The sequence below is a fragment of the Streptomyces pseudoechinosporeus genome, assembly GCF_054783935.1.
Window position 1 is genome coordinate 1 of record NZ_BAAGPS010000031.1, and the last position, 56,592, is coordinate 56,592.

Below are 56,592 nucleotides of genomic sequence, written 5' to 3' on the forward strand. Positions count from 1 at the left end.
GTAGCCGCCGGGGCCCGCGCCGAGTACGACGACGTCGAAGTGCTCACCCTGCTCGTCCATGGGGTGTCCTTTCCGATGAGGGGTGGCGACCCGGCGCCTTGCCGCGACCGCCCTCGGCCTCAAACAGCATGCGCCATCGGGGGCGACGGCCCGTCACCCTGGTCACCCGTACGGCGCAAGCGCCCGGTGGAGCCACCCCCGGCCACGGTCACCTACAACCCGCCCCCGGCCGGAGGCGCAGCCACACCGTAAGAAAAGATCACGCCCGGTTCCGACGGTGCCTGGTTGAGGACCCAGAGGCCGATCAAGGTGGCGAGGGTGAAGACCACCGCTATCAGGACGGCCAGGACCAGGCGGCGGCGGCGTTCGCGGCGGAGCCAGTCGCCGCGGGCCGTGCGGTAGGCGTCGGGGGCGGCGCGGACGCCGCCGGCCAGCGTTCCCAGCGCTTCGCGCAGCGCCTGCTCCGTACGATCCACGTCTTTGTCCATGTCTTTCATCGCCGGGCCTCCATCGCCTGGGTCAGGGCGGCGATACCGCGCGCGGTGTGGGTCTTGACCGATCCGCAGGAGATTCCCATCGCGGCGGCTATCTCACTCTCCTTCAGACCGAGCCAGTGCCGCAGCACCAGCGCTTCCCGCTGCCGGGCGGGCAGTTGCTGCAGGGCGTCGATCAGTACGCGCTGGTCGTCGCGGAGCAGCGCCGTGCTCTCGGCGGAGGCGACGACCTCGCTCGGCGGCTGCTGGACGTGCTTGCGGGCGACCTGGAGGTGGCGGATGCGCATACGGGTCAGATTGCACACCGTGGAGCGCAGATACGCCTCCGCCGCCTCGGCGTCCCTGAGGCGGCGCCACTTCCGGTAGATCTGGTAGTACGCCTCGGCCACCACGTTCTCCGGGTCGTCGGCGCCGAGCAGCACGGCCAGACGCAGCATCGAGGCGTAGTGCAGCTCGAAGAGGCGGGCCAGGGCGGCCTCCCGCTCGAGGTCGGCCGGATCGCTCACGGGTGGGGACAGCACCTCATCGGCGGTCGGCATCTCGTCGCCGGCCGGCGGGGATGCCGTCGTCTCGCCGGTGGCGGCGGGCCGCGGGATGCGGGGATCCGGGATACGGGGATCGGTGACGGCGGCCGGAGCGGCCTGCGGCGCCGGCAGTCGCGTGTGCTGTCTGCGTCTCACGGGTTGCTCGCTCCCGTCTCGGGGCGCCGCCTGACGGTCAGGCGGGACGGTAGGTCGGTGAGGTCGGCGCCACGCGGGACGCCGAGGCGTTCGAGGGCCGCGGTGCCGGCCACGGCGACGGTCAGGTTGAGCAGCAGGGCCACGAGCCCGGCGTAGATCTCCAGCGGCTGGTCGCCGCCGCCGAACGGCACGATGGACGAGAAGCCCTCGCGGACCACCAGGAACGTTCCGGCCGCCATGCCCACCGCCCACCCGGCCAGCAGCGCCCGCGGGTGCAGCCGGCCGGTGAACAGGCCGACGGCCACGGCGGGGAAGATCTGCAGGATCCATACGCCGCCGAGGAGTTGGAGGTTGATGGCGTCCTGGTCGCGCAGCCCGAACACGAACGCGACCGCCCCCACCTTCGCGGTGACCGAGACCGCCTTGGCGATGCGCACCTGTCGTTTGGGCGTGGCAGTGGGGTGGACGTACTCGACGTACACATTGCGTACGAAGCAGGTGGCGGCCGCGATCGACATCACGGCCGCCGGGACCAGCGCCCCCACGGTGATCGCCCCGAAGACGAGTCCGGCCAGCGGTCCCGGCATCAGGCGGTCGACCAGCATCGGTACGGCGGTCTCGGCGCCGCCCTCGGGTGCCCGTACCCCCGCCGCGAGTGCCGCGATGCCGAGGAGGCCGAAGAGGGCGAGCAGTCCCGTCCAGGCGGGCAGCGCCACGGAGACCTTGCGCAGGGTGCGCGGGCCGTCGGCGGCGAACCCGGCGGTGAGGACGTGCGGATACATCAGCAGGGCCAGCGCCGAACCCAGGGCGAGCGTGGCGTAGGCGGGCTGCTGCTCGGGGGAAAGGAGCAGGGCGGAGTCCGCCACGCCGGTGCCGCCGAGCCGTCGCGCCGCGCCCTCGAAGACCGCGCCGGGTCCGCCGAGCCGGGCGAGGACCAGCCAGCACACGGCGGTGAGCGAGACGAAGACGGCCACCGCCTTGAACGCGGAGATGACGGTCGGCGCCCGCAGCCCGTGCCGGTACGTCGCCACCGCGAGCCCCGCGAAGAGCGCGACCAGCACCAGATCGCCGCCCGCGCCCCGCGGGTAGACGCCGCCGGCGGTGAGCACCGCGCGGATGCCCAGCAGTTGGAGCGCCAGATAGGGCATCGTCGCGAGGATCCCGGTCAGCGCCACCACCAGGGCGAGCGGCGGCGAACCGTACCGTCCGCGCACGAAGTCGGCGACGGTGATGTAGCCGTGCCGACGGGCCACCGCCCACAGCCGGGTCAGCAGGACGAAGGCGAGCGGGCAGACGATCACCGTGTACGGCACGGCGAAGAAGGCGGGCGCCCCGTTCCCGTACGCCAGTCCCGGTACGGCGGTGAAGGTGTACGCGGTGAAGATCGTGCCGCCGAGCAGCATCCAGGTCCAGACGGGACCCAGGCTCCGGTCGGCCAGTGCCCAGCCCTCCAGGGACGGCAGCCGGTCGGTGGGACGCAGCCGGCGCGCGGTGACGGCGAGCAGCGACGCTCCGCCGATCACGGCGAGGAACGTCGCGGTCATGGCGCCGTCCGCCATGGGTCACCGTCCTTGGTGTGCCTGAGGCTGCCTGAGGCCATTGCCCGAGCCCTTGCCTGAGAGTTGCGCGGGCTGCCCGTCCGGATGACACGGGTGACGGGAAAACCGGCGGGAAATCTTCTGGAAATTCCCTGTCAACCAGTTCCGGCCGGCGGGCAACTCTTGCACAGACCGACAGCGAGCGGGAGAGGGAACGGGAGGGGAGCGCAGGTCATGGCATCGACTGGCACTGGTCATCACCGGCTACGGCGAATCGCGATCGCCGTACTACTTCTCGCGCCGGCCGCGGGACTGCTGTGGGTCCCCTGGTACGCCGGGGCGGACCCGCGGCTCGCGGGGACGCCGTTCTTCTACTGGTACCAGCTCGCCTGGGTGCCGGGGTGCGCCCTGTGCCTGCTCGCCGCGTACGCGCTGACCAGGCACGACCGCGACGACCAGCACGATCGGTACGACCGGCCCGATCCCTGAGCCGCTTCCCCACCGCGTACTGCCCGGCACCACCACCCAGTAGCGCCGCACACCATCACCCAGCACCAAGGCCAGGAGCCGCCATGCCTACGTCAGCCATGCCCGAATCCGCTCCCCCGCCGCCGGAGGACTCACAGGACTCGCCCTCAGTCCGGCCCCGTATGACCCCGCGGTCCATCCTCCTGTGGACCACCGTCGCCCTGGTCGGCGCCGTCTGCTGGGGCGTCCTCGCCCTCTCCCGGGGCGAGGAGATCTCCGCCGTCTGGCTGGTGCTGGCCGCCCTCGGCTCGTACGCCATCGCCTACCGCTTCTACGCCCGCTTCGTCGCCCGGCGCGTACTGAAGCCGGACGACCGCCGGGCCACTCCCGCCGAACGGCTCGAGGACGGCGTCGACTTCCAGCCCACCGACCGCCGGGTGCTGCTGGGCCACCACTTCGCGGCGATCGCCGGGGCCGGACCGCTGGTGGGGCCCGTACTCGCGGCGCAGATGGGCTATCTGCCCGGCACGCTCTGGATCGTGGCCGGAGTGATCTTCGCCGGGGCGGTGCAGGACATGGTGGTGCTGTTCCTGTCGATGCGGCGGGACGGGAAGTCGCTCGGGCAGATGGCCCGTGACGAGATCGGCCGGGCGGGCGGGGCGGCGGCCCTGATCGCGGTCTTCGCCATCATGATCATCCTGCTCGGTGTGCTGGCTCTGGTCGTCGTCAACGCCCTCGCGCACTCCCCCTGGGGCACGTTCTCGGTCGCCATGACCATCCCCATCGCCCTGTTCATGGGCTTCTGGATGCACGTCATCCGTCCTGGCCGGGTCGTCGAGACCAGCCTGATCGGTGTGGCGCTGCTGCTGCTCGCGATCGTCGGCGGCAGCTGGATCCAGGAGTCCTCGCTGGCCGACACCTTCACCCTGAGCCCGACGACCCTGGTGTTCTGCCTGGTCGGGTACGGCTTCGTCGCCTCCGTACTCCCCGTGTGGATGCTGCTCGCGCCGCGCGACTACCTCTCCACCTTCATGAAGATCGGCACCATCGCGCTGCTCGCGGTCGGAGTCGTCGTGGCCGCGCCCGTCATGCGTGCGGAGGCGGTCAGTGACTTCGCGTCCTCGGGCGCGGGCCCGGTCTTCGCGGGCTCCCTCTTCCCCTTCCTCTTCATCACCATCGCCTGTGGCGCGCTGTCCGGCTTCCATGCGCTGGTCGCCTCCGGTACGACTCCGAAGCTGATCCAGAAGGAGTCGCAGGTCCGGGTGATCGGCTACGGCGCCATGCTGATGGAGTCGTTCGTCGCGATCATGGCGCTGATCGCCGCGGCCACCCTCGAACCCGGCCTGTACTACGCGATGAACGCGCCCGCCGGACTGCTCGGTACGACTGCCGAGTCCGCCTCGCAGGCGGTGGCGGGCCTCGGCTTCACCATCAGCCCCGACCAGTTGACGCAGGCGGCGAAGGCCGTGGAGGAGCAGACGCTCATCGCCCGCACCGGCGGTGCGCCCACCCTCGCGGTCGGTATGTCGGAGATCTTCTCCGGGGTGTTCGGCGGCGCCGGGATGAAGGCCTTCTGGTACCACTTCGCGATCATGTTCGAGGCGCTGTTCATTCTGACGACGGTCGACGCGGGCACCCGGGTCGGACGCTTCATGCTCCAGGACATGCTCGGCAACGTCTGGAAGCCGATCGGCCGGGTCAACTGGAAGCCGGGCATCTGGCTGTGCAGCGGACTCGTCGTGGCCGCCTGGGGCTACTTCCTCTACACCGGCGCCACCGACCCCCTCGGCGGAATCAACCAGCTCTTCCCGCTCTTCGGCATCGCCAACCAGCTGCTCGCCGCCATCGCCCTCACCGTCTGCACCACCGTGCTGGTCAAGTCCGGGCGGCTGCGCTGGGCGTGGGTCACCGCGATCCCGCTGGCCTGGGTGGTCGCGGTCACCTTCGTCGCCGGCTGGCAGAAGATCTTCTCCGACGACCCGCGGATCGGCTTCTTCGCCCAGCGGACCCGGTACGCCGACGGCATCGACGCCGGCCAGGTCCTGCCGCCCGCCAAGACCCTCGACGACATGCACACCGTGGTCACCAACTCCACGGTCGACGGCGTCCTGATCGCCGTGTTCCTGCTGCTGGTCACCGTGGTGATCGTCAACGCGGCGGTGGTCTGCGTACGAGCCATCCGCTCTCCGGGGTCGCTGCCGACGACGGAGGCGCCGTACGTCGAGTCCCGTATCGACATCCCCGAGCAGGCCGGCGAACCGCTGGTGGGAGCCCGTTCATGAACGCCCGGCACTGGGCGCGGACCGCGCGTTGGGTGCACTGGTATCTGCGCGAGCTGACCGGCGAGGCGGAGTACGACCGCTACTGCGAGCGCCACCGCCGCCGGCACCCCCACGCTCCGCTGCCCAGCCGACGGGAGTACGAGGTCCTGCGGACGCACCACCGGGAGAACCATCCGCAGAGCCGCTGCTGTTGACGCACAGCACCGACCACGGTCCGCGGGGCCGGGCGCGCCTCCTGCCGCCCCGGTCCTGCGGGCCTGGTCCTGCGGGCGTGGGCCGGGAAACACTGTCCCGCATGGATTTCGAACCCGAAAAGCAGCCGTCCGTCCGGTATTTCGACCACTGCCCCTGGGTGTTCGCCGACGAGGCGACCGAGGAGCAGCGCGCCGCGCAGCGGAAGCGGCAGGAGGCGATCGGTGGGGAGCGTGAGATCGGTGAGCGGTGTTACGTCGCCGATTCCGCGGCGGTGTTCACGGACCGGCTGTCGCTGGGGGACGACTCGTACATCGCCGCGCATGCCTATGTCACCGGGGAGTTGACGACCGGGACGGACTGCACGCTGAACCCGTTCAGCGTGGTGCGCGGCACCGTGACGCTGGGGGACGGTGTGCGGATCGGTGCGCACACCTCGTTGCTCGGCTTCAATCACGGCATGGCCCCCGATCGGCCGGTGTTCCAACAGCCGCTCACCAGCCGGGGGATCACTGTCGGCGACGATGTGTGGATCGGTTCGCATGTGGTCGTGGTGGACGGGGTGACCATCGGCGATCACTGTGTGGTCGGCGCGGGGGCGGTGGTCACCAGGGATCTGGCGGACTGGACGGTGGCCGCCGGGAATCCGGCACGGCCGCTGCGCGACCGGCGGGACACCACCCGGCACTCCGCTGTCCGGCCGGCCGCCGCCACGGACCATGCCGGTGACGCCCTGGCCCGGTTCGCCGACACCGCCCGCGCTCAGGCCGCCGACATCCTCGGCCGGTGCTGGGACGGCGAGAGGTATGTCGACCGCCCCGGCGAGGCGCCCACCGTACGGGCGCACTGCGACGCCGTCGAGATCGCCGGCCTTCTGCTGGGCGCCACCCCCGGCCAGTTGACCGCCGAGGAGCATGCCGAGCGTCTGAGGAGCGTCCAGGATCCGTACACCGGACTGGTACCGGAGTTCGACGAGCCGCTGCCGACGGCGGACGAGGACGGCTTCATCAGCGAAGGACCCGCCCTGTACCACGTACTGTCCGTCGGCTACGCCCTCGATCTGCTCGGCACCTCCTTCCCGCATCCGGTGCGCGGCGTACGGGAGATGACCGCACGGCAGTTGGTCGCACGCCTGGAGGAATTGCCCTGGCGGGACGGTGCGTGGGGTGCCGGGGCCTGGATCGATTCCTGGGCGACTGCGGCCCATTGGAACCTGCGGCACGCACACGCCGACGACAACCGTCCCGGCGTCGAACCGGGCGCGCTGGAGGCGCTGTTCGGCTGGCTGCTGACGAGGGCCGATCCATGGACCGGCATGTGGGGCAGCCCCTCCCCCGCCGCCGGACGGCTCCAGATCGTCAACGGCTACTACCGGCTGACGCGGGGCTCGTTCGCCCAGTTCGGGCTGCCGGTACCGCATCCGGAGCGGGTGGTGGACGCGGTCCTGGACCATGCCCGGGATGTGCGCCACTTCGGCGAGGGCCGGGAGAACGCCTGCAATGTGCTGGACGTCGCGCATCCTTTGTGGCTGTGCTCCCGGCAACTCGGTACGGGCGTGGGCAACGACGGTTACCGCTCGGCCGAGATCCGCACCTGGGCCGAGCGGCAGTTGGCCGCCGTCCTGCCCCGCTGGCACCACGGCGAGGGCTTCGCCTTCGGTCACGGCTCCGCAGGCCCGGGCCCGGAACCCGGCCTCCAGGGCACCGAGATGTGGCTGGCCATCATCTGGCTCCTCGCCGACCTACTCGGCCACTCGGACACCCTCGGCTACCGGCCACGCGGCGTACACCGCCCGGAGCCGGCCCGCGTCGGCGACCGCTGATCCCGGAATATCGCGAAGGCGCCGCCGGTTGGGCCTGCTGCGCCACAGCGATACGAGCGATACGACAGACAACAGCCTTCGGAGGGAACGGAAACCGATGGACGACGACACGGCCGTGGACCGTCACAGCTCACTGAAGAACGCAGTCGGGCGATACGGCATCTGGAGTGTCGGGCTGCGTTCGGAGGACCCGGCACAGCGTGGCGAGCTCGCCGAGGCCGCCGCCGAGCTCGAACAACTCGGCTTCGGCACCGTCTGGTTGGGCGGCAGCAGCGGCGTACAGCACGCCGTGCCGCTCATCGAGGCGACCTCCCGGCTCACCGTGGCGACCGGCATCCTGAGCATCTGGCAGTACGAGGCCGCCGACACCGCGGCGCGTTTCGCCGAGCTGGACTCGGCCCACCCCGGCCGGTTCCTGCTGGGCCTCGGGGTGAGTCACGCCAAGCTGGCGGACCAGTACCGGCGCCCCTACTCGTCCATGGTCGAGTATCTGGACGCCCTGGACGCGGCCGGAGTCCCCGCCGAGCGCCGGGTCCTGGCCGCCCTCGGCCCCAAGATGCTGAAGCTGTCGCGCGACCGCGCCGCCGGCTCGCACCCGTACCTGGTCACTCCCGAGCACACCGCGGACGCTCGCGAGATCCTCGGCGAAGTCCCGCTGCTCGCACCGGAGTTGAAGGTCGTCCTGGAGACGGCCCCGGACCGCGCACGCTCGCTCGCCCGCGACAGCCTCGCCATGTATCTCACCCTGCCGAACTACACCAACAGCTTCCTGCGGTTCGGTTTCACCGAGGACGACTTCGCGGACGGCGGCAGCGACCGACTGATCGACGCGCTCTTCGCCTGGGGTGACGACGATCGCATCCGCGAGCGGATCGACGCCTTTTACGCCGCCGGCGCGGACCATGTGGCCTTCCAAGTGGTCACCGACCAGGACCGCTCAGCCCTCCCCCGCCCCGAATGGCGCCGCTTGGCCGGGCTGTTGGCCTGATGACGTGAGCGACAACTGGGCAACAGTCGTCGCACCCCGCTGAAGTCGGTCCGGTGCGGATGTGAGGGTGAGGCGCATGAAGTCTCGTATCGCCATGTCAGCCCTCACCGTCTGCGTCGTCCTCGCCCCGCTCACCAGCTGCGGCAGCGACGGAACGGGCCGCGAGCCGTCCCCCTCGGACGGTGGGTCGTCGGCTGCCCCGGTGCCCAGCGCGCCTGCCGAGAGCCGGGCGCCGACGCCGGGGAAGGGGTCGAAGGACCCCGACGACATCAACGGCGACGGGTATCGCGATCTCCTGGTGCCCGTCCCGGTCGGCGGCGAGCCGGGAAACCCCGGCAACGAAGAGCGGATCGGTGTGGTCTACGGATCGGCCAAGGGACTCGACCCGGCGACACGCACGGTCTACGACCGCGGCGATCTGGGCCTGCCCGGTCTGCCGCCGGGGTCGGCGGGTCCCGGCAGCGTCCTCGCGAACGCCACGGTCACCGCCGATCTGGACGGCGACGGCTTCCCGGACTTCGTCACGACCGTCGCGGGCGAGCGGGTGTCGGACGGGCAGGTCACCGCCCCTCGTACCGTCCCGTACGTGACGTGGGGCGGACCTGCCGGACCCAGGACGGGTGCCGAGGCAACCGAGGTGCGGCTGCCGCAGAACGTGTCCAAACAGGGCGTGGGCCCCGTGGTGCGCGGCGACTTCGACGGCGACGGACACCACGACCTCGCGGCACCCGCGCAGAACCAGTCGTCCCTGGTCGTGCTGTACGGCCCGTTCACGCGGTCAGGTGCGCCCGCGCGCACCGACACCAGCCTGCCCTGGTCGGACGGCTGGCTCATCGCGGACGACATCGACCCCACGGGCAAGCCGCGCGCGACCTCTCTGCTGCTCCAGGGGACAAACGACGGTGAGCAGTCCGCCAACACCCTCCACACGGCCCGCCGCGGCGAGGGTCTGTCCGCAAGCAGCCGACAGCTGCGCCTCGGGAGCGCCCACGCCTTCGGCGACTTCGACGGCGACGGGCTGCGCGATGTGGCCGTCGGGGACGACGGCGGCCGCAACAACGAGCCCGGCTACGAGACGGAGGCCCCGGACGTCGACGGCTCGCTCTCCGTGTACCCCGGCAGCGGCGGCGCACCGGTCACCCACCGGCTGCCCGAGGCACCCGAGGGCGCGAAAACCGACTACGGCCCCGGCGGTTTCGCAGCCGCCGACCCCGACGGCGACGGCCGCGACGGCATCCTCGTCGCCACGTACGAGAACGCCACGCTCATCGACGGCGACCAGCGCACCCCGGTCCTGCGCGAAGGACCGGCGAAGGTGGCCGGCGAGAAGGTCCCGGCGAAGTGGCGCCATGCCCGGCCCGCGGGAGCCGCCGACTTCGACGGCGACGGCAAGGACGAGCTGATCCTCAACTGGGCGGCCGACACGCTGTTCGGCTTCTACGGCCAGCACCCCACCCACTGGTGGATCACCGACGGCACGACGTCCCGCGACAAGACGTCCTTCACGACGATGGGCTTCGCCCCGCCCGGCTCTTGAGTACCGCCGGGCGGGGCTTGGATCCCGTTGGGGGCCTTGGTGAAGTGCGGTGCGATATGGCGCCCTTTAGGGGCGCGGGGCTGTATCAATTTGCGGCTCCGCCGCGCGGGCGCGACCAGCCCCCACCGACCCGCGGGTGAATCACTGCACTACCAGCGGAGCTACTCCGCGTAATACGTCGCGTCCTGCCGGTCGAGAGTCGTGCTGATCGGCTGGATGTGGAGCAGGTTCTCGTAGTGCCGGATGTAACGGCCCGGGAAGTTGTACGACTCGAAGGAGACGCCGCTCGCGGAGTCGGCGAGGCCCGCGCGCTGCGAGAAGCTGGCGTCGTTCTTGAAGGTGGTCGAGCCGTCGTTCTTCTCCACCCACATCTCGTAGTTCTTGTGGCGGAGGTAGTAGCCGGGGAAGTTCGCCGACTCCAGGGAGACGGTGCCGCTGCCGGCGAGGCCGGTGACGACGCGGAACTGCGAGTCGGCGAGGTTGGTGACGTTCGGTTCGAGCTTCGCCCGGTACTCCCAGTGGCGGATGTAGCGGTCGGGGAAGTTGTACGAGGAGAAGCGGACCGGAGTCAGGCCGTCCGCGACCGGGATGCCGAAGTTGGGTGTGCCGTCGGCGTTCCAGTACAGCTTCTGGTAACGGGTGCGGCGGTTGGGGTCGTTGAGCGGATCGCCGCTGATGTCCTTGTAGTTGCGGGCGTGGTAGACGAGTACGTCCGACTTGCCGTCCTCGGAGACGGTGAAGCAGTTGTGGCCGGGCCCGTACTGCCCGGTGGCGTCGTTGCTCCTGAAGACCGGCTGTGAACTCTTCGTCCAGGATGCCGGGTTGAGCAGATCGGCCGAGGCGGAGGCGGTCAGCAGGCCGAGGCAGTAGTTGGCGTCGGTGGCGGCGGCGGAGAAGGCCATGAAGACCTTGCCGCCCCGCTGGATGACCGCCGGGCCCTCGTTGACGCGGTGGCCCACGGTCTCCCAGGCGTGCGTCGGCGTGGAGATCCGTACCGGAGTGCCGGAGATGGTCCACGGGTTGGACAGCTTCGCGAGATAGAGGTTGGTTCCGCTGCCCACGGCCGGATCGTTCTGTGCCCAGCTCAGATAGCGGCTGCTGCCGACGACGAAGGTCGTCGCGTCGAGCGAGAAGGTGTCCAGCGGCAGGGCGATCCGCCCCTTTTCCGTCCACGTCCCGGTCAGCGGGTTGGCGGAGCTGCTCTCCAGGACGTACGGCCGGATCTTCCAGATGTCGCTGGTGGAGCCGGCGGCGAAGTAGACGTACCACTTGCCGTCGATGAAGTGGATCTCCGGTGCCCAGATGTGGGCACCCATCTCACCGCTTGAGTGCTTGGTCCAGATGGTGGTCTCCGAGGCGGTCGAAAGGCCCTGGAGGGTGGTGGCCCGGCGCATCACGATCTTGTCGTACGCGGGCACGGTGGCGGTGAAGTAGTAGTAGCCGTCGGTGTGTTTGTGGATGTGCGGGTCGGCGCGCTGCAGGGCGATCGGGTTGGTGAAAGTCACGGCGGGTGAGGCGGGGGCGGCGGCGTGGGCGGGGGTTCCGGTGGCCAGTACGGCCGGCCCGGCGGCCATCGCCGTGGCCGCCCCGGCGAGGAAGGTCCTGCGTCTCATGGGAGTCTCCTGATCAGGGGGTCAGACGGTGGTCAGGCCGTGGTGGGCTGGAGGCGCCACTGCTGGCAGTTGTTGTTGAGCCAGGTCCACTGGCGTACGTCGGTGCCGTTGGCCGTGCCGCACTCGGCGACGTCCATGACCTTGCCGGTGGCGGCGCTGACGATCCGCACGTAGTCACCACCGAGGTAGACCATGCGGAACTTCTGGCAGTTGTTGTTCAGCCAGGACCACTGCCGGACGTCGGCGCCGTCGGCGGTGCTGCAGTCGGCGATGTCGGCGACCTTGCCGGTGGCGACGTTGACGAGGCGGCTGGTGTCGTCGGCGCGGTCCTCGATGCGCCACTTCTGGTTGGCCCCGCCGTTGCAGGTCCACTGGAAGATGTTGGCGCCGTCGGCGGTGCTGCCGCCGTTGACGTCGAGGCACTTGCCGCTGTTGCGGTTGACGATGGTGTAGGCGGTCGGGGTCGTGGCCGTCTCACCGGAGGGGCCGGCCATCGTCGTACCGAGTGCGACCGGGGTACCGAAGTTCGGGGTGCCGTCGGCGTTCCAGGTGAACTTCTGGGCGCGGGTCGTACGGCCGTTGTCGCAGCCGTCGCCCGCCGCGTCGTTGGCGTGGTAGACGATCCAGTTCTCCGTGCCGTCGGGCGAGGTGAAGAACCCGTTGTGCCCCGGCGCGTACACGCTGTTCGCGTCGTTGCGCTGGAAGACCGGGGTCTGCTTCTTCGTCCAGGAGGAGGCGAGGAGCGGGTCGGAACCGGTCAGCTCCAGCTGGCCGAGTTTGTAGTCGGGGCCCCAGCAGGCGCTGGCGGAGTAGACGAGGAAGGTGCGTCCGTTGCGGTAGAGCGGCTCGGGCCCTTCGTTGACCTCACCGCTCTGCGTCTCCCAGCTGAGCGTCGGGCTGGAGATGACGGTGAAGGTGGAGCTGGCGAGCGTGTACGGGTTGCTGAGCGGCGCGATGACGAGGCTCTGCTTGCTGCCGCCCGCCGAACCGCTGCCCACCAGGTACAGCTTGTTGTTGTGCTTGAGCACGCTGGCGTCGATCAGCCAGCCGTTGGGATTCAGGTTGGAGCCGGTGAAGGTGTTCTTGTAGGTGTACGGCCCCATCGGGTCGGAGCCGGAGCTCTCCAGCACATGGGTGCGCTGGTCGTCGCAGCAGGCGGAGCCGCGCGGCCCGGCGGAGTAGTACAGATACCACTTGCCGTCGAAGAAGTGGATCTCCGGGGCCCACATGTTCCAGTTGCGGCTGGAGGTGCTGTCCGACCACACCTGCACGCTGGGCGCGGTGTTCAGCCCGGCGAGCGTGGGCGACTTGCGCATGGTCAGCTCACCGGTGAACGAGGTCGTCACCAGGTAGTAGTTGCCGTTGTAGTACTCCAGCCAGGGGTCGGCGCCTTTTTGTTCCTTGACGGGGTTGGTGTACGGCCGGCCTTCGGCGGTGACCCCGGGCTGAGCGGTGACGAGCGAGCCCAACAGGGCGAGCAGTGCCGCCCCGAGGATGAACCAGTGGCGTGTGCGGAACACGGTGAGTCCCTTCTGGGGCGGCAGTGCACCAGCTCGTTCGAGATCACGAACACTGTGCGTAACTTCGACCAGAAGGTAAAGGTGGGGCGTATGGAGCGTCAATGGATGCGGCGGGTTTGGTTTCGATCAGTTTTCCGGAGCGTGTCGCTGATTTTTTGTTATCGCCCGCGAGACCACGCGTCTCCTATTCGAACTCGTACGCAACTTCGAACTCGTACGCATCGGCACGCACCCCACACCTGAGGACCGAAGCCGTGAGAGCAGAGATCAACCGCCGGAGCATGCTGAAGATCGCCGGTACGGCCGCGGGCGCGGCAGCCATCGGCGCCGCCGTCCCCGCGGCCCCCGCGTCAGCGGCAGGCACGGCGTTCGCGCACCCCGGGCTGCTGCACACCCGAGCCGACCTCGACCGCATGGCGGCCAAGGTGAAGGCGGGCGCGACCCCGTACACGGCGGGCTTCGCCAAGCTCACCGCCAACCGCCACTCGCAGACCGACTGGAGGCCCAACCCGCAGGCCACGGTCTACCGGGGCGTGGGCTCGCCGCAGAACTACGCGATCCTCTACAACGACATCCACGCGGCGTACCAGAACGCCCTGCGCGGCCAAGTCACCGGCGAGGACGCGCACTTGGACACCGCCGTCGCCATCCTCAACGCCTGGTCCGCGAAGTTGACCAGCGTCGAGGGTTCCGCGGACCGCTTCCTCGCGGCGGGCCTCTACGGCTACCAGTTCGCCAACGCGGCCGAACTCGTCCGCGACCACGCCGACTTCGACCTGCCCCGCTTCCAGAAGATGATGCTGGACGTCTTCGCCCCGCTCAGCGAGGACTTCCTCAAGAACCACAACGGCGCCGTCGTCTCCAACTACTGGACCAACTGGGACCTGACGGCCATGTGCTGCGTCCTCGCCATCGGCATCCTCTGCGACGACAAGGCCAAGGTCGACACCGCGGTCGAGTACTTCAAGCACGGCGAGGGCCTGGGCGCCATCAAGAACGCCATCCCCGTCGTGCACTCCGACGGACTCGCCGAGTGGGTGGAGGCAGGCCGCGACCAGGGCCACGCCCTGCTGGGCATCGGCCTGATGGGCACGTTCTGCGAGATGGCCTGGAGCCAGGGCATCAATCTGTACGGCTACGACGACAACCGCTTCTTCAAGGCCGCCCAGTACGTGGCGAAGTGGAACCTGGGCGGGGACGTGCCGTTCACGCCCAATACCCGCGACAAGGGCGCGATCAACGGCTGGTCGGGCACGGAGACCGTGAGCGAGGAGGCCCCGGTGGACCCGGCCATGACCCGCCCGGTCTGGGCCATGATCGCCAACCACTACACCAAGCGCCGGGGCCTGTCGGCCTCCTACCTCACCCGGATAGCGGCGAAGTCGGCTCCGGAGGGCGGCGGTGGCGACTACGGCCCCAACAGCGGCGGCTACGACCAACTCGGCTTCGGCACCCTGGCCTTCACCCGCGACCGCTCCACCAAGCCGGAGTCCCCGGCCTCCCCGTCAGCGTCACCTTCCCCCGCATCCGGCTCCGGCCCCGACTCCGGTGCCGCGCCCGCCAACCCCTCCCCCTCGTCCACCCCCCAGGGCGGCAGGGACGGCGACTTGGCCGCCACCGGCTCCTCGGACCTCCCTGCCTGGACCGCCGCGACCGGCATCACCGCCCTCGCGGGCGGCCTGCTCCTCCTACGGCGCCGCGCCCGCGCGAACCGCGACGCCTGAACGCTCCGCTGGAAGGGCCAGTTCGAAGCTGGGCTCTGCCGAGGCCGTACGACCTGGGCAGAGCCCTGCGGCGTGACCTGCGCCACTTCCCGCTGCCTGACAGTGATGTTTCACGGATGGGACGCGCTTGATCCACTGCCACCTGAGTGACAGGTGGTTCCTCTGTGAGGCATTTCTAGGGGTGGGGCAAGTTGAGGCCACGCAAGACCCATGCGTACACACCGCTGAGTTTGAAGCGAAGAGCATGGCTGACGATCGGTGCCGTCCTCGTGGGTGGCGCGGGAGCCATCACGTACGCCATCGCCGACCCGGTAGCGAAGCCGGACGATGCCCGGGCCGCGCGCAAGCCCGCCGTGCACACCGTGAAGCTGAAGGACAAGGGGGCGGGGCGCAAGGGCCTGGACAAGCAGGGCACGGACCGTTACAGCGCGGTCATGCTGACCTGGGACAACCCGCACGCGAAGCTGAAGGGCACGCCCGAGGTCCGCTACCGGGCCACCGAGACCGGTGACTGGTCCGGGTGGCAGAAGGTCGCGGGCGAGGAGTTCTCCGCTGACGGAGCGGAGGCCGAGCGGGCCGGCACGCGCGGCGGCACGGCCTCCGTGTGGACGGACGACGCGGACGGTCTCGAGGTGCGGGTCGTGAACGCGGACGGCACGCTCGCCACCGGCCTTCCGGCCGGTCTGGACGTCAAGCTGCTCGATCCCGGCACCGACCCCAAGGGCACCGCGGAGGTGAACGCCGAACCCGCCGCGTACGCCGAGGACATCACCCCCACGCCCACGCCAACGACGACCGACGCGCAGACACCCGGCGACCCGGCCACGACCACGCCCACCAGCGACGCCCCGACACCCACGGACTCCGTGACCGGCTCCCCGACCGAGTCCGCGAGCGAATCCCCGACGGCCTCCCCGTCGCCCTCCGACACCGTCCCGGCCCCCCGCCCCTCCACGGTCGTCAAGCCGCCGATCATCACCCAGGCCGAGTGGGGCGCCTCCACCGACTACGACGGCACGCCCGGGTACGGCGCCGAGATCAAGGCGGCCGTCATCCACCACACGGGCGTGAACAACGACAACACGATCTCCTGTGGCCAGTCCCGCGCCCGGATGCGGACCATCCAGCAGGAGCACTTCTCCCGCGGCTACTACGACCTCGGCTACAACTTCGTCGTCGACAAGTGCGGTCAGATCTTCGAGGGCCGCAGCGGCGGTATGGACCTGCCGGTGATCGGCGCTCACGACGTGGGCTTCAACACCAACACGGTCGGCATCTCGTTCATCGGCAACTACGAGACCGCCAAGCCGAGCCGCGCCGGCCTCGAGGCCATCTCCCGGATCGTCGCCTGGAAGTTCGGCATGTACGGCATCGACCCGAACGGCAAGGTGACGCTGACGTCCGGCAGCGCCAAGGGCCAGGACGGCAACCTCGTCGCGAAGGACACGTCGATCACGCTGCCCCGGGTCTTCGGCCACCGTGACACCAACGCGACGGCCTGCCCCGGCGCCAACCTCTACCCCAAGCTCGCCGAGATCCGCCGGTACGCGGCAAGCGCCGGCAAGAACTCCGCGATCCCGACCGCCGACTTCAACCGCGACGGCATCACCGACCTGGTCGCCGGAGTGCCGAAGGCATCGGGCAGCGTCGGAAACGTCGTCGTCGTGCCCGGCGGTCTCGACGGCCCGGTCGCCGGCGCCAAGGTGAGGCTCACCCAGTCCAGCCCGGGCGTCCCCGGCGGCTCCGAGACCGGCGACAGCTGGGGCGCGTCGACCGCCTGGGGCGACATCAACGGCGACGGCCACGCCGACCTCGCCATCGGCGCGCCGGGCGAGGACGACACCTCCGGCAACGCCGACCGCGGCTCGGTCACGGTCCTGTACGGCCCCGGCCTGAACTCCGGCTCCTCCTACACCACTTCGGGCGTCACGGCGGCCGGCGCCAAGCTGGGCTCGGCCGTCACGGTCGGCGACTTCAACGCCGACGGCAAGGCCGACGTCTTTGCGGCCGGCACCGGCAAGGGCGGCAACTGGAACGTCCACCTGACCGGCGGCGCCACCCAGTCCGGCACGCTGACCACCGCGACGTGGGGCGTCGCCTACCCGGACGCCGCCACGGGTGACTTCAACCGCGACGGCTATGCGGACGTGGCGCTCAACTACCGTGACACGTCCGGCATCGGCCGCGTCACGTGGTTCAAGGGCTCGGCCGCCGGTCTGGTCAAGGTGAGCACGATCTCCGTCAAGGGTGGCCGCTCCCTCGCCGCGGGCGACGTGAACGGCAACGGCTACGACGACATCGTCATCGGCCAGCCGTACGCCGGGGAGTCCGGCGGGGTCTCGGGCGGCCAGGTCACCATGGTCCCCGGCACGTCCACCGGCTTCACCACCACCGGCATGCGCACCGTCCACCAGGACACCACGGGTGTCCCGGGCGCCAACGAGTCGGGCGACGCCATGGGCTGGTCCGTCTCCGTCGGCGACTACAACCTCGACGGCTACGCGGACGTCCTCACCGGCCTCCCGAACGAGGACATCACCCGCAGCGGCGCCAACCAGACCAACACGGGCGCGGCGCTGCTCCTGAAGGGCACCTCGACCGGCCTGACCGGCTCCGGCGCACTCGAGTACACCCAGGACACGTCCGGCATCACCGGCTGGACCGAACCCAACGACAAGCTCGGCTCCTCGGTCGTACTCCAGGACCTCTCCGGCTGGGGCCGCGCCGACCTCGCAATCGGCGCCGAGGGCGAGAACGGGTACGACGGCACGATCCTGCAACTGGACTCGGGCAGCACCGGCGTCGACACCACGAAGGGCGTGTACTACGGCCGCGACGGCCTGGGCACGCCTGGCGGCGCATACCTTGGTCAGACCCTGACCCCGTAAACAGCACCCGCACACAACGCGGCGAGCAGTCACCGGATGGGGCCCTCCGCTACGGAGGGCCCCATCCTTGCCAGCGGGGCTTGCCTCGACGGTCAACTGCAGGCCATCCCCTGACGCAAAGCCCTTGACACGCTCTGGGAAACGAGCCGATAGTACCAAGACTTAAAGCGCTTTAAGCAGAGGTCACCGGGAAGCCCGCCCCCTCCAGAAGCCGCAGATCACCGGCCCTGCTATCGCCACCTAGTTGCACAGTGAGGTGCACGAACCATGAACCGAACGTTCCCTCCCCGCCCCCGCAGAATCGCCCCCGTCATGGCCGTGGCCGCCGCGGCAGCGCTCGTCCTCTCCGGCTGTTCCAGCAGCTCCGGCGGGAAAGAGGCCGAAGAGGCAGCCGGCAACATCTCCGCGGGCAAGGCCGACACCCCCCGTATGACGATCGCGATGGTCACCCACGCGCCCTCCGGCGACACCTTCTGGGACATCATCCGCAAGGGCGCCCAGGCCGCCGCCGCGAAGGACAACGTCAAGCTCATCTACTCCAACGACGAGAGCGCCGCCAACCAGGCCAACCTCGTCCAGAACGCGATCGACCAGAAGGTCGACGGCATCGCGGTCACCCTGGCCAAGCCGGACGCCCTGAAGAGCGTGGTGGCCAAGGCGGTGAAGGCGGGCATCCCGGTGGTCGGCTTCAACTCCGGAATGGACCAGTGGAAGGCACAGAACCTGCTGTCGTTCTTCGGCCAGGACGAGGGTGTCGCCGGCGAGGCCTTCGGCAGGAAGCTGAACGAGACCGGTGCCAAGAACGCCGTCTGCGTGGTCCAGGTCCAGGGACACGTGGGCCTGGAGGCGCGCTGCGCCGGCGTGAAGAAGACCTTCAAGGGCAAGACGGAGAACCTGTACGTCAACGGCGCCGACATGCCGTCCGTGAAGTCGACCATCACCGCCAAGCTCAAGCAGGACAGCTCCATCGACCAAGTGGTCACGCTCGGCGCCCCGTTCGCGCTGACGGCCCTGCAGTCCGCCTCCGACGCGGGCAGCGACGCGAAGGTCGCCACCTTCGACCTCAACAAGGACCTGGTCAACTCCGTCAAGGACGGCGACATCGAGTTCGCGGTCGACCAGCAGCCGTACCTCCAGGGCTACCTCGCGGTCGACTCCCTCTGGCTCTACAAGAACAACGGCAACTTCCCCGGCGGCAGCGAGCAACCGGTCCTGACCGGACCGGCCTTCGTGGACAAGTCCAACGTCGACGCGGTGGCGAAGTTCGCCGCGAACGGCACGCGCTGAGCCGCCCGCCCGAACCGGGCCGACCACAGACCCGAGGCCCGTTCGTTCCGGTCGGCCCATCAGCTCGCCGCCTGATCCCTCCGTCCTTCGAAAGGCACCCGCATGCCCACGTCCGCCAAGCCCCTCTCCGTCGCGGTCATCGGAGCCGGCATGGCCGGCCGCAGCCACGCGGCCGGTTACCGCAACGTCAACACGGTCTTCGGTGCCGGTCTGCCGCCGGTCCGGCTGGCCGCGATCGCCGACGCCAATGTCGTACTCGGCGAGGACGCCGCCCGTCGTTACGGGTACGAGAAGGCGCTGCCGAGCTGGGAGGCCGTCGTCGAGGACCCCACCATCGACGCCGTCAGCATCGTCGTGGGCAATGACCTGCACCGTCCAATCGCGGAAGCTCTCATCGCCGCGGGCAAGCATGTGCTGTGCGAGAAGCCGCTGGCCGGGTCGCTCGAAGACGCCCGTGCCATGGCCGAGTTGGAGAGGGGTGCCGAGGTTGTGACGGCCGTCGGGTACTCCTTCCGGCGTTCGCCCGGCATCGCCGCGATCCGTGAGCATGTGCGTGCCGGTGAGCTGGGCGATCTGACGCTGTTCAGCGGCCGGTACTGGTGCGACTACGCCACCGACCCGAACGGCCCGCTGGCCTGGCGGTTCAAGGGTCGCCCCGGCTCGGGCGCGCTCGGGGACGTCGGCTCGCACGTCATCGACGTCGCCGAGTACGTCGCCGGGCCCATCACCTCCGTCTCCGGTGCCACGCTGTCGACGCAGATCCCCAAGCGGCCCCTGCCGCTGGGCGCGGTGGTCGGGCACAACGCCGCCCCCGTCTCCGACGAGGTCGGTGAGGTCGAGAACGAGGACACCGCGTCCTTCACCGCCCGCTTCGAGTCCGGGCTCGTCGGCACCTTCTCGGTGACGCGCACCGGCTTCGGCCTGCCCAACGGGCTCTCCTTCGACGTCCTGGGCCTGGGCGGGCGGGCCGCGTTCGACCAGCACCGGCCCGCCGAGTACCTCTTCGACGACGCTCAGCCCGAGGCCCGTACGCGCGGCGCGCGGCAGATCATCGCCGGCCCGCAGCTGCCGTACTTCGCGGGCGGAGTCCCGATGGAGGCGCCGGGGGTGGGCGTCAGCAACGCCGACAACTTCACCTACCAGGCCCGGGCCTTCCTCGACCAGGTCGCGGGGGTCGCCGATCCGCGGCTGGCCTGCGCCACGTTCGCCGACGCGCTGCGGACCATGGAGATCATCCAGGCCGTCGTCGAGTCCTCCCTGGGCGGCGGCTCCGCCGTCACGGTTCCGCCCGCCACCTGATCTCCCGTATCCAAGGAGTACGCACATGGCCCTCAAGCTCGGCGCCTACACCGCCTGCCTGCACGACCGCACCCTCACCGAAGCCCTCGACATCCTCAAGGAGAACGGTCTGACCTCCGCGGAGGTCAACACCGGCGGCTTCATCCCCGCCCCGCACTGCCCGGTCGACCTCCTCCTGTCCTCGGCCAAAGCGCGCGAGGAGTACCTGGCGACCTTCGCCGACCGCGGCATGGAACTGACCGGCCTCAACTGCAACGGCAACCCCCTCAACCCGCTCCCCGGCGTCGGCCCGAAGCACGCCGACGACCTGCGCCGTACGATCCGCCTGGCGGGCCTTCTCGGGGTGAAGCACGTCGTGACGATGTCCGGCACCCCGGGCTCCGACCCCGACGCCAAGTACCCCTCCTGGGTCGTGAACCCGTGGGACGGCGTCTACATGGACGTACTGGACTACCAGTGGGGCGTGGCCGTCGAGTTCTGGAAGGAGATCGACGCGCTGGCCCGGGAGAACGACGTCCGGGTCGCCATCGAGATGCACCCGCACAACGTCGTCTTCTCCCCCGTCACCCTCAAGCGTCTCGTCGACGAGACGGGCGCGACGAACATCGGCGCCGAGATGGACCCCTCCCACCTGATGTGGCAGGGCATGGACGTCATCGCCTCCATCAAGTGGCTGGGCCCGCTGGTGTTCCACGCCGCCGCCAAGGACGCGACGCTCTGCCCCGGCGCCGACATCCGCGGCGTACTGGACACGTCGTTCACGCGCGTACCCGCGGACGCGCCCGACAAGGTGCCCACAGGCTACGGCTTCTGGTGCAACGCCTGGCCTCAGAACCCCGCCTGGAAGTTCGTCGCCGTCGGCCTCGGCAATGACGTCCCCTACTGGACCGAGTTCCTGCGCGCCCTCGCCGAGATCGACCCGGACATGGCGGTCAATATCGAGCACGAGGACGCTGCCTACTCCCAGACCGAGGGGCTGGCTCTGGCGGCGAAGAACCTGCATGGTGCGGCGGCGGGGCTGTAAGGCACGCCGGTACGTGGCCCCGGTTGTCGGGCCGCCCCGACCGTGGGGGCGCCGGGGTCAGCGTTTGACGCGGTTACGGACGGCCAGGACCGCCAGGCCCAGTAGGACGGGCTCGGTCACGCGGGACGCCATCTCGAGGTAGGTGCCGGTGGTGGTCAGGTCCTGGCCGGAGGAGCGGAACACCACCGAGTTGAGTGTGACGTTCAGGGCCTTCTCGAAGCGCTCGCCGGTGAACCGGTCCCCCGTGGGATTCTGGGGATCAGCCTTGTCGATCTCGAAAGTGACCCTGCCGCCGCCGGGCGGCACGGTGCCGGTCGCTTCCTGCTTCGGGGAGTCCTTCGGGAGCCCGAAGCCCATCAGCAGCACGACGGTGACGAGCATGGCGGCAGCGAGCCAGCCCAGGGCCCGGGAGGCGCGCAGGCCATAGCCGGACAGCATCCAGTAGCCGTGCAGCAGTCCGCGTTCGGCGCGGGAGGTGCCGGTGCGGTCGTGGCGGCGCATCTCCATCTCGCCGTAGTAGAAATCCGCCGCCCCCGGCTCGTCCTTGCCGTCCTCGAACGCCTTGCGCAGCGCCCGGTACACCGGCGCCAGCTGCGCCGGTCCGACGTGTCCGGCGCCGAGCACCGCCACGTTCCAGCCCCGGACCGCTGTCGGCCGGCTAGCGCGCCAGTGGTGTTCTTCGGCGAGAGTGCGGCGCTGGGTGAACCGTACGGGGTGCCAGCGCAGCGTGTTGAGCGGGACCTTGTCGAAGGAGCAGGTGCCCTCCAGGCGTAGCTGGTCCAGATGCACGGTCCCGGTGAACAGGCAGCCCGACAGGTCGACGTCGGCGAGGACCAGATGGGCCGCGTCCACGCCACGCAGCGAGGCTATGCGCACCGCGGCGTCGGGCGCATCGGCAAGAGTCTGCTCTGCCACCGGCTGCCCGTTGGGGAGCACAAAGGGGTCGGCCTCCGCGGCGATGGTGAGGGGGTATTCGAAGACCGCGTGGGCGAAGTCCACCGTGGCGTAGCGCAGACGCAACTCGGCCGTTGACGACCAGCGCGTCCGCCGACACTCCAGGCGGCGCGCGGCGAACGAGAGGGTCACCGGGCCGCCGAACACCGCCCCGGACAGCACCACCCGCCCCGCGCACACCAACGGCCCGAGGTTGGCCGACCGCTCGAAAACCGCCTGCCCGAACCACGTGTCGCCCTGAAAGGTCGCCGCCAGGAACCCGGCGTCGCTATGAAAGGTCGCCGAATCGAACCAGGCGCGGCCCTGAAAGGTCGCCGCCAGGAACCCGGCATCGCTATGAAAGGTCGCCTCGTCGAACCGGGCCAGGCCCTGGAAGGTTGCCGACCTGAACCAGGCGTCGCCGTGAAAGGTCGCCGAATCGAACCAGGCGTCGCCCTGGAAGGTTGCCGACCTGAACCAGGCGTCGCCCTGGAAGGTCGCCGACCTGAACCAGGCGCCGCGCTCGAAGGTCGCCGACTCGAACTCGGCGCCACGCTCGAAGGTCGCCGACTCGAACTCGGCATCGCCCTGGAAGGTCACCGACCCGAACCCGGCATCGCGCTCGAAAGTTGCCGACCCGAACCGGGCGCCGCGCTCGAAGGTCGCCGAGCTGAACTCGGCATTGCCCTGAAAAATCGCCGACGCGAACACGGCGCCGCCGAGGCGGGGGTGTCCGGTGGCGGGGTCGTGGAGGGCGTTGAGGAGGGCATGGAGAAGGGGTCCGGTGAAGGTGGTGCCGCGGTGGTCGATGTCGCTGCCAGGGGTCAGGCCAGCCAGGTAGGCGTTGCGGTCGGCGTCGTCCAGGTGGGCGAGGCATGCGGTGTGACCGGGGACGTGGATGCCGCGGCAGCCAATCGGGTCCTCCGTGGTGGTGCCGTGGCCACAGTGCGGCCAGGCAGGCGGAGTTGGGGACGGTTCGGGGCTCGGGTGTGGCATACCCGGAGGACGATCGAACACGGCCGGATAGTTGCCGTCCTCGTCTCCGAGGCCGCAGCACTGAAATCTTCGCTGCGGCACTGAAGGGCGTACTGAAATGACTCGGGCGCTACTGAAATCTTCCCTGCGGTCCGACACCGGTCCCGGCGCCGGGACCGGGGCATGGCGTTGAACGCCCCGTACGTCCTGCCGCGCATGCTGGACCGGCTGGTCAGCCAAGAGCCGGGCTGACCGCGTCAGTTGTAGGGCTGTGCAGGGGCCGCTCTCCCAGGGATGTCGCACTCTGCCCAGATCGTCTTGCCCGGGCCGTCGGGGCGCGGGTGCCAGTCCCAGCGGGTGGCGAGGCGGTCGACCAGGAGGAGTCCCCGGCCGGTTTCGTCATCTGCGGGGTCAGGGAGGGCTCCTGGCCGGGGCGGTACGCGTTCGGTGCGGGTGTCGGTGACCTCGACGCGGGCGGTCCCGGTCCGCCCCGTGTGGCACAGGCGGAGGTGGAAGTCCCGGCCGGGGACGTGGCCGTGCGTCACGGCGTTTGTGCTCAACTCGGCGACGATCAGCACGATCGCGTCGTGGGCTTCGGTGTCGTACGGGACTCCCCAGGCGTCCAGCCGGACGGCTGCCAGGCGGCGGGCGAGACGGGCTCCGCGGGGTGTGGAGGTGAAGCGCATCTCGAAGGTGTGGTCGCGGGGGTCGGGGGCGGAGGTCAAGTACGGGGTGAGGGTGGTGAGTTGGGTGGTGCCGGTGGGGCTGTCGGGGTTGGTCGTCATGGTCACCACGGTCCTCGTGGTGGCGTAGCGTGACCAGAGGTGACGCACCGACGCGGACCGGCTGTACGCGCTGTGTGTCCACGGGTACGAGGCGCGCGGCGTGACGGCGTCCACTGCGGGGGCGTTGGGCCGGGGAGGAGGTAGTTGATGGCGGAGCGTACGGGTGCGGAGGCCGAGGCGGTCCAGGACGGTGGCGGCGGAGCGGTCGTGCACCTCGGGGACGGCTGGGAGGGCGACGACGGGGGCGAGCGGCGGCCCGGGGACGAGGCCGGGAAAGGCGTGGTCATCGCGTTCGGGAAGAACATGAAGACGCTGCGTCTGCGGGCGGGGATGGACCGCGCGGAGTTCGGGAGGCGGATCGGGTACTCGGCCTCGACGGTCGCGTCGTTCGAGCAGGGGCGGAGGATTCCGTCGCCCCGGACCATCGACCGGGCGGACGAGGTGCTCGGGGCGGACGGGTTGCTGAGCGTGTGGAAGGAGGAGTTGGAGCAAGCTCAGTATCCGGTGTTCTTCCAGGGGATGGTGGGGCTGGAGAAGGAGGCCATTGAGCTGCTCTCGTACGACACCCTTGTGGTCAAGGGCCTGCTCCAGACCGAGGAGTACATGAGGGCGCTCCTCTCCATGAGGCGCCCAGTGCTGGACCAGGAGACCATCGAGCAACGAGTGGCAGCGCGGTTGGCCAGGCAGGACATCTTCGACCGGTGGCCCGCGCCGCTGCTGAGTTTCGTGATGGACGAGTCGGTGTTGCGGCGCCCGTACGGCGGAAAGGACGTGCTGCGTGGGCAGTTGGAGCAGCTTCTCTTGATGGGACAGAAGCGGAACGTCGAGATCCAGGTCATGCCTCTCGACTGCGAGGAGAGCGCCGGCGTGGACGGGCCGTTCACGCTCGTCACGCGCAAGGACGGCAAGAGGTTCGTGTACGCCGAGGCACAAGGAACCAGCGCTCTTCAGACCGACCCAGAACAGGCAGCTCTTGCCGCTGCGCGCTATGGGATCATCCGATCACAGGCTCTCACTCCGCGAGAGTCACTGGAACTCGTCGAAGGGTTGCTGGGATCGCCATGAACAACGCTGAGTCCTCGACCGTCGCATCCGGCCGCGTCTGGTTCAAGAGCAGCTACAGCGGAGCCGAGGGCGGCGATTGTGTAGAGGTCGCGGCCGGTACGGCAGTTGTGCACGTCCGGGACTCCAAGGCCGTCGCCGGGCCGGTCGTCACGGTGTCGCGGGAGGCATGGGCGGGGCTCGTCGGGCTGGCCTCGTCGGGACCGGGCGCCTGACGCTCGTACGATCGCGAGAGCCCTGCCGGTTCCTTTCGGACGGCAGGGCTCTCGCGTGGGCGGCGCGCAGCGTTTCGCAGGAAGGGACGGTGCGAATCCCTGTCGTCTGTGGCATGCGCGGCCCGGCCCGGATCGAACCATCCTGGGACGGGCCTCGTTTCGCCGGCCGGTCAGCTCGACATACTGGCGAACATGCCGGGCTCGTACGAACCCCCCGGGTTGTGCACGATGACGCTCATCCGGGTGGCCGCGTTGATCAGGGAGACCAGGCAGACCAGCGCACCGACCTGGTCGTCGTCGTAGTGCTTGCGCACCTCGGCCCAGGTGTCGTCGGACACGCCGTGGTCGCCGAGCCGGGTGCCCTCCTCGGCGAGCGCCAGCGCGGCCCGCTCGGCCTCGGTGAACACGGTGCTGTGGCGCCAGGCGGCGACCAGGTTGAGCCGGAGCGCGGTTTCACCGGCGGCCGCGGCCTCCTTGGTGTGGATGTCGACGCAGAAACCGCAGCCGTTGATCTGGCTGACCCGCAGTGCCACCAGTTCCCGCAGGGTCTTCGGCAGCGTCGACTGTTCCAGGGGCAACGAAGCGTTGTAGAACCGCTTGGCGACTTTCGCGGCGGTCGGGCTGTCGAACAGGTTGAAACGGGGTTCCATGACGTCGTCCTCACTCGTGGTGTTGCGTGCTGCTGCACTGGACGAACACAAGATGCCGACGACCTGATCCTTGTGACGGCGCGGTGATGTGGCGTGCGTCACCGGTCGCGGGTGTCACAAAGCGGTGGAGACCGGCGTCTCGTGTGTGGCGCAGTCGAGAGCGAACGGGCAGGAGCCGGCGATGAACGACCGAACTACGAGCGACTCGACGAGGGACACATCCGAGCCGGTCGCTCGTGGCGACCGCATGGACAGCGTCACCCAGGCGTTCATCGCCCACCGCAACCTGCTGTTCACCGTCGCCTACGAGATGCTCGGCTCGGCCGCCGACGCCGAGGATGTTCTGCAGGAGACCTGGTTACGGTGGGCGGGCGTCGATCTCGACACCGTGCGGGATCAGCGTGCGTACCTGGTCCGGATCACCACCCGGCAGGCGCTGAGCCATCTGCGCACGCTCGGCCGGCGCAAAGAGTCCTACGTCGGCCCCTGGCTGCCCGAACCGCTGCTGACCGCGCCCGACGTGGCCGAGGACGTCGAGTTGGCCGACAGCGTCTCGATGGCGATGCTGCTGGTGCTGGAGACCCTCACCCCGACCGAGCGGGCGGTGTTCGTACTGCGCGAGGTGTTCGACCTGGCCTACGACGAGATCGCCGAAGCCGTCGACAAGAGCCCGGCCGCGGTCCGCCAGATCGCCCACCGGGCACGGGCCCACGTCGCCGCGCGCCGACCGCGCGGGGTCGCTTCCGCTGCTGAGACTCGCCGCACCGTCGAGGCGTTCCAACGGGCGGTCGAAACGGGCGACCTGCAACACCTGCTCGACATCCTCGCGCCGGACGTCGTCCTGCTGACCGACGGCGGCGGAGTCGTGCAGGCCGCACTGGCGCCCGTCGTGGGGGCCGACCAGGTCGCCCACGTGCTTGGCAGGATCGCCGCCGCGATGTCGCTGCAGCCGACACAGGTCAACGGCGACCCGGCGCTGATCGTCCGGCTGGGCGGCGAGATCGACACCGTCATGGCGATGCGCATCGACGACGGCCTTGTCACCGGGCTCTACGCCGTGCGCAATCCCGAGAAGCTGTCGCATCTGGAGCGGGAGACCACCTTGCGCCGCTAAGCCCGAGGCCTTCTTGACAGCGGCAGGAGGTCAGCGTGTCGGCTCGCCCTGGCATCCGACTGCCGATGGTCACTACGTTCGGGCCATGACGATCACGTATGAGTGCTGAAGTCGACGTCCAGGTGCGGGTCGTAGGCCTCTTCCTCTCGTACAGGAATGAGGCAGGTCGGGACGGGAGTTCAGGACCGGGAGTCAGAACTGTGCAGACGCCGTGGACGGCGCGGGGGTGAGCGACGTGGCGGCCTCCCAGGCGAATCCGTCCGGGTCGGTGAAGGAGCCGGCAGTGCTGCCGAGGACGATGCGGTGCGAACCGGTGCCGTCGGCGGGGACGCCGAGGTCCTTGGCCAGGCCGCGGCGCTTGTACAGCGCCAGCTTGACGGGGCTGGACTCGTCGGAGGCGAACTCGGCGTACTTGCCGCCGAAGCTCCTGGCCACGGTCAGGCCTCGGCCGACGTAGAACTGCTTGCTGGCCTTCACGTCCTCGACGCCGAGCAGAAGGACGATCTCGTCGATCTCACGGGTGGCCGGGCCGGTGTCCTTCTTCGCCGAGGTCGCGACCTTCCAGATCGTCCCGTCCGGCGCCTGGACGACGCCGCCGTAGCCCCACAGCGACTTCGCGGCGGGCTTCAGCACCGTGGCGCCGACGTCCACGGCGGCGCTGATGAAGCTGTCGACGGTGGCCGGCCGGGACACCGTGAGCGCCAGGGTGAAACCGCGGAATCCGGTGGAGTGCGCCTCGGACGCCCGCAGGCGTATGTGCGTGTCCACTCCCAAGAGGGTGTGGAAGCGATGGGCGGCCTCAGGGTCGGCCACCTCGAGGGTGACGGATGTAATGGACGTGGTGGTTGCGGTGGTTGCCATGGCCATCACGCTATGGGCTGCTCGGCGGCCGTGGCTTCTCGATTCCTGACCGGTGTTGTCACCTGCTTCGCCACGCACGCCGGCATCCCCTCCACGGTGGACGACCCAGGCGTCATCGAGGTCCTGCGTCCCGTTCTCCGCCGCGCCGCCCAGGGTCACCCCTGAGGGGGAGGCACCGGGAAGAGCATGCAGCTACTGGTGGCGTGGGCGAGCAGACGGTCCGTCGCGTCGACCAACTGCGCCTGGGCGAGGGCGGTTTGGCGGCCCTCGCTGACGACCGTGCCGATGGCGCGCGTGCTCCCGGCCGCGACGCCCTCCCTGCTCATGAGGTCGATGGCCGCTTTGATCAGTTGAGGGCGACGCTCGGCCGCTGAGACATGAGCCATGAGGGCCATATTGACTCAGTCATACGATTTCGTCACTCAATCAAGTCGGACCCAGCCCTGGTCCGACCGCGACCGCACAGGTAAGAGCCGGGTCCAGGTCGGGCAAGTGCCTCAGCACTGCATCCCTGCACCCGCATGTCACTCAGTACAGTCAAGCCACTACTCACATTTCACATACTATGGTGGACTTGAGTATGCTCTACACGAGCATCTTCGAAAGGTGACCCATGCCAGGCTTCATCGGCCGCAAATCCGAGCTGACCGCCCTGAACCGCCACCTCGCCTGGGTGCGCGAGGGCCGCGGCGACCAGCGCGGCCGGGCCCTGCTGCTCCGCGGCCGACGTCGGGTCGGGAAGTCGCGGCTCGTGGACCTCTTCTGTGAGCGCGCCCAGGTGCCGTACGTCGTACACCAGGCCACCCGAGGCGAGGACGCCCAACGAGAACGCACCCGCTTCCTCACCGAGGTCCGGAACTCCTCACTGCCCGACACCACCCTCCTCGCCGGCGTCACCACCGTCGCCGAATGGGACACCGCCCTACGCCAGCTCGCCGCCGTGCTCCCGGACGACGCCCCCAGCATCGTCGTACTCGACGAGCTGCCCTGGATGCTCGAAGGCGACCCGGTCCTGGAAGGCACCCTGCAGACCGTCTGGGACCGGGTACTGAGCCGCAAACCCGTGCTGCTCATCCTCATCGGCAGCGACCTGGCGATGATGGAACAGCTCTCCGCCTATGGCCGCCCCTTCCACCAGCGAGGGGTCGAGATGGTCCTCGCACCCCTCTCCCCCTCCGAGGTCATGGCGATGACCGGGCTCCCGGCCGCGGAGGCCTTCGACGCCCATCTGATCACCGGCGGCCTGCCACTCATCTGCCAGGAGTGGCAGGAAGGCGAGAGCCGCACCGACTTCCTCGCCCGCGCCCTCGACGACCCCACCTCCCCCCTCCTCGTCTCCGCCGAGCGGGCACTGGCCGCCGAGTTCCCCACCGCCCTCCAGGCCAGACACGTGCTCTCCGTGATCGGAAGCGGTGAGCGGACCTTCGGGACGATCGCCGCGAAAGCCGGGACTGCCGACCGACCGCTCCCGCCCGGCTCGCTGAACCCCGCCCTGCGCACCCTCGCCGACAAACGACTCGTCGCCGTCGACACCCCTCTCTCCGCCCGCCCCGGAGACCGAGACCGCCGTTACCGGGTCGCCGATCCCTACCTCCGTTTCTGGCTCGCCTTCCTGGAGCAGGGGCTCCCGGAGATCGAGCGCGGGCGCAGCCGGATCGTCGTCGATGCCATCGAACGCGGATGGACCTCATGGCGCGGGCGGGCGATCGAACCCGTCGTGAGGGAGTCCTTGGCCCGGCTGCTCCCCGACGACACATGGCCGCAGGTGCGGGAAGTGGGCGGCTGGTGGCCTCGTACGAACAACCCCGAGGTGGACCTGGTGGGGGCGGACCGTTCGCCGGCGCGCGAGATCGGGTTTGTCGGCTCGATCAAGTGGCACGAGCGCGGCTCCTTCGACCGTCGCGCCCTGGCATCGCTCGCTCGGGACGCCCTGGCCGTCCCCGGCGCTGACGAGGACACCCCGCTGGTCGCGGTGTCCCGCTCCGGGGTCACGGTGGACGGGCTGGCAGCGACGTACGGGCCTGAGCAGCTGATGGAGGCGTGGGGTTCCGTGCTCGACGGAAGGCTGGAATCAAGCGTCTCGCTGCTGACCGGGCTGTCGCCCGAGCGCATCAAGGAACTCGGCGGAGTGGGCGAGGACGACTGATACGTGCACCCCGCCCGCCAGCCCCTCGACGAGATCGACCACCATCTCCAGTCCGACTCTTCATGGCTACTTTCGTGGCTACGTACGTAGCCGTGCGACCCCGTTTGAACCAGTACGGAACGGGGTCTTATCCAGTCTTCTGATCTGCGAAAAAGGGCCAATGACCAGCACTTTCGCTGGTCAGCGGCCCTGAGTGGCAGACGAGTCGGGCTGTACGCCGGGTTCTGTTCCGGAGGGTTCTCGCGAACCCTCCGGCGACGGCCATCCATCTAGGGCCGACGTTGCCGCCGGCCTCGTGCGGTCTACCCGCGGACTCGGGCGGGCAGCCCTCGGACGTCCGCGCAGAGTCGCCCTTCTTTCGAAGAGGCGGCTCCTCTTGACCTTGCTCCGGGTGGGGTTTACCTAGCCGCCTGAGTCACCTCAGGCGCTGGTGGTCTCTTACACCACCGTTTCACCCTTACCGAAAGCCGGAGCTCTCGGCGGTCTGTTTTCTGTGGCACTGTCCCGCGGGTCACCCCGGGTGGCCGTTAGCCACCACCCTGCCCTGTGGAGCCCGGACGTTCCTCGGGGAGGTCCACAGGGACCTCCACGCGACCGTCCGCCCGGCTCGTCTGCCGTGTCGACCATGGTACCGGGCGTACGCCCCGCCCCGGTTCCGAGGTCGACGGGAGCGACGACGCTGTGGCCAGGAAGGAGCCGAGCAGGATCAGCGTGAAGGCAGCCACCACACCCGCGGTCAGCTCTTCGTCCAGGAACACCACGCCGGCCGAGACCGCCACGGCCGGATTGACGTAGGTGAAGACCACCGCCCGCGTCGGTCCTGCCTCCCGGATCAGTTCCAGGAAGACGACGAAGGCGAGGGCCGTGCAGATCACGCCCAGCCCGGCCAGGGAGGCCAGGACCTCGGTGGAAGGAAGCTCGGAGGGCCACGTCACGGCCGCGGCGGGGGCGTACACCAGCGCCGCGAGCAGCAGACACGGGGCTATCAGCTGGAGGGTCGGGACCGGCTTGAGGTAGCGGGTCATGATCAGGGGGGCCGTTGCGTAGCCCACCACCGTCACCAGCATTTCCGTCAGCGAGCGGGCGTTGCCACCGGTCAGGTGGGGGACGGTGAGGACCGCCACTCCGCCCAGGCCCAGCGCCAGGCCGGTCGTGCGGCGGACGCCGAGCCGTTCCGTGTCGCCGAAGTAGCGGGCCAGGAGCACGCCCACGATCGGTACGCCCGCGATCAGCAGGCCCGCCGTCGAGCTGGAGAGGTGGCGTTCGGCGTCGGTCAGGGTCCACCAGGGGCCGATGATCTCGATGCAGGCGAAGGCCAGCATGGGGCGCCAGTGCGTTCGTACGACGTCGGTCAGGCCCCCTTGCCGGATGGCGAAGGGCAGGAGCAGTGCCGCGCCGAGCGCGCATCGCGTGAACACCACCATGGACGGGGACAGACCACCGTCCATGGTCACTTTGATCATCAGGTAGGGGATGCCCCAGAGCACTCCCATGAGGGAGAAGAGGAACCAGCCGCGTGCAGTCATGCGCGCAGTCTCGGCCGGGTCAGCGGCGTGCGTCTTGAACGCTGTTGCGGTACGCCGCCGGGGTCACCCCGAGCACCCGGCGGAACCAGCGCGTCAGGTGCGCCTGGTCCGCGAAGCCCACGAGCGCTGCGGCCTCGGCGGGGCGGTGGCCGGACTCCAGCAGCCCGCGGGCCCGGTTCACCCGGTGCTGGGCGAGCCATGCGTACGGCGGCATGCCCGTGCTCGTACGGAAGGCGCGCAGGAGCTGGTAGCGGGACAGGCCCAGGTCGGCGGCCAGGTCGGAGAGGGAGGGCGGGGCGAGGAGTTCGTCGGCCAGGCGGTCGCGTACGGCCTCGGCCAGGCGGCCCGCGCCCGGGATCGTGTCGCACACCGGGCGGGCGGAGGAGTGGCGGCGGGCGAGGGCGGTGAGCAGCCAGGGGATGCGGGACTCGGCCTCCAACGGGTCGGGGCAGGCGCTGAGTTCGGTGTGCGTGAGGCGCAGGGCGGCGGCCAGCTCGGGGTCGTCGAGGACGGGTTCGCGGAAGTGCGGGACGCTCCACGTCCCCTCGGTGAGCAGGGCCGTCTCGGCGTACAGGGCGCGGTAGGCGTAGCCGTCGGACGCGGCCGGGGCGCCGGTGTGCGCTTCTCCCGGGGCGAGGACGACGATCGAGCCGGGGCCCGGCTGGAGCCGGCCGCCGCGGTAGTCGATGATCTCGGAGCCGCCGACGCAGACGCCGATGGTGAACTCCTCGTGGGCGTGGGGCGCGTAGCGGTGTCGGTCGAAGCGAGCGGTGAGGAGATCGAGCGGACGGCCGGTGCGGCCCAGGGTCGCCCTGGTCCAGACGGCCTGCTCACGGCTGATCGCTGTCTCTCCTCGCACGCTCCGTGCAACACCCGCGCGGGCTTTCTCTATGCCCGGTGCGGCTCGCCGTCCCTTGACCCCGCCGCAACGTCAACGTTTCTACTGACCGCATGCGAATCGGAGAGCTAGCCGCAGCCGTCGGTGTTACGACGCGGACCGTGCGGCACTACCACCACCTCGGGCTGTTGCCCGAACCCGAGCGGCGGCCCAACGGCTACCGCGACTACGGGCTGCGGCACGCCGTCGCGCTCGCCCGGATCCGGCGGCTGACGGAGTTGGGGCTCGGGCTCGCCGAGGTGCGGGACGTGCTCGCGGACGACGCGGGGCGCGACCTCGCCGAGGTGCTTGCCGAGCTTGACGACGACCTGGCGCGACAGGAGGCGGCGATCCGGGAGCGGCGGGCGCGGCTGCGGGCGCTGCTGGCCGACGCCGAGGCGGGGCGGCTGCCCGTCGAGGGGCCGGTGTCCCCCGAACTGGCCGTGCTCTTCGCCGACTTGGCGCAGACCTCGACGGGGCTGCCCGAGTCCCCCATGGCCGCCAAGGACCGCGAGATCATCGCCCTGCTGGACACCGCCGCGCCCCCGGAGGAGCGGGAGCGGCTGCTGTCCGCGCTGGGCAGCTTTGCCGGCGAGCCGGGTGCGGTGGACCGGGCGCACGAGGCGTACGCGCTGCTCGACGCACTCGTCGACGCCGACCCGGGCGACCCCCGCGTGGACGAGGCCGCCGAACTGCTCGCCTCCTGCCTGCCGGACTCCGCTCTGGACGGGCTCGGCATCGGGAACGTAAGCGACGAGCACAGCTTCCTGCGGGCCTTCCTCGACGACTTCGCGCCCGCGCAGGCGGAGGCGATCCGTCGCACGATGCGGCTGCTCGTGCAGCGCCACGCAGGAGGTGCGCGGTGAAGGCCGTCTGGCTCGTTCGGCGCCTGGCCGAGCACGAGCTGCGGCTGCTCGCGAGCATCGCCCTCTGGACGGCCCGGCGGACGCACGGCACCCGGAGCGGGAAGGCGTTCGGGTACGCGCGGGGTCAGGGTGCGCCCATGTTGGGATTCGGCTTCGTGTGTGTGCTCGAGACGGTCGCCCTGGCGGTGCTCCTGCGGCCCTGGCCCGTCGTCGAGCGGCCCGTACTCGTCCTCGACCTCTACGGCGTGCTCATGGTCGTCGGCATGCACGCGGCCTCCGTGAGCCGCCCGCACGTCCTGGACGACACTTCGCTGCGTATCCGCCGGGCCGCCCACGTGGACCTCCGCGTCCCCCTGGACGTCATCGCGTCCGTACGCCGCGAGACGCGCTACACACACGAGAAGTGCGAAGGCGAGCTCGACCTGGCCATCGGCTCGCAGACCACGATCACCCTCGAACTGACCGAACCCATACAGCACTTGACCTTCCTCGGCCGCCCCAGGGACGTACGCCTGATCCGCTTCCACGCCGACGAGCCGGACGTACTCGTTCGGGCGATACGCGAGATGCGTACGCTGGCGCCTGCCCCTCGTACGTACTGAAGGAGAACCACCGTGCTCGTGCTGCTGCCGCCGTCCGAAGGAAAGGCACCCTCCGGGCGGGGCGCGCCGCTGAAGCCGGAGTCGTTGTCGCTGCCGGGGCTTGCCGAGGCGCGGCAGGCGGTGCTCGACGAGCTGGTCGAGCTGTGCGCGGGCGATGAGGAGAAGGCGCGCGGGGTGCTCGGGCTGAGCGAGGGGCTGCGGGGCGAGGTCGCCAAGAACGCGGCGCTCTGGACCGCGGGGGCGCGGCCCGCCGGGGAGATCTACACGGGGGTGCTGTACGACGCCCTTGACCTGGCCTCGCTCGACGCGGCGGCGAAGCGACGAGCGGCGCGTTCGCTGCTCGTCTTCTCCGGGCTGTGGGGCGCGGTCCGCGTGACGGACCGGATTCCCTCGTATCGCTGCTCGATGGGCGTGAAGCTGCCGGGCCTTGGGGCGCTGGGCGGGCATTGGCGTACGCCGATGGCCTCCGTTCTGCCCGAGGCCGCCGGGAACGGGCTCGTGCTCGATCTGCGTTCCTCCGCGTACGCGGCGGCGTGGAAGCCGAAGGGGGAGGTGGCGGGGCGTACGGCGAGTGTGCGGGTGCTGCATGCGCCGACCCGGAAGGTGGTCAGCCACTTCAACAAGGCGACGAAGGGCCGGATCGTACGGAGCCTGCTGCTGGCCGGGGCCGCGCCGAAGGGGCCGGCGGAGTTGGTGGAGGCGTTGCGGGACCTTGGGTATGCGGTGGAAGCGGAGACGCCGGGGCGGGCGGGGACGGCGTGGGCGCTGGATGTGCTGGTGGACGAGGTCCATTGAACTGGCATTGCAGCATGCGCAATGACCTTTGCGTATACTGCCTGCCACGGGCAGCATGGAGCGCATGACCCCGCATGCGCCCTCGCCCACACCCTCGGCATCGCCCTCCCTCCCCATACCGTCTTCCCTGCTGGACCTCGCGCCCGTCATCCCCGTGGTCGTCGTCGGCGATGTCGCCGACGCCGTTCCGCTCGCGCGGGCGCTGGTCGCGGGTGGCCTGCCCGCGATCGAGGTGACGCTGCGGACGCCGGCCGCGTTGGACGCGATCCGGGCGATCGCCGGTGAGGTGCCGGACGCGGTGGTCGGGGCGGGGACGGTGCTTACGCCGGAGCAGGTGACGGAGTCGGTGGCGGCCGGGGCGCGGTTTCTGGTGAGCCCGGGCTGGACGGACGTACTGCTGGAGGCGATGCGGGCGTCGGGGGTGCCGTTCCTGCCGGGGGTGTCGACCACGTCGGAGGTGGTGACACTGCTGGAGCGCGGGGTGCGGGAGATGAAGTTCTTCCCGGCTCAGGCGGCGGGCGGTACGGCCTATCTGAAGTCCCTGTCGGGGCCGTTGCCGCAGGCTCGGTTCTGCCCGACGGGCGGGATCGGGCTCGCGTCGGCGCCCGACTATCTGGCGCTGCCCAATGTCGGCTGTGTGGGCGGGACTTGGATGCTGCCGGAGGATGCCATCGCCACGAAGGACTGGGCGCGGATCGAAGGGCTGGCCCGCGAGGCGGCAGCGCTCAGCCCAGATGGGACTGGTCGTTGAGCAGCCGCAGGCTCGCATTCCCGTCCGCGTAGTACGCCACCTCCGAGAGGGAGGCGGCCGACAGCTCCATACGGAACAGGGACTCGGGCGGAGCGCCGAGGGCCTGCCGTACGAGGGTCTTGATGGGCGTGACGTGGGAGACCACGAGAACGGTTCGGCCCAGGTGGGCGGCGAGCAGCTTGTCCCGGGCGGTGGCCACGCGCTCGGCCACCGCCGCGAAGCTCTCGCCCCCGCCGGCCGGCTCGGCATCCGGCGCCGCCAGCCACTCGTCCAACTCCTCCGGATACCGCTCCCGAACCTCCCCGAAGGTCAGCCCTTCCCAGGCCCCGAAGTCGGTCTCCCGCAGCCCGTCCTCAAGCCGTACGTCCAGCCCGAGCCGCGCGGCGACGATCCCCGCGGTCTCGCGACAGCGGGCAAGGGGCGACGAGACGATCTCCTGAACGCTCCCCCGCCCGGCCAGCGCCTCCGCCACCCGTTCGGCCTGCCCCCGCCCCACCTCCGACAGCCCCGGATCGCTCCCACCGCTCCCGGAAAACCGCTTCTGAGGCGTCAGCGGCGTCTCCCCATGCCGCAGCAGTACGAAGGTGACGGGCGCCCCGAGATCAGGAGGCGCGGCGGCCGAGGCGACGTTCCGAGCCGCCCGCACGGACTCACGCAACGCGCAGCCCCTACAGCCCGGACTCGGAGGTACGGACCAGAATGCGGCGGCAGTTCTCGCAGCGCAGCACCGCGTCCCGTGCCGCCGCCTTCACCTCGTTCACCTCGGTGATGTTGAGCTCCAGGCGGCAGCCCTCGCAGCGGCGCTGGTAGAGGCGGGCCGCGCCGATGCCGCCCTGCTGCTCGCGGAGCTTGTCGTAGAGCTTCAGCAGGTCGGCGGGGACCGAGGCCGCGATGACCTCGCGTTCCTTCGTCGCCGTGGCGATCTCGCTGTCCAGGGACTCCTGGGCCGCGTCCCGCCGCCCCAACGCGTCGTCGGTCTTCGACTGGACGGAGGTGACCCGCCCGGTCAGCTCGGCCACCCGCTCCTGCGCGGACTCGCGGCGCTCCATGATCTCCAGGACCACGTCCTCCAGATCACCCTGCCGCTTGGCTAGGGAGGCGATCTCGTGCTGGAGGTTCTCCAGGTCCTTGGGGGACGTGACGGCGCCGGAGTCCAGGCGCTGCTGGTCGCGGGCGGCGCGCTGGCGCACCTGGTCGACGTCCTGCTCGGCCTTCGTCTGCTCGCGGGTGCAGTCGCTCTCCTCGGTCTGCGCGGCGACGAGCAGGTCACGCAGCTGGGTGAGGTCCTTGTTCAGCGATTCGATCTCGGCGTGCTCGGGCAGCGACTTCCGCTTGTGCGCCAGCTGCTGAAGGCGTACGTCGAGGGCCTGGACGTCGAGAAGTCGGATCTGGTCGGCGGGCTCGGCGTTCAGTTGGGGGCTCCAGGGGTGTGCGAATCGGAGGGGGCGCGCGAAGCGCTCCTTGGAAGGGCGGTGGTGGGCGACGGGTGGGCGGACGCCGCGTGGGTCGTCCAGGGGTCGGTGACCGTCTTGGAGACGTGGACGCGAAGTCCCCATCCGTTCCGGTCGGAAATCTCGTCGAGCTGGGAGGCGGCCAGCTCGCACCAGGGCCATTCGGTGGCCCAGTGCGCCGCGTCGAGCAGCGCGAGAGGACTGTGGGCGCGGGCCTCTGAGGCCGGGTGGTGGCGCAGGTCCGCAGTGAGGAAGGCGTCGACACCGGCGGCGCGTACGTCGTCGAAGAGGATGTCGCCGGAGCCGCCGCTCACCGCGACGGTCCGTACGAGCGCCTCCGCGTCGCCCGCGACCCGGATGCCCTGCGCTGTGGCGGGCAGCCGCTCGGCGGCGCGCTCGGCGAGTTCGCCGACGGTCAGCGGATGGTCCAGCTCGCAGACGCGGCCGAGGCCCCGGCGGCCCTCGGGATCGGTCGGGTCCGGCACGAGGGGCCGTACGACCCGGACGTCCAGCGCGCCCGCGAGGGCGTCGCTGACCCCGGGATCCGCCCGGTCGGCGTTCGTGTGGGCGACGTGCAGCGCGATGTCGTTCTTGATGAGGGTGTGGACGACGCGGCCCTTGAAGGTCGAGGCCGCCACCGTCGTCGTACCGCGCAGATAGAGCGGATGGTGGGTGATCAGCAGGTCCGCGTCCAGCTTCAGCGCCTCGTCCACGATCTCCTGGACCGGGTCGACGGCGAACAGTACGCGCGTGACCTCCTGGTCCGGGTCTCCGCAGACCGTGCCGACCGCGTCCCAGTCCTCCGCCCTCTCGGGGGGCCAGAGGGATTCGAGCGCGGCGATGACTTCAGACAGACGGGGCACGTAGGAAAGGCTACTCGCCTCTCCCGCGTGCCCCGTCGGCGCCGGCTCACTTCACGAGGTAACCGCGCAGGTCGTCCAGTACCTTGTCCGCCGCGGTGACCCCGAGCCCGAGGTACCAGGTCTCGTCCGGTACGTCCTTCGCCTGGCCGTTCTCGACCGCGCCGAGCTTCTTCCAGAGCGGGTTGTCCTCGGCGCTCGCGCGGTCGGTCTTCTTCGCGTCGCCGTAGACGCCGGTGAAGACCCAGTCGGCGTCGGCCTCGTCGATCTTCTCCGGGCTGATCTCCACGGCGAGATCGTTGATCTGCTGGTTCTTGGGCCGCGGGATGCCGGTGTCGTCGAGGATCGTGCCGATGAAGGACGCCTTCGCGTACAGGCGGATCATGCCCGGCATGTAGCGGAGCATGGTGACGGTGGGCTTGTCGGCGCCCAGGTCGTCACCGAGGGCCGTGGCCTTCTTCTCGTACGCGGCGAGCTTGGCCTTCGCCTCGGCGGTCTTGTCGAGGGCGGCGGCGTTGAGGAGGTAGTTCTCCTTCCACGTGAAGCCGGGGCGGATGGAGAAGACGGTGGGCGCGATCTGGGAGAGCTGCGGGTAGAGCTTGGCGGCGCGCAGCTCGCTGCCGAGGATCAGGTCGGGCTTGAGGTTCGCGATCGCTTCCAGGTTCAGGGCGTTGATCGTGCCGACGTCCTTGGGGGTGCCCGCGTCCTTCTTCAGGTACGAGGGGATGGCGACCGAGCCCTCGGTGGGCGCGTAGCCGACGGGCTTGACGCCCAGCGACACGACGTTGTCCAGCTCGCCGACGTCCAGGACGACGACCCGCTTGGGCTCGGCCTTCAGCTCCGTCTCGCCCCTCGCGTGCTTGATGGTGCGCGGGAACTCGCCGGGCTTCGCCGTCGTGCCCATCTTGGCCGTGTCCTCGGCCGCCTTCGCGAAGTCCTCGCCGCCCTGCGCGACGGACTTGCTGCCACTGCCGTTGTCGGACTTTCCGGAGCCGGAGCCGGAATCGCCGTCACCGGAGCCGCAGGCCGCGAGTGAGAGCGCGGCGGCCACGGCGAGGGCGACGGCGGCAACACCGCGTCGTCGAAGGGACATCAGGCACACACTCCACGGGATCGGGCCCAGGGCTCAGCCTCAAGGGTCGGTCTCGGGCAGCACACAGGCCATACTTAGGTGAGCCTCACCTTAAACCGTCAAATCCCGGCCAGCACACAGGCCTTGATTTCCTCAGGCGAATCGCCACATTGCCACCCGTATGTGTGAAGCGTCTGTCTGTCGATGCTCCGTCTGTGCGTACGAAAACTACCTTCATGGCCGGAGGTGACCCAGACGATGACGGCCTGTGCCATCGAATCCGCCGCCGAGAACGGGACGCGGGCAGGAGGTGTGATCACCGCCGACGGGTCCTACGCGGCCCGTCTCGCCCCGCACGGCGACTCCTTGTTCCCGGAGCGCTGGACCCTGGACGGCCCCGAGCCGTACGCCGTACCGCTGCCGGGCAAGCAGCCGGAGGAGCCCGGCACGGAGGTGCAGCCGATGGCGGACGGGCGGGTGCTCATCCACCGGGTGCCGGAGGGGCGGCACACGTTCGCGCTGCTGTATCCCACAGGGCCGGGGACGGGTGAGATATCGCTCGGCGCGGTGGAATGCCGGGACGGGACAACGGAGTTGCGGTTGCTGCCGCCCGCGCCGGGCGGCCTTCGGGCGTACGCCGTTGCCGTGGGTCCCAGTTCCACCTCCGTGTGGCTGGTGGCGGGCGGCGCCTTCGGGCCCGAGCGTCTCGCCACGGTGCCGGGGCGCTGCTCGGGCGGGGTGTGGCTGTCCGGCGGGGACCGACTGCTCGCCCTGGATCGGGAGTTGGACGGCCGGACCAAGACGGTGGTGGTCGACCTGGAGCGCGGCGGCGAGGTGTCGCCACTGCTGCAGATCGCCGAGGAGAGCAACGACCGGCTGCTGCTCGCGGACGCCGACAGCGGGCTGCTGCTGATCCGCTCGGACGCGGCGTCGCCTGGTCAGGACCGGCTCGGGTGGGGTGTGTTGGGCAGCACGCTGCCGGTGCGCTTCCCGGACTCGCTGCGGTTGGCTGGCCACACGGTGGCGCCGTTCGCTATCCAGCCAGGGCAGATGCTGACGCCAGAGTGCTGCGCGGTAGCGCTGCGGATCGATGGCGCGGGCGGTGGCAGTTGGCTCGGGGTGTGGCGGCCGGTCGAGCGACGGGTGCACCAACTGGCCGCGCCTGAGGGGTGGTTGACGGGGGCCGGGCTGTGGACCAGGGACGGGGTGCTTCGACTGCCGTACGCGACGGTGGCGCTGCCGTGCGGGGTGTCACGGGTGGTGGCGCCTGCGGAGGGGGCGGAGGAGCCGTCACTGGTTACGGGTCCCTCGGAGTCGTCGGATTCGCCCGGCTCCCCCGATTCCCCGGGTTCCTCAGATCCCGTGGGATCCATGGAGGACCCCGCGGAACCCTCGGATGAGCTTCCCTCCTCGGCCCGTCCCGTGCCCCTGCAACAGGCGCCGCTCACCGTACGGAAGCTCTCGAGCGCCTTCGCCGGACGGCGGTTGGCACAGGCCGGCCGCGCCGGTCGAGCGGGCGCCGAAGAAGTGACCGTCGAGTAGATCCCCACCACCCCTCACCGGCCAAAAGAGCGCCCACTAGACTCGCCCGCGCTGCAAAGAAGGATCTTGTTGACGGGGTGAATTTCCACATGAACGACGTAAGCGACACGGCTACCGACCCGCGTGTGGCGGGCGGCGATCCGCGGGACCCGCGGATGGCGATGTCCCAGTCGGCCGACGGTGGCCGTGGCCGGCATCGGGGGCCCGTTTCCGCGTCGGATGACGAGGCTGCGCCTCGTGGCCGGCACCGTAAGCCGGCCGGGCCGAGCGAGGACTGAGCGCTCCGCAGGTGCCTCCGGCGGTTGAGCGGTTGGGTTCGTTGTCGGGTGCGGGTGCGTTGTGGCTGGTCGCGCCGTTCCCCGCGGGGTGCCTCCGGCGGTTGGGCGGCTGCGGGTGCGTGGTGGCTGGTCGCGCCGTTCCCCGCGCCCCTTAGGTGCGTGGTGGGTCGGGGCCGTGGGCCGGTGCGTCAGCCCGTCGCAGGCCGGGCATACGACCCGGAGCTGGTACACGGTCCTGGTTCTCCGAGACCGAACCTAAGCGACGGGCATACGACGCACCGGACCACGGCCCCTCCCGCCGGAGGGAGGCTGCGGGTAGTTGGGGGTACGGGCTCTTCCAGGGCACGTGCTTTCCCGGGGCGCGGGTAGCCGCAGGCTTTTTAGGGGCGCGGGGAACTGCGCGACCAGCCACGACGGACCCGCAGTCGCCAGCGAACCGAACCCACCCACCCGGTAGGCGTCAGGTGAACGTTTCGTGCTTGAGGCCAAGCACCTCCGCCGCTGCGAACGTCTCGCTCGGTGGGCGTTCTGCGTAGTGCGGGGTGAGGAGGGTGTCCAACTCGTCGTAGCTGAAAGCGTCCTGCTTGGTGTCGAACTTGGCTGTTACCCGGGGGCGTTCGACGATTGCGACCATGCCGCTGTGGACTACCAGGAGCTGGCCGTTGATGCGTGAGGCGGCGGGTGAGGCCAAGTAGCCGACCAGCGGGGCGACATGCTCGGGGGCGAGTGGGTCGAGGCCGTCGGTCGGCTCCCCGGAACCGGCGAAGACGTCCGCGGTCATCCGGGTGCGGGCGCGGGGGCAGATCACGTTCGCGGTGACGCCGTACTTCGCGAGTGCCAGGGCCGTGGAGGTGGTGAGGCCGACGATTCCGCCTTTGGCCGCCGCGTAGTTGGGTTGGCCGGCGGAGCCCGCGAGGAACGCCTCGGAGGAGGTGTTGACGATCCGCCCGTACACCGGGGCGCCTGCCGCCTTGGAGCGGTTGCGCCAGTGTGCGGAGGCGAAGTGGGTCGTGTTGAAGTGGCCTTTCAGGTGGACGCGGATGACGGAGTCCCACTCGTCCTCGGACATCGAGAAGACCATCTTGTCGCGCAGGATGCCCGCGTTGTTGACGAGGATGTCGAGCTGCCCGAACGTGGCGACCGCCAACTCGACCAGTCCCCAGGCCTGTTGGTGATCGGCCACGTCGCCGGTGTGGGCGACGGCGCGACCGCCGGCCTGACGGATCTCGTTCGCGACCTCCTCGGCCGGTCCGGCCGAGGCGTCGCCGGAGCCGTCCCGGCCCGGCTGGCCGAAGTCGTTGACGACGACGGCGGCGCCGAGCCGGGCGAGTTCCAGCGCCTCCGCCCGGCCGAGCCCGCGGCCCGCACCCGTGACGATCGCGGCCCGGCCCTCAAGCGGCAGTGACATCAAAGTCCTTTCGGGTAGCGGCAGTTGGTGGTTCGGAGGTCAGATTTCGATGCACGTACGGAGTGCGACTCCCGTACGCATCTGGTCCAACGCCTCGTTGATCTCGCTCAGCGGCACCCGGTGGGTGATCAGCCCCTCCAGGTCGATGCGTCCGGCACGCCACAGCGCGATGGTCCGCTCGTACGAACGCAGGACGTCCCCGCCGCCGTACATGCTCGGCAGGATCCGCTTCTCGTCGAAGAACAGCTCGAACATGCTGAGCTGCAGGAAGTCGTCCATGGCGCCTGCGCCGACGACGACCAGCGTGCCGCCGCGGCGGGTGTTCTCGTACGCGGTGCGGGCGGTGGCGGACTTGCCGACGACCTCGAAGACGTAGTCGAAGCCCTCGCCCGCCGTCAACGACTGCTTGGTGTCGGGGAGTTCGTCCGGCGACACGGCCCTGGTGGCGCCGAACTTCAGCGCGGACTCGCGGCGTGAGGCCACCGGGTCGACGGCGACGATCTCGGCGGCGCCCTTGAGCCGCGCGCCCTGGATCGCGGAGATGCCGACGCCGCCGCAGCCGATGACGGCGACCGACGAACCGGCTTCCACATCGGCGGTGTTGAGGGCGGCGCCGAGTCCCGTGGTGACCCCGCAGCCGATGAGGGCCGCGATGTCGAAGGGCACGTCGTCCGGGATGGGCACGGCGCAGCCCGCGTCGACCACGACCTCCTCGGTGAAGGTGCCGGTGCCCGCCATGCCGAAGACATCTCCTGCGGGGCGCTTGAAGTTGGGCGTGCCCGCGTTCATGAATCCGGCCAGGCACAGTTCGGTCTGGCCGCGTTTGCAGGCGGGGCAGGCGTTGCAGGCGGGCAGCCAGCAGACGACGACGCGGTCGCCGGGTTTGACGTTCGTGACGCCTTCGCCGACGTCGAGGATCTCGCCCGCCCCCTCGTGCCCGGGCACGAACGGCCCCGGCTGCGGCAGGACCCCGGACATCGCCGAGAGGTCCGAGTGACACAGTCCGGTGGCCCGTACCCGGATCTTCACCCGGCCGGGGCCGAAACCTGCCGCCTCGACGTCGTCGAGTACCTCCAGCTTGTCCTGGCCGATCTCGTGCAGTACGGCTGCCCGCATGGTGCGGCTCCCCTCAAGAGTTCAAGCGTGTTCGACGATGGTGTCGGCCAGCACCGGCGCGTCGTCCCGCTCGACCGCCGTCACCGTCACCTGGACCCTGCCGTCCTGCTGCCACATGCGGATGCGGAGGGTCTCACCGGGGAAGACGACCCCGGCGAAGCGTGTGCTGTAGGAGCGGACCCGTGCCACATCGCCGCCGAGCAGCGTGTCGACGACCGCCTTGAGCGTGATCCCGTACGTGCACAGCCCGTGCAGGATCGGCCGGTCGAACCCGGCGCGCTTGGCGAACTCCGGGTCGGCGTGCAGCGGGTTCCAGTCGCCGGAGAGGCGGTAGAGCAGGGCCTGGTCCTCGCGGACGTGCCGCTCGACTTCCCTGCTCGGGTCGCCTGTCGGCGGGTCGAGGCGGGTGGAGGGGCCGCGTTCGCCGCCGAAGCCGCCTTCGCCGCGTACGAAGATCTGGGCGTCGTTCGTCCACAACGGACCCTCGTCGTCGGCGACTTCGGTGCGCATGACGAGGATGGCGGCCTTGCCTTTGTCGTACACGGCCGCGATCCGTGAGGTGGCGAGCGCCCTGCCCTCGGCGGGGATCGGGCGGTGCAGCTCGATGCTCTGGCCGCCGTGCAGGACGTGGGCGAGGTCGACCTCGACGCCCGGCATGGACAGTCCGCCGATCACGCCCGGGGAGCCCGCGCCCGCGACGGTCGCGAAGCTCGGCAGGACGTGCAGCCTGGACTCGAGGGTGTAGCGCAGCTCGTCGGGGTCGGTCGCCGGGACGCCCGCGCCGATTCCCAGGTGGTAGAGCTGAACGTCCTTGTGGCTCCAGGCGATCTCGCCGGTCCGGGGCTCGGCGGCGAGGGCCTTGGCGGGGTCGATGGGCATGCGGCTCCTGACTGCTGGCGGATCTTCGGCGGAGAAGACCTCGGTGCGGCCGTCCGCACCGTCGGACGCACCGAGGTCGACCTCGGGCCGCGGAACCCGCCCGTTCTAGAACGCGTTCCAGTACGGCGACCCTCTGTATAGCCCAGCTCCCAGTACTTGTGAAGACTTCTGACACCATGTCAGATGAGCTGACTCGGGCTAAGCGGTCTCGGGGAGGTGGGGTGCGTTCCCGCGTCGTCCGGTGCGGTGCATCGGCGTGCTGCCGCATCGCCCTCGTACTGGACGTACTTGGGTGATGCGGCAGTGCGGCGAGGTGCCGTGCCGGGCGGCGTGGGGGCGTGCCTCACCTCCCCGAGACCGCTTAGGGAGCGGGCAGTGACATTTGTCCCGCTCGAGTCCGTACAAGCGCATCTGCCGCACCCTGCCCCCGGATTCGTAGCGTCACACCCATGACGAAAACGACTGGGACACATCAGGCCGTGTCCTTCACGGGGGCGGTCAAGACCTTCGGCTCGGTACGGGCCGTGGACGGGATCGATCTGGAGATGGCGCGCGGCGAGACCGTCGCGCTGCTCGGCCGCAACGGCGCCGGCAAGTCCACCGCGATCTCGCTGCTCCTCGGCCTGAACGAGCCCGACGAGGGTGTCGTACGGCTCTTCGGCGCGGCGCCGGAAGAGGCCGCACGCGCGGGCCGGGTGGGCGCCATGCTGCAGGACGGCCGGCCGGTGCCGCGGGTGACCGTGGGCGAGCTGGTCGGATTCGTCGCCCGTACGTATCCGGCGCCGATGCCCGTCGCCGAGGCACTGGAGCTCGCGGGTATCGCCGAGTTGGCCGGCCGGCGCGTCGACCGGCTCTCCGGGGGCCAGACGCAGCGGGTGCGGTTCGCGGTCGCGCTCATCGGGAACCCTGCGCTGATCGTGCTCGACGAGCCCACCGCCGCGCTGGACGTGGAGGCGCGGTACGCCTTCTGGGACTCGATGCGGGCGTACGCGCGGCGCGGCCACACCGTCCTGTTCTCCACGCACTACCTGGAGGAGGCGGACGCCAACGCCGACCGGATCGTGGTCATCGACCGGGGCCGCATCGTCGCCGACGGCAGCGGTGAGCAGCTCAGGCGGGCGGCGGGCGGCAACCTGGTCGCCTTCGACCTGGCGGGCCGCCCCACCGAGGGTCTGACCCTGCTGCCCGGAGTGGTGTCGGTGGAGGTGCGCGGGGACCGGGCCCGGCTGCGTACGGAGGACTCGGACGCGACAGTGATCGCGCTCGCCGGGATGGGTGCCATACGCGGCCTGGAGGTCGCGCCCGCGTCGCTGGACGACGCGTTCCTGGCGCTGACGTCGGGCTCGTCGGGTGTCCTGGAGTCGGTGTGATGTGGGACTACCTGCGGCTCGAAGTGCGCCGGACGCTGCGCGACCCCGGCTTTGTGATCGGCACCGTCGTGATGCCGGTGACGATGTACATGCTGTTCACCAACCTCGGTGACGGCGCCGACAGCGGCTGGAAGACCGTCTCGATGGTCGGCATGGCCGCGTACGGCGCGATGGGCTCGGCTCTGAACACCGGTGCCGGGGTCGCCGAGGACAAGTCGACCGGCTGGCTGCGGCAGTTGCGGATCACACCGATGACTCCGCGCCAGGTGGTGATCGGCCGGGCGCTGACCGGGGCGGTGACGGTGCTGCCCGCGATCGTCGCGGTGCTGGCGGCGGGCTGTCTCGTCAATGGCGTACGGCTGGATCTGTGGAAGTGGGCGGTGATCGCGCTGCTGCTGTGGCTGGGCTCGATCCCGTTCACGCTGCTCGGTCTCGGCAACGGCTACCGGCTGACCGCGCAGACCACGGGCGTCGTGAACATGGGGTGCAACCTGGTGCTGGCCGTGGTCGGCGGCCTGTGGTTCCCGCTCGTCCTCTTCCCGGAGTGGCTGCGCTCGCTGTCCGCGTACACACCGACGAACCGGTTCGCGCAGCTCGGCACGGCGGTCGCCGACGGGCACGCGCCGAGCCTGGGGGCGGTTGTGGTGCTGAGCCTCTGGCTGCTGGCCTTCGGCTCGTACGCTGTGACTGCGTACCGCAGGACCGCACGAACCGTCTGAAACCGTCTGAACGGGGGCAAGGCATGTCCTGGATGACCAGGGTCAATTACTGGCTGGCCTTGCGGCACGCCGAGGGCTGTGAGCGCGCCCGGAAGAAGACCGGCCGGCCGCCGGAGGAGCTCGGCCGGCCGCCCAGCGGCTTCGCCCTCCTCCCCTGGCTTCTGATGGGCCTGGGCGCCTTCTCCAACCTGTTCCAGGGCAAGACCCCGAACCCCTGGATCGGCGGCATCGGCCTGCTGGCCTTCAACTCCCTCTACATCGCGCTGGTGTTCCGCGCCTTCGCGAAGGAGGCGCGCGAGGCCCGCTCCACGCGCCTGATGCTGATCGCGCTGGGGGCGGTGACCTGCACGCTGGCCATCGTCTACGGCGACAGCTGGCTGCTCTTCTTTCCGCTGCTCGGCCTGGCGACGGGCGCGATCGTACGAGGCCCGTGGCTCGGCAGGGTCGGCGTCGGCCTGAGTCTGCTCGCGGGTGCCGTGGCCGCGGTCCGGGACGGCTGGGGTGCGGTGAACGTCGCGTACGGCACCTTCCTCTCCACCATGGTGACCGCGGCGATCCTCTCCCTCTCCGAGGCCGTACGTGAACTCCGCGCCGCCCGCGAGGAGTTGGCCCGCCGCGCCGTCGAGGAGGAACGGCTCCGCTTCTCCCGCGACCTGCACGATCTGCTCGGCCACACCCTCTCCGTGATCGTGGTGAAGTCGGAGGCAGTCCGCCGTCTGATCCACCGCGACCTGGACGCGGCGCTCGTCCAGGTCGGGGACATCGAGTCGGTGGGCCGCCAGGCGCTCACGGAGATCCGCGAGGCGGTGACCGGCTACCGCGAGGGCAGCCTGGCCACCGAACTCGACCGGGCCCGCTCGGCGTTGCAGGCCGTCGGCATCGAACCGGTCGTACGCCAGTCGGGCCCACCCCTCGCCGCCCGGACGGAAGCGCTGCTGGGCTGGGTGATCCGCGAGGCCGTCACCAACGCCGTACGCCACAGCGGCGCGACCCGCTGCGAGATCGCGGTCGAGGTCGCCGCGGAACGCGTCCGCGTACGCATCTCGGACGACGGCCGCGGACAGTCCGCCGAGCCGCCTCCGCTCCTCTCCGGCATCGGCGGCACGGGGATCAAGGGCCTCACGGAACGCCTCGCGGCGGCGGGCGGCTCGCTGGAGGCGGGGCCCGGTCCACGGGGCGGCTTCGTGGTGACGGCGGAACTGCCGGTGGAAACGGCGGAGTTGGGTGAGGAGGGGGACCCGGCGGACGTTTCGGAGGGGGCGCGCGTGCTGAAGCTGCCGGGGACAGCGGCCTGAAGGGCCCTGATCGGAGTGCGTCCGCCCGGCCTACGCTTGGGCCGTGAACGAGATGCCCCGGGACCACCGGCCCGCCAAGTCCATCCGCGTGCTGCTCGCCGAGGACCAGGGGATGATGCGGGGCGCCCTCGCCTTACTGCTCGGTCTTGAGGAGGACATCGAGGTGGTCGCGCAGGTGGCGGCGGGGGACGTGATCGTGGACGCGGCCCTGGAGTCGCGGCCCGATGTCGCGTTGCTGGACATCGAGCTGCCGGGGATCAGCGGGCTCGACGCCGCCGCGCGGCTGCGGGACGAGGTGCCCGACTGCCGGGTGCTGATCCTCACCACGTTCGGCCGGCCGGGGTATCTGCGGCGGGCCATGGAGGCGGGCGCCGCGGGGTTTCTGGTGAAGGACGGGCCCGTGGAGGAGCTGGCCGCCTCGATTCGACGGGTACTGACCGGCGAGACGGTGATCGATCCAGCGCTCGCGGCGGCCGCGTTGAGTGCCGGGCCGAGTCCGCTCACGGCCCGCGAGTGCGATGTGCTGAAGGCCTCCGCCGACGGGTCGACCGTCGCCGACATCGCCGCCCGGCTCCACCTCTCCGAGTCCACGGTCCGCAACTACCTGTCCTCCGCGATCGGCAAGACGGGCACCCGCAACCGCATGGAGGCGATGCGGGAGGCCCGGCAGCAGGGCTGGCTCTGAGGCACCGCGCCCCGAGAGGGCCGCAGGCCCTAAGAAGGCCGCAGGCCTCTTAGGGACGCGGGGAACTGCGCGACCAGCCACAACGCGCCCGCAGCCGCGACACGACTGTCACCCCCACCCCCTGGCGAGGGTTAGGGGCGCGGGGCTGTATCAATTTGCGGCTCCGCCGCGTGGGCGCGACCAGCCACAACGAACCCGCAGCTTCGAAACCGCCTCACCCAGCGGAGCGCCTCGGCAGCCACAGCAGCATCAGCACCGCACCGCCGAGCAGTACTCCCGTGCCCGTACGGAAGGCCAGTGCGTACCCCTCCGTCAGGGCCGTGGCCGATGTGCCGCCCCCGGTCCGGGCCGCCGCGATCGTCGACATCACCGAGAGGCCGAGCGAACCGCCCATCGTGCGCGAGGTGTTGACCAGCCCGGAGACCAGGCCGGCGTCCCCCGGTGCCGCCCCCGACGTGGCCAGCGAGCCGAGCGGTGTCGCGGACAGTCCGGCGCCGAGCATCATCAGGATCCCGGGGAACATGATCGCCGTGAGATACGTGCCGTCCGCGCTCATCGTCGACTGCCAGCCGAAGCCGACGGCGGCCACCAGCGTCCCGATCACCGCGACATGGCGCGCCCCGAGGACCCGCATGAAGCGGGGCGCGACCTTCGAGCCCAGCACCACCGCGAGCGAGCTGGGCATGAGCGCGAGCCCGCCCTCCAGGGGCGTGTAGCCGAGCACGTTCTGGGTGTACAGGGTCATGAGGAACCACATGCAGATCATGGCCGCGCCGCACAGGAACATCGCCACGTTCGCCGACGCCACGGACCGTATGCGGAACAGCTTCAGCGGCATCAGCGGCGCCTTCGTCCGCGCCTCGACCAGCAGGAAGAACCCGATCAGCGCGACCCCGGCGAGCAGCGGGACGAGGGTCGCGGAGGACGTCCAGCCCTCAGTCTCGGTCTGCACGATCCCGTACGCGAGGGTCGCGAGCCCCGCCGTGACCAGCAGCGCCCCCGGCAGATCGAGCCGCCGTCCGTCGCCGGCCCGGCTCTCGGGGAGCCACCGCAGGGCGCCGGCCAGTACGACGGCGCCGACGGGCACGTTGATCAGCAGCACCCACCGCCATGACAGCCCCTCGACCAGCAGCCCGCCGACGAGCCCGCCCGCCGCACCGCCGCCCGCGCCGACGGCGGTCCAGGTCGCGATGGCCCGCGCACGTGCCGCCCCTTCCGGTACGGCCGACGTCAGGATCGTCAGCGTCGAGGGCGCGAGCACCGCCGCCCCGAGCCCCTGCACGGCCCGCGCGAGCAGCAGCTGCCACTCCGCCTGGGCCAGTCCGCCGCCGAGGGACGCGAACGTGAAGAGGGCGAGCCCGATCAGGAACATCCGCTTGCGCCCGTACAGGTCCCCCGCCCGCCCGCCGAGCAGCATGAATCCGGCGAAGGCGATCGTGTACGCGTTGACGACCCACTGGAGGCCCGGCGCGCTCAGCCCCAGGTCGGCCCGCATCGACGGCAACGCCACATTGACCACGGAGATGTCGAGGACCACGAGGAACTGCCCCGCGCAGGCGAGCGCGACCACCACCCAGGCGGGCGGCGCGGAACGGCGGGACACGGGTCTCTCTACGGCGGCTCTGAGCATGACAGTCATGCTCTCAACCGGCTCGCGCCCCGTACATGGGATTTTCGTCCCAGGAGCCCTCGGCCATGAGACCTACCACCACACCAGTACCGCAGAAAAACGTGACGCCTCCGGCCGCCGGACCGGAGGCGTCACGCCCCACGCACAGGTGCTCGTGGATCAGTCGGTCACGTCCGTGACCCTCCAGCGCTGGTTGGAGCCGGAGTTCGGGGTCCACAGCGTCACTGCTGCGCCCTCGTTGGTGGCCTGTCCGCCGACCTCCAGGAGGCGGCCGGTGGCGGCGTTGACGAGGGTGAACGTGCCGTCACCGGTGGTCGACATGATCCACTGGGTGGCCTTGTCGCGGCGGCCGCTGTCGGGCTCCACCACCGGGGCGCCGTCACGGACGGCGAGGCGCTTGCCCTCCACCGGGTTGGTGAAGACGTACCGCTGACGGTTGTCCGTGTCACCGCTGATCTGCCGCAGCTGCCACTGCTGGCCGGCGTTGGCCGTGCCCGTGGCGGCCGACCTGATGACCAGGTTGGTGCCGTTGTCGGCGACGGTCAGTGCCTTGCCGCTCTGCACACCGGTCAGCTCGTAGGTGTGGCCCTTCTGGAGCAGCGCGGCGTCCTTGGCGACACCCGACACGCCCTTGACGACGAAGGAGGTCACCGACTGGGCGGGCACGGTGAAGGTGGCCTTGCGGTCGCTGACCTTGATGGGCTTGTGCCGCTCGAGCTTGTTGTCGGCGCTGGTCACCACGGGGGTGACGGTGGCGTTGCGGCTGACCTTGCCGAACTTCGACAGGTCGACGGTGACCGAACGGGCCTCGGTGGTGCTGTTGACGTGGACGACGCTCGCCCCGTCGCCCTTCTTGGAGACGGCGGCGGCGCTGGAGGTGTCGTTCACCTGGATCAGCCGGTCGCCGGGCTTGATGTAGTGCGTGAAGTTCCGGGCGGTGTCGAACTTCGTGTTGGTGTAGATCGGGCACGACTCGAGGGTGTCCTCGGAGGTGCAGCTGAACGGGAGCTGGATGCTGCCCCAGTTGCCGCCCTTCGCGGACTCCCCGCCGGGCTTCATGTTGTCGTAGTCTTCGACCGGCTGCCAGAACACCCAGGCGCTGGGCTCCAGTTCGCGCAGGTCGTCGACCATGCGCTGGGCGAGGCCCAGGCCCGGCCGCATGTCTGTGAAGCTCTGGCCGTCGCCCCAGTCGCCCTCGACCTCGCTCATCCACAGCGGCTTGTCCTCGGCCTTGGCGAGGTCGCGTGCGCTGGTGCGGCCGCCGGTGCCGTAGGTGTGGACGTTCATCTGGTCGACGAGGTCGCGCACCTCCTGCGGGTAGCTGAGCCAGTTCTGGGTGAAGATGTTCGGGTTGGTCTCGTCCATCGCGGAGATCTCCGCGTCGGTACGGGACTCGTCCAGGACCGGGGCCAGCGCGCGGAGCACCTTCTGCTGGAGTTCGGGGCCCATGTGGGCGCCTTCCTGACGGCCGCCGACGGGCTCGCCGTCGGGTCCCAGGCGGGTGCCCCAGTAGTCGGTGTTCGGCTCGTTGAACGGGTCGAGGGTGTCGACGTCGATCTTGTGGGCCTTCTCAAGGCGCTCGGTGGCGCCCACCAGGTACTTCGCGAAGTCCTCGACGGACTCGGGCTTCAGCTGGTCGGTCTTGGAGTCGAAGCCGCCGGAGACGTAGCCGCTTTCCGTCATGAACCAGGGCGGAGAGTTGCTGAACGTCTCCCAGTGGGTAATGTCCTTCTTGATCCGGTCCACCCACCAGCGCTGGGTGGCGTCGGCCTTCGGGTTCCAGTCGTTCTTGTCCTCGGCGCTCCACCAGTCGGTGTCCTCGCGGGTGGTGCCCGCCGGGGCCTTCCACCAGCCCTCCACGGCGCCGCCGGCACGCAGGTAGTCCTTGACGTCCGGGGCGTTGCCACCGCCGATGTTGTAGCGGGCGATGTTCAGGGCAAGACCGCTGTCGTCGAAGAGGAGCTTCGCCAGCTTCTCCCGTATCGCCGGCGGGTAGTCGCCGGTGGCGTTCGCGAACCAGACGAGGCTGGTGCCCCAGCCCTCGAACTTGTCGTGCTTGTAGGAGGGGTCGGGCCGGACGGTGACGGAGGGGGTGTCCGCTGCCGCGACCTGTGCCGTGGACGACGGGGCGGAGACCAGGGCGGCCCCGGTGGCCAGAGCGGTGAGGCCGACGGCTCCGAGGAGCCGTCTGCTGCGGGTACGGCGTGCCATCAAGTGCTCCCAACTGCGGTGGTGGTCGCTGTGCTCGTCCTCCCGCCCGTCGGGCAGGAGGGATGGCCCTCGGACGGGTGCGGTGCTGTCCGAGGAGTCGGGGGTGGGGTTCAGGTGGCGGGCTGTCGCAGTACGGCGACATCCCTGGGTTCCAGTACGAGATCGCCGTCGGCGTCGGTGGTGCCGAGCAGGACCTCTCCGGCGAGGCCGGTCAGCGGCACTGCCCCGTCGGTCCGGTTGACCAGGAACAGGAAGCGGGCGTCGGGGCCGCGGCGTACGGTCTGCTCGACCAACCCGCGTGCGGCGGCGGGCAGTTCGCTCTCGACGCCGGCCGGGTCGAGCAGCCGCGGCAGCAGGGCGGTGAGCCCTTCGACACCGAGCCGGGTGGAGACGTACGCGGCCGAACCGCTGCCCGTGGACCGGCGGGTCACCGCGGGCCGGTCGGCATACGCACCCGTGCGGTAGTGGGCCAGGACCTCCGCCTCCGGGTCGGTGACGGTGATCCGGTCGGTCCACAGCGAGCCCGTACCGGCGCCATCCAGGTCGACGGTCTCGCCGTCGAGCAGCGGACCGAACTCCTCAATGCGGATGCCGAGCAGTTCGCGCAGCGCTCCCGGGTAGCCGCCGAGCCAGATGTGGTCGTTCTCGTCGACGACTCCGGAGAAGTACGTGGTGACCAGGTGGCCGCCGCTCTCGACGTACCGCGTGAGCTCCTTGGCGAGTTCGGCGGGCACGACGTGCAGTACGGGTGTGATCAGGACCCGGTAGCGGTCGAGGTCGTTGCGGGTGGTGACGAGGTCGGCGCGGATACCGAGGGCGAGGAGCGCGGAGTACCAGTCGAGCGCTTCCTGGCGGTAGTCGAGCAGGGAGGTGGGGTGGGAGTCCTGTTCGCTCGCCCACCAGGATTCCCAGTCGAAGACGATGCCCACCGGGGCGGGTTCGCGCTCGCTGCCCGCGACCGGGGCCAGGGTCTTGAGGGTGTCGCCGAGGGCCACCACCGCGCGGAAGAGGTCGCTGTCCTCGCCGGCGTGCGGCACCATCGCGGAGTGGTACTTCTCGGCGCCGGCCGCAGACTGCCGCCACTGGAAGTAACACACGGCGTCGGCGCCGTGCGCGACGTGCAGCAGCGAGTCGCGGGCCAGGTCGCCGGGGCGCTTGGCGACGTTGACGGGCTGCCAGTTCACGGCGCTGGTGGAGTGCTCCATGAGGAACCAGGGCCGCCCGCCGGCTATGCCGCCGGTCAGGTTGGCGGAGAAGGACAGCTCGTCGCGGTCCTGGGGGCCGGGGTGGACGTAGTGGTCGTTGGAGACGAAGTCGATCTCGCCCGCCCAGTCCGGGTAGTTCATGCCCTTGGTGCCGTTCATCACCATGAAGTTGGTGGTGATCGGCACGTCGGGGGTGATCTCCCGCAGTACGTCCCGTTCCGCGCGCAGGTACTCCTTCAGCGCGTCGGAGGAGAAGCGCTTGAAGTCCAGCTGCTGGGTCGGGTTCGGGTGGGCGGCGGCCAGCCGGGGCGGCAGGATCTGCTCCCACTCGCTGTAGCGCTGGGACCAGAACGCCGTCCCCCAGGCGTGGTTGAGGGCGTCGAGCGTGGTGTAGCGGGCGCGCAGCCAGTCGCGGAAGGCACGGGCTGCGTCGTCCGAGTAGTCGTAGATGTTGTGGCAGCCCAGCTCGTTGGAGATGTGCCAGGCCACCAGGGCGGGATGGCCGACGTAACGCTCGGCCATCTTCCGCACCAGGCTGAGCGCGTACTTCCGGAACACCGGCGAGGTGGGCCGCCAGTGCTGCCGCGCCCCCGGCCACACCGTCTCACCGGAGGCGGTCACCGGAAGGATCTCCGGATGTGCCGTGGTGAGCCAGGGTGGCGGGGACGCGGTGGCGGTGGCGAGGTCGACCCCGATGCCGCCCGCGTGCAGCAGGTCCATGGCCTCGTCAAGCCAGGCGAAGTCCCACTCGTCCTGGGCCGGCTGGATGCGGGCCCAGGAGAAGATCCCCACGGAGACCAGGTTGACGCCGGCCTCACGCATCAGCCGTACGTCCTCCTCCCACACCTCACGAGGCCACTGCTCGGGGTTGTAGTCGGCGCCGTACACGAGGCGTGGGGTGGAGTCACCGTCCGGCCCGTGCAACTGGGACAGGAGGGTGGAGATCATGGTGGTCCTTCCGGTGTGCGGCACGGGCGGCGACGTGAGGGCGTACCTCGACTACTCGACGGTGAAGCCCTGCTCCTTGCCGTACTTCACGGAGGCGTCCTGCCAGGACTTCAGACCCTCGGACAGCTTGGTGTTGGAGACGTACGCCTTGCCGACGGTGTCGTTGAAGATCGAGTTGGCGTACTGCTGGAAGGGCAGGTACGACCAGTCGTCGGCCACGTTGGCCGCGGACTCGGCGAAGATCTCGTTGGCCTTCTGACCGCCGAAGTACTCGAACTCCTTGCTCTGGAACTCCGGGGACTCCAGCTCCGCCTTGGTCGCCGGGAAGGCGCCCTCGTCGATGCGGGTCTGCACGCCCTCGCCGGAGTTCGCGTACTCAGTGAAGGCGTAGGCGAGTTCCTTGTTCTTGCCCAGCGTGGGCAGGGCGAGGGAGCTGCCGCCGTTCTCCGCGCTGGCCTTGTCGCCCTTGGTCCAGGCCGGCATCGGGGCCGCACGCCAGTCGCCGGAGGCCTGCGGCACGCCGGTGACGAAGTTGGCGGGCATCCAGGCGCCGGTGGTCAGGGTGGCGAGGGTGCCGTCGCCCAGGCCCTTGTACCAGTCGTCGGTCCAGCCGGTGATGGGCGCGACGAGCTTCTCGTCGATGAGCGGCTGCCAGGTGTCGGTGTACTTCTTGGCCTTGGCGTCGGAGAAGTCGACCTTCACATTGGTGCCGTCGACCTTGTAGGGACGCGAACCGGCCTGCCACAGCGCGCTGGTGGTGAAGCCCGCGTCACCGGCGTCGGCGGCGATGTAGACCTTGGGGTCGGCCTTGTGCAGCTTGCGGGCCGCGTCCACGTACTCGTCCCAGGTGGTCGGGACCGCGACCTTGTGCTTGTCGAAGACCGCCTTGTTGTAGAACATCGCCATCGGGCCGGAGTCCATCGGCAGGCCGTAGACGGCGTCACCCTCGTTCACGGCGTTCCACGGGCCGGGGGTGTACTTGTCCTTGAGCTTGTCGGCGCCGAAGGGGGCCAGGTCAGAGAGGCCCTTGGTGAGGGCGTACTGGCTCAGCGCGAAGTACTCGACCTGCGCGACGTCGGGGACGCCCTTCTCGGCCGAGATGGCGTTCGTCAGGGCGGTGTAGTGCTTGTCGCCCGACCGCTCGGCGACGAGGTTGATCTTGACTTTGGGGTACTTCTTCTCGAAGTCGGCGGCGACCGTCTTGAGCGTCGGCTCCCAGGCCCAGACCGTGACCGTGCCGCCCTTCTCCAGGGCGGCCTGCATGTCATCGGCGGAGACCGGCTCATTGCCGGCACTGTCGTCGGAGTCGCCGCAGGCGGTCGCGCCGAGGGCGAGGACGGAGAGGACTGCTATGCCGCGCATCAGGCGGCTTGTGGTTCTGCGCATGGAGGTGCTTCCACTTCTTCGTGGGTGGGACAGGGCGAGGGTTTTGACGTTGTGTGGGGGCGTGGGGCCTTCAGGGAGGGTCACTCCTTGACGCTTCCGGCGGCGAGCCCGGACTGCCAGTACTTCTGCAGCAGCAGGAACGCGGCGATCAGCGGCACGATGGTGAGCAGCGAACCGGTGATCACCAGGTTGAAGATCACGTCACCGCCGATCGTCTCGGCCTGGGAGTTCCAGGCGCTCAGCCCCAGGGTCAGCGGGTACCAGTCCGGGTCCTTGAGCATGATCAGCGGCAGGAAGTAGTTGTTCCACGTCGCGACCGTGGTGAACAGCAGCACGGTCACGATGCCGGGGGCGAGCAGCGGCAGGGCGACCTGGAAGAAGGTGCGCGCCTCGCTCGCTCCGTCCACACGGGCGGCCTCAAGCAGTTCGACGGGGATGGCCTCGGTGGCGAAGACCCACATCAGGTACAGGCCGAAGGGCGAGACGAGCGAGGGCAGGATCACCGCCCACGGGGTGTCGGTCAGCCCCATCTTGCTGAACATCAGGAAGGTCGGCACCGCCAGGGCCGTACCCGGGACCGCGACCGCGCCGATGACCGTGGCGAAGACGCCGCGCTTTCCGGGGAAGTCGAACTTCGCCAGCGCGTAGCCGCCCAGGATCGCCAGGAAGGTGGCGCCGCCGGCGCCGAGCACGACGTACAGCAGGGTGTTCAGCAGCCAGCGGGTGAAGATGCCGTCGTTGTACGTGAACGTGTCGCTGATGTTGGACCACAGGGCGAAGTCGTCGGCGAACCACAGCCCGGATGAGTCGGCCAGCCCTTCCTGGGTCTTGGTGGCGCTGATGACCAGCCAGATCAGCGGCACCACGGTGTAGAGCAGCATCAGGCCGGTGAGCACGGTCAGCAGCACACTGCGCTTGGGGCGCCCGGGGGTGTGCTTCTTGCGGGGTGTACGCAGCCGGGGGGTGCCCTTGCCGGAGCCTGCGGCCGGAGGGGTCGGGGGCTTGGCGGCGGCGGTGAGAGGG

General features: G+C 70.1%; 45 protein-coding genes, 1 other RNA gene and 4 pseudogenes (1 of these 50 only partly in view). 24 read left to right on the forward strand and 26 right to left on the reverse strand.

The annotated features are described in order from the left end of the window. Window positions 1-212 precede the first annotated feature (212 nt). From ACYVO6_RS29695 to ACYVO6_RS29705, 3 genes are read right to left on the reverse strand one after another with little or no spacing between them, the layout of a single operon-like run. A complete protein-coding gene (locus ACYVO6_RS29695) occupies window positions 213-497 on the reverse strand; it encodes a hypothetical protein (RefSeq protein WP_461066491.1) in 285 nt (94 codons plus the stop codon). After that, window positions 494-1,174, reverse strand: a complete 681-nt coding sequence (locus tag ACYVO6_RS29700; RefSeq protein WP_461066493.1) for a SigE family RNA polymerase sigma factor — start codon at window positions 1,172-1,174, stop codon at window positions 494-496. The genes ACYVO6_RS29695 and ACYVO6_RS29700 overlap by 4 nt, the downstream gene beginning before the upstream one ends. Beyond that, entirely contained in the window at window positions 1,171-2,733 is a 1,563-nt protein-coding gene (locus ACYVO6_RS29705; protein WP_461066495.1) for a sodium:solute symporter family protein, read from the reverse strand. Before ACYVO6_RS29705 ends, ACYVO6_RS29700 begins: the two co-directional genes overlap by 4 nt. Before the next feature lie 213 nt (window positions 2,734-2,946). Here ACYVO6_RS29705 and ACYVO6_RS29710 point away from each other — a divergent pair, with 213 nt between their 5' ends. From ACYVO6_RS29710 to ACYVO6_RS29735, 6 genes are all read left to right on the forward strand, one after another. Further along, window positions 2,947-3,201, forward strand: coding sequence for a DUF3311 domain-containing protein (locus ACYVO6_RS29710; RefSeq protein ID WP_461066497.1), 255 nt, complete (start codon window positions 2,947-2,949; stop codon window positions 3,199-3,201). Window positions 3,202-3,284: 83 nt separating this feature from the next. Next, window positions 3,285-5,462 carry a carbon starvation CstA family protein gene (locus ACYVO6_RS29715; RefSeq protein ID WP_461066499.1) on the forward strand — a complete coding sequence of 726 codons (2,178 nt, stop codon included), beginning with the start codon at window positions 3,285-3,287 and terminating at the stop codon, window positions 5,460-5,462. Then, entirely contained in the window at window positions 5,459-5,656 is a 198-nt protein-coding gene (locus ACYVO6_RS29720) for a YbdD/YjiX family protein (protein WP_461066501.1), read from the forward strand. The genes ACYVO6_RS29715 and ACYVO6_RS29720 overlap by 4 nt, the downstream gene beginning before the upstream one ends. A gap of 101 nt (window positions 5,657-5,757) precedes the next feature. After that, window positions 5,758-7,476: an acyltransferase gene (locus ACYVO6_RS29725; protein ID WP_461066503.1), complete on the forward strand. Its 1,719-nt coding sequence runs from the start codon at window positions 5,758-5,760 to the stop codon at window positions 7,474-7,476. Window positions 7,477-7,573: 97 nt separating this feature from the next. Next, entirely contained in the window at window positions 7,574-8,464 is an 891-nt protein-coding gene (locus ACYVO6_RS29730; protein ID WP_461066505.1) for an LLM class F420-dependent oxidoreductase, read from the forward strand. A 76-nt stretch (window positions 8,465-8,540) separates the two neighbouring features. After that, window positions 8,541-10,001, forward strand: a complete 1,461-nt coding sequence (locus tag ACYVO6_RS29735; protein WP_461066507.1) for a hypothetical protein — start codon at window positions 8,541-8,543, stop codon at window positions 9,999-10,001. Between the two features lie 161 nt (window positions 10,002-10,162). On the opposite strand, the gene ACYVO6_RS29740 is transcribed toward ACYVO6_RS29735, so the two are convergent. Both ACYVO6_RS29740 and ACYVO6_RS29745 read right to left on the reverse strand, forming a co-directional pair. Beyond that, complete coding sequence (locus tag ACYVO6_RS29740; protein WP_461066579.1) at window positions 10,163-11,575, reverse strand: family 43 glycosylhydrolase; 1,413 nt, start codon at window positions 11,573-11,575, stop codon at window positions 10,163-10,165. A gap of 71 nt (window positions 11,576-11,646) precedes the next feature. Then, a complete protein-coding gene (locus ACYVO6_RS29745; RefSeq protein WP_461066509.1) occupies window positions 11,647-13,134 on the reverse strand; it encodes a family 43 glycosylhydrolase in 1,488 nt (495 codons plus the stop codon). Window positions 13,135-13,415: 281 nt separating this feature from the next. Here ACYVO6_RS29745 and ACYVO6_RS29750 point away from each other — a divergent pair, with 281 nt between their 5' ends. The 5 genes from ACYVO6_RS29750 (at window position 13,416) to ACYVO6_RS29770 (ending at window position 21,356) form a co-directional block, all read left to right on the forward strand. Then, window positions 13,416-14,858 (forward strand): alginate lyase family protein, encoded by a 1,443-nt coding sequence (locus ACYVO6_RS29750; RefSeq protein ID WP_461066581.1) that lies wholly within the window; start codon window positions 13,416-13,418, stop codon window positions 14,856-14,858. A 230-nt stretch (window positions 14,859-15,088) separates the two neighbouring features. Continuing rightward, on the forward strand, window positions 15,089-17,746 hold the full coding sequence (locus tag ACYVO6_RS29755) for an FG-GAP-like repeat-containing protein (protein ID WP_461066511.1): 2,658 nt from the start codon (window positions 15,089-15,091) through the stop codon (window positions 17,744-17,746). Between the two features lie 267 nt (window positions 17,747-18,013). After that, entirely contained in the window at window positions 18,014-19,033 is a 1,020-nt protein-coding gene (locus ACYVO6_RS29760) for a sugar ABC transporter substrate-binding protein (RefSeq protein ID WP_461066513.1), read from the forward strand. Between the two features lie 102 nt (window positions 19,034-19,135). Next, window positions 19,136-20,332 carry a Gfo/Idh/MocA family protein gene (locus tag ACYVO6_RS29765; RefSeq protein ID WP_461066515.1) on the forward strand — a complete coding sequence of 399 codons (1,197 nt, stop codon included), beginning with the start codon at window positions 19,136-19,138 and terminating at the stop codon, window positions 20,330-20,332. 25 nt (window positions 20,333-20,357) lie between these two features. Beyond that, window positions 20,358-21,356: a sugar phosphate isomerase/epimerase family protein gene (locus tag ACYVO6_RS29770; protein WP_461066517.1), complete on the forward strand. Its 999-nt coding sequence runs from the start codon at window positions 20,358-20,360 to the stop codon at window positions 21,354-21,356. 57 nt (window positions 21,357-21,413) lie between these two features. On the opposite strand, the gene ACYVO6_RS29775 is transcribed toward ACYVO6_RS29770, so the two are convergent. After that, on the reverse strand, window positions 21,414-23,285 hold the full coding sequence (locus ACYVO6_RS29775; RefSeq protein WP_461066519.1) for a pentapeptide repeat-containing protein: 1,872 nt from the start codon (window positions 23,283-23,285) through the stop codon (window positions 21,414-21,416). A 236-nt stretch (window positions 23,286-23,521) separates the two neighbouring features. After that, window positions 23,522-24,049: an ATP-binding protein gene (locus ACYVO6_RS29780; protein ID WP_461066521.1), complete on the reverse strand. Its 528-nt coding sequence runs from the start codon at window positions 24,047-24,049 to the stop codon at window positions 23,522-23,524. A gap of 147 nt (window positions 24,050-24,196) precedes the next feature. Here ACYVO6_RS29780 and ACYVO6_RS29785 point away from each other — a divergent pair, with 147 nt between their 5' ends. Both ACYVO6_RS29785 and ACYVO6_RS29790 read left to right on the forward strand, forming a co-directional pair. Continuing rightward, complete coding sequence (locus ACYVO6_RS29785; protein ID WP_461066523.1) at window positions 24,197-25,114, forward strand: helix-turn-helix domain-containing protein; 918 nt, start codon at window positions 24,197-24,199, stop codon at window positions 25,112-25,114. Further along, window positions 25,111-25,326 carry a DUF397 domain-containing protein gene (locus ACYVO6_RS29790; protein WP_461066525.1) on the forward strand — a complete coding sequence of 72 codons (216 nt, stop codon included), beginning with the start codon at window positions 25,111-25,113 and terminating at the stop codon, window positions 25,324-25,326. Before ACYVO6_RS29785 ends, ACYVO6_RS29790 begins: the two co-directional genes overlap by 4 nt. 170 nt (window positions 25,327-25,496) lie before the next feature. Here ACYVO6_RS29790 and ACYVO6_RS29795 read toward each other — a convergent pair whose 3' ends face one another. Further along, the gene (locus ACYVO6_RS29795; protein WP_461066527.1) at window positions 25,497-25,976 is read right to left on the reverse strand and encodes a carboxymuconolactone decarboxylase family protein; all 480 of its coding nucleotides are present in this window, start codon (window positions 25,974-25,976) and stop codon (window positions 25,497-25,499) included. 181 nt (window positions 25,977-26,157) lie between these two features. Here ACYVO6_RS29795 and ACYVO6_RS29800 point away from each other — a divergent pair, with 181 nt between their 5' ends. Then, window positions 26,158-27,090: an RNA polymerase sigma-70 factor gene (locus ACYVO6_RS29800; RefSeq protein WP_461066529.1), complete on the forward strand. Its 933-nt coding sequence runs from the start codon at window positions 26,158-26,160 to the stop codon at window positions 27,088-27,090. A gap of 192 nt (window positions 27,091-27,282) precedes the next feature. Here ACYVO6_RS29800 and ACYVO6_RS29805 read toward each other — a convergent pair whose 3' ends face one another. The 3 genes and pseudogenes from ACYVO6_RS29805 to ACYVO6_RS29815 all read right to left on the reverse strand — a co-directional run. Continuing rightward, complete coding sequence (locus ACYVO6_RS29805; RefSeq protein ID WP_461066531.1) at window positions 27,283-27,951, reverse strand: glyoxalase; 669 nt, start codon at window positions 27,949-27,951, stop codon at window positions 27,283-27,285. 5 nt (window positions 27,952-27,956) lie between these two features. Next, window positions 27,957-28,052: pseudogene (locus ACYVO6_RS29810) on the reverse strand (AraC family transcriptional regulator); the annotation flags it as partial. 54 nt (window positions 28,053-28,106) lie between these two features. Beyond that, a pseudogene (locus ACYVO6_RS29815) lies at window positions 28,107-28,253 on the reverse strand (aromatic compound degradation protein PaaI); the annotation flags it as partial. 311 nt (window positions 28,254-28,564) lie between these two features. Between ACYVO6_RS29815 and ACYVO6_RS29820 the strand changes: the two are divergent. Continuing rightward, window positions 28,565-30,097, forward strand: coding sequence for an ATP-binding protein (locus ACYVO6_RS29820; protein WP_461066533.1), 1,533 nt, complete (start codon window positions 28,565-28,567; stop codon window positions 30,095-30,097). A gap of 197 nt (window positions 30,098-30,294) precedes the next feature. On the opposite strand, the gene rnpB is transcribed toward ACYVO6_RS29820, so the two are convergent. From rnpB to ACYVO6_RS29835, 3 genes and pseudogenes are all read right to left on the reverse strand, one after another. Then, window positions 30,295-30,707: RNase P RNA component class A (rnpB, locus tag ACYVO6_RS29825), an RNA gene on the reverse strand. An 85-nt stretch (window positions 30,708-30,792) separates the two neighbouring features. Next, window positions 30,793-31,623, reverse strand: a pseudogene (locus tag ACYVO6_RS29830) (DMT family transporter); the annotation flags it as partial. Between the two features lie 19 nt (window positions 31,624-31,642). Then, the gene (locus tag ACYVO6_RS29835) at window positions 31,643-32,482 is read right to left on the reverse strand and encodes a helix-turn-helix transcriptional regulator (RefSeq protein WP_461066535.1); all 840 of its coding nucleotides are present in this window, start codon (window positions 32,480-32,482) and stop codon (window positions 31,643-31,645) included. A 92-nt stretch (window positions 32,483-32,574) separates the two neighbouring features. Here ACYVO6_RS29835 and ACYVO6_RS29840 point away from each other — a divergent pair, with 92 nt between their 5' ends. From ACYVO6_RS29840 to eda, 4 genes are all read left to right on the forward strand, one after another. Further along, window positions 32,575-33,366, forward strand: coding sequence for a MerR family transcriptional regulator (locus ACYVO6_RS29840; RefSeq protein WP_461066537.1), 792 nt, complete (start codon window positions 32,575-32,577; stop codon window positions 33,364-33,366). Then, window positions 33,363-33,968 (forward strand): hypothetical protein, encoded by a 606-nt coding sequence (locus tag ACYVO6_RS29845; RefSeq protein WP_461066539.1) that lies wholly within the window; start codon window positions 33,363-33,365, stop codon window positions 33,966-33,968. The genes ACYVO6_RS29840 and ACYVO6_RS29845 overlap by 4 nt, the downstream gene beginning before the upstream one ends. Before the next feature lie 12 nt (window positions 33,969-33,980). Beyond that, window positions 33,981-34,763 carry a peroxide stress protein YaaA gene (yaaA, locus tag ACYVO6_RS29850; RefSeq protein WP_461066541.1) on the forward strand — a complete coding sequence of 261 codons (783 nt, stop codon included), beginning with the start codon at window positions 33,981-33,983 and terminating at the stop codon, window positions 34,761-34,763. 64 nt (window positions 34,764-34,827) lie between these two features. After that, the gene (gene eda, locus ACYVO6_RS29855) at window positions 34,828-35,514 is read left to right on the forward strand and encodes a bifunctional 4-hydroxy-2-oxoglutarate aldolase/2-dehydro-3-deoxy-phosphogluconate aldolase (protein WP_461066543.1); all 687 of its coding nucleotides are present in this window, start codon (window positions 34,828-34,830) and stop codon (window positions 35,512-35,514) included. Here eda and ACYVO6_RS29860 read toward each other — a convergent pair. From ACYVO6_RS29860 to ACYVO6_RS29875, 4 genes and pseudogenes are all read right to left on the reverse strand, one after another. Then, a pseudogene (locus ACYVO6_RS29860) lies at window positions 35,489-36,121 on the reverse strand (histidine phosphatase family protein); the annotation flags it as partial. The gene eda and the pseudogene ACYVO6_RS29860 sit on opposite strands and share 26 nt — an antisense overlap. A 61-nt stretch (window positions 36,122-36,182) precedes the next feature. Further along, entirely contained in the window at window positions 36,183-36,926 is a 744-nt protein-coding gene (locus ACYVO6_RS29865; protein ID WP_461066583.1) for a zinc ribbon domain-containing protein, read from the reverse strand. Further along, the gene (locus tag ACYVO6_RS29870) at window positions 36,923-37,828 is read right to left on the reverse strand and encodes a Nif3-like dinuclear metal center hexameric protein (protein WP_461066545.1); all 906 of its coding nucleotides are present in this window, start codon (window positions 37,826-37,828) and stop codon (window positions 36,923-36,925) included. Before ACYVO6_RS29870 ends, ACYVO6_RS29865 begins: the two co-directional genes overlap by 4 nt. A gap of 46 nt (window positions 37,829-37,874) precedes the next feature. Beyond that, window positions 37,875-38,918 carry an ABC transporter substrate-binding protein gene (locus ACYVO6_RS29875; protein ID WP_461066547.1) on the reverse strand — a complete coding sequence of 348 codons (1,044 nt, stop codon included), beginning with the start codon at window positions 38,916-38,918 and terminating at the stop codon, window positions 37,875-37,877. A 237-nt stretch (window positions 38,919-39,155) separates the two neighbouring features. Here ACYVO6_RS29875 and ACYVO6_RS29880 point away from each other — a divergent pair, with 237 nt between their 5' ends. Then, window positions 39,156-40,439, forward strand: a complete 1,284-nt coding sequence (locus tag ACYVO6_RS29880; protein ID WP_461066549.1) for a hypothetical protein — start codon at window positions 39,156-39,158, stop codon at window positions 40,437-40,439. 738 nt (window positions 40,440-41,177) lie between these two features. On the opposite strand, the gene ACYVO6_RS29885 is transcribed toward ACYVO6_RS29880, so the two are convergent. From ACYVO6_RS29885 to ACYVO6_RS29895, 3 genes are read right to left on the reverse strand one after another with little or no spacing between them, the layout of a single operon-like run. Beyond that, on the reverse strand, window positions 41,178-42,125 hold the full coding sequence (locus ACYVO6_RS29885; protein WP_461066551.1) for a 3-oxoacyl-ACP reductase: 948 nt from the start codon (window positions 42,123-42,125) through the stop codon (window positions 41,178-41,180). Window positions 42,126-42,164: 39 nt separating this feature from the next. Next, complete coding sequence (locus ACYVO6_RS29890; protein WP_352376294.1) at window positions 42,165-43,241, reverse strand: Zn-dependent alcohol dehydrogenase; 1,077 nt, start codon at window positions 43,239-43,241, stop codon at window positions 42,165-42,167. 21 nt (window positions 43,242-43,262) lie between these two features. Continuing rightward, entirely contained in the window at window positions 43,263-44,120 is an 858-nt protein-coding gene (locus tag ACYVO6_RS29895) for a MaoC/PaaZ C-terminal domain-containing protein (RefSeq protein ID WP_461066555.1), read from the reverse strand. Between the two features lie 449 nt (window positions 44,121-44,569). Between ACYVO6_RS29895 and ACYVO6_RS29900 the strand changes: the two genes are divergently transcribed. Genes ACYVO6_RS29900 through ACYVO6_RS29915 form a run of 4 tightly spaced genes read left to right on the forward strand, consistent with a single transcriptional unit; the run spans window position 44,570 to window position 48,189 of the window. Continuing rightward, a complete protein-coding gene (locus tag ACYVO6_RS29900) occupies window positions 44,570-45,490 on the forward strand; it encodes an ABC transporter ATP-binding protein (RefSeq protein ID WP_461066557.1) in 921 nt (306 codons plus the stop codon). After that, window positions 45,490-46,209: an ABC transporter permease gene (locus tag ACYVO6_RS29905; protein WP_461066559.1), complete on the forward strand. Its 720-nt coding sequence runs from the start codon at window positions 45,490-45,492 to the stop codon at window positions 46,207-46,209. Before ACYVO6_RS29900 ends, ACYVO6_RS29905 begins: the two co-directional genes overlap by 1 nt. A gap of 23 nt (window positions 46,210-46,232) precedes the next feature. Continuing rightward, entirely contained in the window at window positions 46,233-47,504 is a 1,272-nt protein-coding gene (locus ACYVO6_RS29910; RefSeq protein WP_461066561.1) for a sensor histidine kinase, read from the forward strand. Between the two features lie 52 nt (window positions 47,505-47,556). Continuing rightward, window positions 47,557-48,189: a response regulator gene (locus tag ACYVO6_RS29915; RefSeq protein WP_461066585.1), complete on the forward strand. Its 633-nt coding sequence runs from the start codon at window positions 47,557-47,559 to the stop codon at window positions 48,187-48,189. 214 nt (window positions 48,190-48,403) lie between these two features. Here ACYVO6_RS29915 and ACYVO6_RS29920 read toward each other — a convergent pair whose 3' ends face one another. From ACYVO6_RS29920 to ACYVO6_RS29940, 5 genes are all read right to left on the reverse strand, one after another. After that, entirely contained in the window at window positions 48,404-49,828 is a 1,425-nt protein-coding gene (locus ACYVO6_RS29920; protein ID WP_461066563.1) for a DHA2 family efflux MFS transporter permease subunit, read from the reverse strand. A gap of 150 nt (window positions 49,829-49,978) precedes the next feature. Further along, entirely contained in the window at window positions 49,979-52,030 is a 2,052-nt protein-coding gene (locus ACYVO6_RS29925) for an RICIN domain-containing protein (RefSeq protein ID WP_461066565.1), read from the reverse strand. A 110-nt stretch (window positions 52,031-52,140) separates the two neighbouring features. Beyond that, complete coding sequence (locus ACYVO6_RS29930) at window positions 52,141-54,183, reverse strand: beta-galactosidase (protein WP_461066567.1); 2,043 nt, start codon at window positions 54,181-54,183, stop codon at window positions 52,141-52,143. Between the two features lie 51 nt (window positions 54,184-54,234). Next, window positions 54,235-55,569: an ABC transporter substrate-binding protein gene (locus ACYVO6_RS29935; RefSeq protein WP_461066569.1), complete on the reverse strand. Its 1,335-nt coding sequence runs from the start codon at window positions 55,567-55,569 to the stop codon at window positions 54,235-54,237. A gap of 80 nt (window positions 55,570-55,649) precedes the next feature. Continuing rightward, on the reverse strand, window positions 55,650-56,592 hold the 3' portion of the coding sequence (locus tag ACYVO6_RS29940; protein WP_461066571.1) for a carbohydrate ABC transporter permease. Its footprint extends 8 nt past the window's final position; 943 of the gene's 951 nt are visible here — the last part of the coding sequence; its start codon lies beyond the right edge, outside the window; it ends in the stop codon at window positions 55,650-55,652.

What these genes read in the sequence shown, in the direction of transcription:
- ACYVO6_RS29910 (WP_461066561.1), top strand. Translation starts at nt 46,233, where the DNA reads ATGTCCTGGATGACCAGGGTCAATTACTGGCTGGCCTTGCGGCACGCC.
- ACYVO6_RS29895 (WP_461066555.1), bottom strand. Translation starts at nt 44,120, where the DNA reads ATGCCCATCGACCCCGCCAAGGCCCTCGCCGCCGAGCCCCGGACCGGC.
- ACYVO6_RS29905 (WP_461066559.1), top strand. Translation starts at nt 45,490, where the DNA reads ATGTGGGACTACCTGCGGCTCGAAGTGCGCCGGACGCTGCGCGACCCC.
- ACYVO6_RS29880 (WP_461066549.1), top strand. Translation starts at nt 39,156, where the DNA reads ATGACGGCCTGTGCCATCGAATCCGCCGCCGAGAACGGGACGCGGGCA.
- eda (WP_461066543.1), top strand. Translation starts at nt 34,828, where the DNA reads ATGACCCCGCATGCGCCCTCGCCCACACCCTCGGCATCGCCCTCCCTC.
- ACYVO6_RS29790 (WP_461066525.1), top strand. Translation starts at nt 25,111, where the DNA reads ATGAACAACGCTGAGTCCTCGACCGTCGCATCCGGCCGCGTCTGGTTC.
- ACYVO6_RS29695 (WP_461066491.1), bottom strand. Translation starts at nt 497, where the DNA reads ATGAAAGACATGGACAAAGACGTGGATCGTACGGAGCAGGCGCTGCGC.
- ACYVO6_RS29900 (WP_461066557.1), top strand. Translation starts at nt 44,570, where the DNA reads ATGACGAAAACGACTGGGACACATCAGGCCGTGTCCTTCACGGGGGCG.
- ACYVO6_RS29730 (WP_461066505.1), top strand. Translation starts at nt 7,574, where the DNA reads ATGGACGACGACACGGCCGTGGACCGTCACAGCTCACTGAAGAACGCA.
- ACYVO6_RS29930 (WP_461066567.1), bottom strand. Translation starts at nt 54,183, where the DNA reads ATGATCTCCACCCTCCTGTCCCAGTTGCACGGGCCGGACGGTGACTCC.
- ACYVO6_RS29800 (WP_461066529.1), top strand. Translation starts at nt 26,158, where the DNA reads ATGAACGACCGAACTACGAGCGACTCGACGAGGGACACATCCGAGCCG.
- ACYVO6_RS29770 (WP_461066517.1), top strand. Translation starts at nt 20,358, where the DNA reads ATGGCCCTCAAGCTCGGCGCCTACACCGCCTGCCTGCACGACCGCACC.
- ACYVO6_RS29760 (WP_461066513.1), top strand. Translation starts at nt 18,014, where the DNA reads ATGAACCGAACGTTCCCTCCCCGCCCCCGCAGAATCGCCCCCGTCATG.
- ACYVO6_RS29785 (WP_461066523.1), top strand. Translation starts at nt 24,197, where the DNA reads ATGGCGGAGCGTACGGGTGCGGAGGCCGAGGCGGTCCAGGACGGTGGC.
- ACYVO6_RS29740 (WP_461066579.1), bottom strand. Translation starts at nt 11,575, where the DNA reads ATGGCCGCCGGGCCGGCCGTACTGGCCACCGGAACCCCCGCCCACGCC.
- ACYVO6_RS29775 (WP_461066519.1), bottom strand. Translation starts at nt 23,285, where the DNA reads ATGCCACACCCGAGCCCCGAACCGTCCCCAACTCCGCCTGCCTGGCCG.
- ACYVO6_RS29725 (WP_461066503.1), top strand. Translation starts at nt 5,758, where the DNA reads ATGGATTTCGAACCCGAAAAGCAGCCGTCCGTCCGGTATTTCGACCAC.
- ACYVO6_RS29920 (WP_461066563.1), bottom strand. Translation starts at nt 49,828, where the DNA reads ATGACTGTCATGCTCAGAGCCGCCGTAGAGAGACCCGTGTCCCGCCGT.
- ACYVO6_RS29935 (WP_461066569.1), bottom strand. Translation starts at nt 55,569, where the DNA reads ATGCGCAGAACCACAAGCCGCCTGATGCGCGGCATAGCAGTCCTCTCC.
- ACYVO6_RS29875 (WP_461066547.1), bottom strand. Translation starts at nt 38,918, where the DNA reads ATGTCCCTTCGACGACGCGGTGTTGCCGCCGTCGCCCTCGCCGTGGCC.
- ACYVO6_RS29795 (WP_461066527.1), bottom strand. Translation starts at nt 25,976, where the DNA reads ATGGAACCCCGTTTCAACCTGTTCGACAGCCCGACCGCCGCGAAAGTC.
- ACYVO6_RS29750 (WP_461066581.1), top strand. Translation starts at nt 13,416, where the DNA reads ATGCTGAAGATCGCCGGTACGGCCGCGGGCGCGGCAGCCATCGGCGCC.
- ACYVO6_RS29820 (WP_461066533.1), top strand. Translation starts at nt 28,565, where the DNA reads ATGCCAGGCTTCATCGGCCGCAAATCCGAGCTGACCGCCCTGAACCGC.
- ACYVO6_RS29925 (WP_461066565.1), bottom strand. Translation starts at nt 52,030, where the DNA reads ATGGCACGCCGTACCCGCAGCAGACGGCTCCTCGGAGCCGTCGGCCTC.
- ACYVO6_RS29765 (WP_461066515.1), top strand. Translation starts at nt 19,136, where the DNA reads ATGCCCACGTCCGCCAAGCCCCTCTCCGTCGCGGTCATCGGAGCCGGC.
- ACYVO6_RS29780 (WP_461066521.1), bottom strand. Translation starts at nt 24,049, where the DNA reads ATGACGACCAACCCCGACAGCCCCACCGGCACCACCCAACTCACCACC.
- ACYVO6_RS29805 (WP_461066531.1), bottom strand. Translation starts at nt 27,951, where the DNA reads ATGGCAACCACCGCAACCACCACGTCCATTACATCCGTCACCCTCGAG.
- ACYVO6_RS29710 (WP_461066497.1), top strand. Translation starts at nt 2,947, where the DNA reads ATGGCATCGACTGGCACTGGTCATCACCGGCTACGGCGAATCGCGATC.
- ACYVO6_RS29885 (WP_461066551.1), bottom strand. Translation starts at nt 42,125, where the DNA reads ATGTCACTGCCGCTTGAGGGCCGGGCCGCGATCGTCACGGGTGCGGGC.
- ACYVO6_RS29715 (WP_461066499.1), top strand. Translation starts at nt 3,285, where the DNA reads ATGCCTACGTCAGCCATGCCCGAATCCGCTCCCCCGCCGCCGGAGGAC.
- ACYVO6_RS29735 (WP_461066507.1), top strand. Translation starts at nt 8,541, where the DNA reads ATGAAGTCTCGTATCGCCATGTCAGCCCTCACCGTCTGCGTCGTCCTC.
- ACYVO6_RS29720 (WP_461066501.1), top strand. Translation starts at nt 5,459, where the DNA reads ATGAACGCCCGGCACTGGGCGCGGACCGCGCGTTGGGTGCACTGGTAT.
- ACYVO6_RS29705 (WP_461066495.1), bottom strand. Translation starts at nt 2,733, where the DNA reads ATGGCGGACGGCGCCATGACCGCGACGTTCCTCGCCGTGATCGGCGGA.
- ACYVO6_RS29890 (WP_352376294.1), bottom strand. Translation starts at nt 43,241, where the DNA reads ATGCGGGCAGCCGTACTGCACGAGATCGGCCAGGACAAGCTGGAGGTA.
- ACYVO6_RS29915 (WP_461066585.1), top strand. Translation starts at nt 47,557, where the DNA reads ATGCCCCGGGACCACCGGCCCGCCAAGTCCATCCGCGTGCTGCTCGCC.
- ACYVO6_RS29840 (WP_461066537.1), top strand. Translation starts at nt 32,575, where the DNA reads ATGCGAATCGGAGAGCTAGCCGCAGCCGTCGGTGTTACGACGCGGACC.